51 protein-coding genes, 1 pseudogene and 1 riboswitch (1 of these 53 only partly in view) are annotated in these 56,925 nt (G+C 69.1%); of the genes and pseudogenes, 17 read left to right on the forward strand and 35 right to left on the reverse strand.

What is annotated here, in order from left to right:
- Window positions 1-311: 311 nt before the first annotated feature.
- Window positions 312-752: a hypothetical protein gene (locus ACX93N_RS09285; RefSeq protein WP_459428135.1), complete on the reverse strand. Its 441-nt coding sequence runs from the start codon at window positions 750-752 to the stop codon at window positions 312-314.
- Window positions 753-939: 187 nt separating this feature from the next.
- On the opposite strand from ACX93N_RS09285, the gene cls reads away from it, so the two are divergent.
- Window positions 940-2,376, forward strand: a complete 1,437-nt coding sequence (gene cls / locus ACX93N_RS09290; RefSeq protein ID WP_459428136.1) for a cardiolipin synthase — start codon at window positions 940-942, stop codon at window positions 2,374-2,376.
- A 9-nt stretch (window positions 2,377-2,385) separates the two neighbouring features.
- Here the strand turns inward: cls and ACX93N_RS09295 are convergent, their stop codons facing one another.
- The 19 genes and pseudogenes from ACX93N_RS09295 to ACX93N_RS09385 form a co-directional block, all read right to left on the reverse strand.
- Complete coding sequence (locus ACX93N_RS09295) at window positions 2,386-3,783, reverse strand: alanine/glycine:cation symporter family protein (protein WP_459428137.1); 1,398 nt, start codon at window positions 3,781-3,783, stop codon at window positions 2,386-2,388.
- Window positions 3,784-3,785: 2 nt separating this feature from the next.
- Window positions 3,786-5,141, reverse strand: a complete 1,356-nt coding sequence (locus ACX93N_RS09300; protein WP_459428138.1) for a sodium-dependent transporter — start codon at window positions 5,139-5,141, stop codon at window positions 3,786-3,788.
- Between the two features lie 93 nt (window positions 5,142-5,234).
- Window positions 5,235-7,013 carry an aminopeptidase P family protein gene (locus ACX93N_RS09305; RefSeq protein WP_459428139.1) on the reverse strand — a complete coding sequence of 593 codons (1,779 nt, stop codon included), beginning with the start codon at window positions 7,011-7,013 and terminating at the stop codon, window positions 5,235-5,237.
- Window positions 7,014-7,052: 39 nt separating this feature from the next.
- Window positions 7,053-7,223, reverse strand: a pseudogene (locus ACX93N_RS09310) (rubredoxin); the annotation flags it as partial.
- Window positions 7,224-7,263: 40 nt separating this feature from the next.
- Entirely contained in the window at window positions 7,264-8,022 is a 759-nt protein-coding gene (gene gspN / locus ACX93N_RS09315) for a type II secretion system protein N (protein WP_459428140.1), read from the reverse strand.
- A gap of 6 nt (window positions 8,023-8,028) precedes the next feature.
- Window positions 8,029-8,499: a type II secretion system protein GspM gene (gspM, locus tag ACX93N_RS09320; protein WP_459428141.1), complete on the reverse strand. Its 471-nt coding sequence runs from the start codon at window positions 8,497-8,499 to the stop codon at window positions 8,029-8,031.
- The gene (gene gspL / locus ACX93N_RS09325; RefSeq protein ID WP_459428142.1) at window positions 8,499-9,704 is read right to left on the reverse strand and encodes a type II secretion system protein GspL; all 1,206 of its coding nucleotides are present in this window, start codon (window positions 9,702-9,704) and stop codon (window positions 8,499-8,501) included. Before gspL ends, gspM begins: the two co-directional genes overlap by 1 nt.
- A 32-nt stretch (window positions 9,705-9,736) precedes the next feature.
- Window positions 9,737-10,780, reverse strand: a complete 1,044-nt coding sequence (gene gspK / locus ACX93N_RS09330) for a type II secretion system minor pseudopilin GspK (RefSeq protein WP_459428143.1) — start codon at window positions 10,778-10,780, stop codon at window positions 9,737-9,739.
- Complete coding sequence (gspJ, locus tag ACX93N_RS09335) at window positions 10,761-11,450, reverse strand: type II secretion system minor pseudopilin GspJ (protein WP_459428144.1); 690 nt, start codon at window positions 11,448-11,450, stop codon at window positions 10,761-10,763. Before gspJ ends, gspK begins: the two co-directional genes overlap by 20 nt.
- Window positions 11,434-11,841: a type II secretion system minor pseudopilin GspI gene (gene gspI, locus ACX93N_RS09340; protein ID WP_459428145.1), complete on the reverse strand. Its 408-nt coding sequence runs from the start codon at window positions 11,839-11,841 to the stop codon at window positions 11,434-11,436. Before gspI ends, gspJ begins: the two co-directional genes overlap by 17 nt.
- Window positions 11,834-12,487 carry a prepilin-type N-terminal cleavage/methylation domain-containing protein gene (locus ACX93N_RS09345; RefSeq protein WP_459428146.1) on the reverse strand — a complete coding sequence of 218 codons (654 nt, stop codon included), beginning with the start codon at window positions 12,485-12,487 and terminating at the stop codon, window positions 11,834-11,836. Before ACX93N_RS09345 ends, gspI begins: the two co-directional genes overlap by 8 nt.
- Before the next feature lie 4 nt (window positions 12,488-12,491).
- Window positions 12,492-12,938 (reverse strand): type II secretion system major pseudopilin GspG, encoded by a 447-nt coding sequence (gspG, locus tag ACX93N_RS09350; RefSeq protein ID WP_459428147.1) that lies wholly within the window; start codon window positions 12,936-12,938, stop codon window positions 12,492-12,494.
- Window positions 12,939-12,954: 16 nt separating this feature from the next.
- A complete protein-coding gene (gene gspF / locus ACX93N_RS09355; RefSeq protein WP_459428148.1) occupies window positions 12,955-14,187 on the reverse strand; it encodes a type II secretion system inner membrane protein GspF in 1,233 nt (410 codons plus the stop codon).
- A 7-nt stretch (window positions 14,188-14,194) separates the two neighbouring features.
- Window positions 14,195-15,736 carry a type II secretion system ATPase GspE gene (gspE, locus tag ACX93N_RS09360; protein ID WP_459428149.1) on the reverse strand — a complete coding sequence of 514 codons (1,542 nt, stop codon included), beginning with the start codon at window positions 15,734-15,736 and terminating at the stop codon, window positions 14,195-14,197.
- Entirely contained in the window at window positions 15,723-17,750 is a 2,028-nt protein-coding gene (gspD, locus tag ACX93N_RS09365; RefSeq protein ID WP_459428150.1) for a type II secretion system secretin GspD, read from the reverse strand. The genes gspE and gspD overlap by 14 nt, the downstream gene beginning before the upstream one ends.
- A complete protein-coding gene (gene gspC / locus ACX93N_RS09370) occupies window positions 17,750-18,820 on the reverse strand; it encodes a type II secretion system protein GspC (protein WP_459428151.1) in 1,071 nt (356 codons plus the stop codon). Before gspC ends, gspD begins: the two co-directional genes overlap by 1 nt.
- 171 nt (window positions 18,821-18,991) lie before the next feature.
- The gene (gene sat / locus ACX93N_RS09375; RefSeq protein ID WP_459428152.1) at window positions 18,992-20,179 is read right to left on the reverse strand and encodes a sulfate adenylyltransferase; all 1,188 of its coding nucleotides are present in this window, start codon (window positions 20,177-20,179) and stop codon (window positions 18,992-18,994) included.
- Between the two features lie 60 nt (window positions 20,180-20,239).
- Window positions 20,240-20,860, reverse strand: a complete 621-nt coding sequence (gene cysC, locus ACX93N_RS09380; RefSeq protein WP_459428153.1) for an adenylyl-sulfate kinase — start codon at window positions 20,858-20,860, stop codon at window positions 20,240-20,242.
- Between the two features lie 58 nt (window positions 20,861-20,918).
- Window positions 20,919-21,095 carry a hypothetical protein gene (locus ACX93N_RS09385; protein WP_459428154.1) on the reverse strand — a complete coding sequence of 59 codons (177 nt, stop codon included), beginning with the start codon at window positions 21,093-21,095 and terminating at the stop codon, window positions 20,919-20,921.
- An 89-nt stretch (window positions 21,096-21,184) separates the two neighbouring features.
- A riboswitch (TPP riboswitch) is annotated at window positions 21,185-21,285 on the forward strand.
- 38 nt (window positions 21,286-21,323) lie between these two features.
- On the opposite strand from ACX93N_RS09385, the gene ACX93N_RS09390 reads away from it, so the two are divergent.
- The 5 genes from ACX93N_RS09390 to ACX93N_RS09410 all read left to right on the forward strand — a co-directional run bounded on the left by ACX93N_RS09390 (window position 21,324) and on the right by ACX93N_RS09410 (window position 27,462).
- Window positions 21,324-23,441 (forward strand): TonB-dependent receptor, encoded by a 2,118-nt coding sequence (locus ACX93N_RS09390; protein WP_459428155.1) that lies wholly within the window; start codon window positions 21,324-21,326, stop codon window positions 23,439-23,441.
- A gap of 71 nt (window positions 23,442-23,512) precedes the next feature.
- A complete protein-coding gene (locus tag ACX93N_RS09395) occupies window positions 23,513-24,253 on the forward strand; it encodes a phosphotransferase (protein ID WP_459428156.1) in 741 nt (246 codons plus the stop codon).
- Window positions 24,250-25,191 (forward strand): ketopantoate reductase family protein, encoded by a 942-nt coding sequence (locus ACX93N_RS09400; RefSeq protein ID WP_459428157.1) that lies wholly within the window; start codon window positions 24,250-24,252, stop codon window positions 25,189-25,191. Before ACX93N_RS09395 ends, ACX93N_RS09400 begins: the two co-directional genes overlap by 4 nt.
- 823 nt (window positions 25,192-26,014) lie before the next feature.
- Window positions 26,015-26,521 (forward strand): hypothetical protein, encoded by a 507-nt coding sequence (locus ACX93N_RS09405; RefSeq protein ID WP_459428158.1) that lies wholly within the window; start codon window positions 26,015-26,017, stop codon window positions 26,519-26,521.
- 56 nt (window positions 26,522-26,577) lie between these two features.
- Entirely contained in the window at window positions 26,578-27,462 is an 885-nt protein-coding gene (locus ACX93N_RS09410) for a transglutaminase family protein (protein ID WP_459428159.1), read from the forward strand.
- On the opposite strand, the gene ACX93N_RS09415 is transcribed toward ACX93N_RS09410, so the two are convergent.
- The 4 genes from ACX93N_RS09415 to ampD all read right to left on the reverse strand — a co-directional run bounded on the left by ACX93N_RS09415 (window position 27,451) and on the right by ampD (window position 31,966).
- Window positions 27,451-28,797, reverse strand: a complete 1,347-nt coding sequence (locus ACX93N_RS09415) for a serine/threonine-protein kinase (protein ID WP_459428160.1) — start codon at window positions 28,795-28,797, stop codon at window positions 27,451-27,453. The two genes, ACX93N_RS09410 and ACX93N_RS09415, sit on opposite strands and share 12 nt — an antisense overlap.
- Before the next feature lie 6 nt (window positions 28,798-28,803).
- The gene (locus tag ACX93N_RS09420; RefSeq protein ID WP_459428161.1) at window positions 28,804-30,363 is read right to left on the reverse strand and encodes a sigma 54-interacting transcriptional regulator; all 1,560 of its coding nucleotides are present in this window, start codon (window positions 30,361-30,363) and stop codon (window positions 28,804-28,806) included.
- 203 nt (window positions 30,364-30,566) lie between these two features.
- Window positions 30,567-31,385: a regulatory signaling modulator protein AmpE gene (ampE, locus tag ACX93N_RS09425; RefSeq protein ID WP_459428162.1), complete on the reverse strand. Its 819-nt coding sequence runs from the start codon at window positions 31,383-31,385 to the stop codon at window positions 30,567-30,569.
- On the reverse strand, window positions 31,382-31,966 hold the full coding sequence (ampD, locus tag ACX93N_RS09430; RefSeq protein ID WP_459428163.1) for a 1,6-anhydro-N-acetylmuramyl-L-alanine amidase AmpD: 585 nt from the start codon (window positions 31,964-31,966) through the stop codon (window positions 31,382-31,384). The genes ampE and ampD overlap by 4 nt, the downstream gene beginning before the upstream one ends.
- A 123-nt stretch (window positions 31,967-32,089) precedes the next feature.
- On the opposite strand from ampD, the gene nadC reads away from it, so the two are divergent.
- Window positions 32,090-32,932: a carboxylating nicotinate-nucleotide diphosphorylase gene (nadC, locus tag ACX93N_RS09435; RefSeq protein ID WP_459428164.1), complete on the forward strand. Its 843-nt coding sequence runs from the start codon at window positions 32,090-32,092 to the stop codon at window positions 32,930-32,932.
- Between the two features lie 50 nt (window positions 32,933-32,982).
- On the opposite strand, the gene rraA is transcribed toward nadC, so the two are convergent.
- Together rraA and ACX93N_RS09445 are read right to left on the reverse strand one after the other, a co-directional pair.
- Window positions 32,983-33,468 (reverse strand): ribonuclease E activity regulator RraA, encoded by a 486-nt coding sequence (gene rraA / locus ACX93N_RS09440; protein WP_459428165.1) that lies wholly within the window; start codon window positions 33,466-33,468, stop codon window positions 32,983-32,985.
- Complete coding sequence (locus ACX93N_RS09445; RefSeq protein WP_459428166.1) at window positions 33,465-35,231, reverse strand: acyl-CoA dehydrogenase; 1,767 nt, start codon at window positions 35,229-35,231, stop codon at window positions 33,465-33,467. Before ACX93N_RS09445 ends, rraA begins: the two co-directional genes overlap by 4 nt.
- Before the next feature lie 161 nt (window positions 35,232-35,392).
- Between ACX93N_RS09445 and ACX93N_RS09450 the strand changes: the two genes are divergently transcribed.
- Together ACX93N_RS09450 and ACX93N_RS09455 are read left to right on the forward strand one after the other, a co-directional pair.
- Window positions 35,393-36,349: a LysR family transcriptional regulator gene (locus ACX93N_RS09450; protein WP_459428167.1), complete on the forward strand. Its 957-nt coding sequence runs from the start codon at window positions 35,393-35,395 to the stop codon at window positions 36,347-36,349.
- Window positions 36,350-36,483: 134 nt separating this feature from the next.
- On the forward strand, window positions 36,484-38,670 hold the full coding sequence (locus tag ACX93N_RS09455) for a malate synthase G (RefSeq protein WP_459428168.1): 2,187 nt from the start codon (window positions 36,484-36,486) through the stop codon (window positions 38,668-38,670).
- A 68-nt stretch (window positions 38,671-38,738) separates the two neighbouring features.
- On the opposite strand, the gene ald is transcribed toward ACX93N_RS09455, so the two are convergent.
- Window positions 38,739-39,866 (reverse strand): alanine dehydrogenase, encoded by a 1,128-nt coding sequence (gene ald / locus ACX93N_RS09460; RefSeq protein WP_459428169.1) that lies wholly within the window; start codon window positions 39,864-39,866, stop codon window positions 38,739-38,741.
- Between the two features lie 205 nt (window positions 39,867-40,071).
- Between ald and ACX93N_RS09465 the strand changes: the two genes are divergently transcribed.
- The 4 genes from ACX93N_RS09465 (at window position 40,072) to ACX93N_RS09480 (ending at window position 43,766) form a co-directional block, all read left to right on the forward strand.
- Window positions 40,072-40,551 carry an Lrp/AsnC ligand binding domain-containing protein gene (locus ACX93N_RS09465; protein ID WP_459428170.1) on the forward strand — a complete coding sequence of 160 codons (480 nt, stop codon included), beginning with the start codon at window positions 40,072-40,074 and terminating at the stop codon, window positions 40,549-40,551.
- A gap of 184 nt (window positions 40,552-40,735) precedes the next feature.
- Complete coding sequence (locus ACX93N_RS09470) at window positions 40,736-41,830, forward strand: glycosyltransferase family 4 protein (RefSeq protein WP_459428171.1); 1,095 nt, start codon at window positions 40,736-40,738, stop codon at window positions 41,828-41,830.
- Complete coding sequence (locus tag ACX93N_RS09475) at window positions 41,827-42,753, forward strand: NAD-dependent epimerase/dehydratase family protein (protein ID WP_459428172.1); 927 nt, start codon at window positions 41,827-41,829, stop codon at window positions 42,751-42,753. The genes ACX93N_RS09470 and ACX93N_RS09475 overlap by 4 nt, the downstream gene beginning before the upstream one ends.
- Window positions 42,729-43,766: a glycosyltransferase family 2 protein gene (locus ACX93N_RS09480; protein ID WP_459428173.1), complete on the forward strand. Its 1,038-nt coding sequence runs from the start codon at window positions 42,729-42,731 to the stop codon at window positions 43,764-43,766. The genes ACX93N_RS09475 and ACX93N_RS09480 overlap by 25 nt, the downstream gene beginning before the upstream one ends.
- A 152-nt stretch (window positions 43,767-43,918) precedes the next feature.
- Here ACX93N_RS09480 and ACX93N_RS09485 read toward each other — a convergent pair whose 3' ends face one another.
- From ACX93N_RS09485 to ACX93N_RS09505, 5 genes are all read right to left on the reverse strand, one after another.
- Window positions 43,919-44,959 carry a glycosyltransferase family 2 protein gene (locus ACX93N_RS09485; protein ID WP_459428174.1) on the reverse strand — a complete coding sequence of 347 codons (1,041 nt, stop codon included), beginning with the start codon at window positions 44,957-44,959 and terminating at the stop codon, window positions 43,919-43,921.
- Window positions 44,956-46,170, reverse strand: coding sequence for a hypothetical protein (locus tag ACX93N_RS09490; RefSeq protein ID WP_459428175.1), 1,215 nt, complete (start codon window positions 46,168-46,170; stop codon window positions 44,956-44,958). The genes ACX93N_RS09485 and ACX93N_RS09490 overlap by 4 nt, the downstream gene beginning before the upstream one ends.
- A 56-nt stretch (window positions 46,171-46,226) precedes the next feature.
- On the reverse strand, window positions 46,227-47,126 hold the full coding sequence (locus ACX93N_RS09495) for a glycosyltransferase family 2 protein (RefSeq protein ID WP_459428176.1): 900 nt from the start codon (window positions 47,124-47,126) through the stop codon (window positions 46,227-46,229).
- A 117-nt stretch (window positions 47,127-47,243) separates the two neighbouring features.
- Complete coding sequence (locus tag ACX93N_RS09500; protein WP_459428177.1) at window positions 47,244-49,178, reverse strand: hypothetical protein; 1,935 nt, start codon at window positions 49,176-49,178, stop codon at window positions 47,244-47,246.
- A gap of 158 nt (window positions 49,179-49,336) precedes the next feature.
- Entirely contained in the window at window positions 49,337-49,819 is a 483-nt protein-coding gene (locus ACX93N_RS09505; protein WP_459428178.1) for a pilin, read from the reverse strand.
- A 501-nt stretch (window positions 49,820-50,320) separates the two neighbouring features.
- Between ACX93N_RS09505 and pilB the strand changes: the two genes are divergently transcribed.
- The 4 genes from pilB (at window position 50,321) to coaE (ending at window position 54,876) form a co-directional block, all read left to right on the forward strand.
- Window positions 50,321-52,045 carry a type IV-A pilus assembly ATPase PilB gene (gene pilB / locus ACX93N_RS09510; RefSeq protein WP_459428179.1) on the forward strand — a complete coding sequence of 575 codons (1,725 nt, stop codon included), beginning with the start codon at window positions 50,321-50,323 and terminating at the stop codon, window positions 52,043-52,045.
- A gap of 57 nt (window positions 52,046-52,102) precedes the next feature.
- On the forward strand, window positions 52,103-53,317 hold the full coding sequence (locus tag ACX93N_RS09515; protein ID WP_459428180.1) for a type II secretion system F family protein: 1,215 nt from the start codon (window positions 52,103-52,105) through the stop codon (window positions 53,315-53,317).
- A gap of 72 nt (window positions 53,318-53,389) precedes the next feature.
- Complete coding sequence (locus ACX93N_RS09520) at window positions 53,390-54,262, forward strand: prepilin peptidase (RefSeq protein WP_459428181.1); 873 nt, start codon at window positions 53,390-53,392, stop codon at window positions 54,260-54,262.
- Entirely contained in the window at window positions 54,259-54,876 is a 618-nt protein-coding gene (gene coaE / locus ACX93N_RS09525; protein ID WP_459428182.1) for a dephospho-CoA kinase, read from the forward strand. The genes ACX93N_RS09520 and coaE overlap by 4 nt, the downstream gene beginning before the upstream one ends.
- Here the strand turns inward: coaE and mutT are convergent.
- The 3 genes in view from mutT to secA are tightly spaced (at most 14 nt apart) and all read right to left on the reverse strand, a layout consistent with a single transcriptional unit that may run on beyond the window.
- Window positions 54,873-55,289 carry an 8-oxo-dGTP diphosphatase MutT gene (mutT, locus tag ACX93N_RS09530; protein WP_459428183.1) on the reverse strand — a complete coding sequence of 139 codons (417 nt, stop codon included), beginning with the start codon at window positions 55,287-55,289 and terminating at the stop codon, window positions 54,873-54,875. The genes coaE and mutT overlap by 4 nt on opposite strands.
- Complete coding sequence (argJ, locus tag ACX93N_RS09535) at window positions 55,270-56,487, reverse strand: bifunctional glutamate N-acetyltransferase/amino-acid acetyltransferase ArgJ (RefSeq protein WP_459428184.1); 1,218 nt, start codon at window positions 56,485-56,487, stop codon at window positions 55,270-55,272. Before argJ ends, mutT begins: the two co-directional genes overlap by 20 nt.
- Before the next feature lie 14 nt (window positions 56,488-56,501).
- On the reverse strand, window positions 56,502-56,925 hold the 3' portion of the coding sequence (gene secA / locus ACX93N_RS09540; RefSeq protein ID WP_459428185.1) for a preprotein translocase subunit SecA. It continues 2,324 nt past the right edge of the window; the window shows 424 of its 2,748 coding nt (coding positions 2,325-2,748); the start codon falls outside the window, past its right edge — the gene reads right to left on this strand; it ends in the stop codon at window positions 56,502-56,504.

A 56,925-nucleotide genomic window follows, 5' to 3' on the forward strand; every position in this document is an offset into this window, starting at 1 on the left:
AAAAAAAGCTTCCTCTCGTTTTTCGGTTGTGTTGTTGGGGGGGCCCCCCCGTTCTCCCCCCGGTACCTGTTTGGGGGGGGCCCCCCCCCGCAGCCGCCCCTGACGCTCTGGAAAATCGAACAAGCTGGCAGCACGGCAAGGCACAGGGGAGAGCACGGGATACTTCTCTCACAAAGCGTGTATCGGGGAGCGACTGAGAGAAGTATCCCGTGCTCTCCCCGGCGAACTGTGCGAACTGTGCAACCTGTACGAAAGCCGGAAAAGTAGAAAACGGCCCGCCGGGATCCGGCGGGCAGCAGAGGAAGGACTGGTCAGTCGTCGTCCTTGAACATGATCTCACGGGCGAGCACGCTGCTCATGAGCGTGCGCAGTTCCTCGCGATCCCGGGCGGCTTCCTCGACCTCGTCATCGTCTTCGCCCATCTCGTCCATGAGGTCGTCGTAGTACTCCCAGGGCGTATCGAGCATGGCGGCAGCTGACGCCCACTCCACCATGAGCCAGAGGTCCGGCTCGCCATCCCGGGGGTGGACATTGCTCAGCATCATGTAGCTGAGCACCTTGCCATCCTTCTTGAGGGCCTCCATCTGCGAGCGCCAGAGCCCGGAGATATCACCGACGTAGTCATCGAAACGCGTGGGCTTGGTATCGATGCTCGATATGGCCCAGAAACTGCCGCCCTTGAAATTGTCCTGCGCCGTGGCAGCGAGGGGCAGCGTCAGCGCCAGGACCGCGGCCATGAATAGTCTCAACATGTTGTTCTCCTTGGTTTTTATGCTGAAGTGGTGAGCGTCCGCAGCAACCGCTGGCGCCGGTGTCAGTGCCTTCAGGTGGCAACCGCGCACCCTTTCAAGCTAGTTCACGGGCCGGATAGCGCAAGGCCTTTCGATCGTTGAGGCGCAGCGGGCGGCCGTCACGACCGCGGTGTACACTAGCCCGGCCATGTCCGCCCTGCCCTACAGTGAGCTCATCGCCGTCGCCGTCGTGCTCTTCTACCTGCTGGCCATCGGCTCGGCGATCGAGGCGGTGATGACCGTGCGCACTGCCCAGGGCGCCATTGCCTGGGTGATCTCGCTGCTGACCCTGCCCTACCTGTCCGTGCCGCTCTACCTGGTCTTCGGGCGCAACCGCTTCAACGGCTACTTCGAGCAGCGGGCGGAAATCGAGGCGCAGACCGAGGCCCTCTCGGAAGACACCCTCGCCGCCGTGCGCCAGCACATCCTGCCGGCAAGCGCCGATCTGCCGCTCTACAACAGCCTGCGCCGGCTGGCCCGGCTGCCGGCGACCGGTGGCAACCGGGTCGAACTGCTCATCGACGGCCACGCGACCTTCCGCAGCATCATGGCCGGCATGGAGAGCGCGGAGCGCTACATCCTGTTCCAGTTCTATATCATCCGCGACGACAGCCTGGGCGCGCGTATCGGTGACATCCTGGCGCGCAAGGCCACCGCCGGCGTCCGCGTGTACCTGCTCTACGACGAGATCGGCTCCCCTCGCTTCAACCGCACACCACTCTTCCGGCGCCTGCAGCGGGCGGGGGTGCGCCTGGCCGCCTTCAACACCACCCAGGGTCGGCGCAACCGCTTCCAGCTGAACTTCCGCAACCATCGCAAGATCGTCGTCGTCGACGGTGCCTGCGCCTGGATCGGCGGGCACAACGTCGGCGACGAGTACCTCGGCCTCGGCCGGCGCGGCCCCTGGCGGGACACGCACCTGCGCCTGGAAGGGCCCGGCGTGATGGGCGCGGAGCTTGCCTTCGCCACGGACTGGCGCTGGGCGACGCAGCGCGGCATCGACCTCGAATGGCGCTACCGGGGCGACGTGCCGGGCAACAGCGCCGTGCTCATCTTCCCCTCCGACCCGGCGAGCGACTTCGAGGAGGCGGGCCTCATGTACCACGAGGTCATCGCCTCCGCCCGCCACCGCATCTGGATCGCCAGCCCCTATTTCGTACCCGACCGCAGCATCATCTCGGCGCTGCAGCTGGCGGCGCTGCGCGGCGTGGATGTGCGCGTGCTGATCCCGGACCGGCCGGACAAGGTGGTGGTGGGCATGGCGAACTGGGCTTTCACGAGGGAACTGCTGCCGGCGGGCATCCGCATCTACCGCTACCGTGACGGCTTCCTGCACCAGAAGGTCTTTCTCATGGACGACCGGCTCGCCGGGGTCGGTACCGCCAACTTCGACAACCGCAGCTTCCGCCTGAACTTCGAGATCACCGCGCTGGTCCATGATCCGGGCTTCTGCGCCGAGGTGGAAGCCATGCTGGTGAGCGACTTCGCCGACTCGCGGCTGGTAGAGGAAGCGGAGCTTGCCGGGAAACCGTTCTGGTTTCCCTTCGCGATGGGCGCGGCGCGGCTGCTGGCCCCCGTACTCTAGCCGGACGGCTCAGTCGCGCCAGGCGGTCGGGTCGATGTCGACATCACGCCAGGCCGCGGGGTCGAGGCGCGGTTCCCCGCCCGCCGCCAGCTGCGCATCGTAGTCACGCAGGAGCCGCATCGCCAGCGGGTACATCCACAGGAGCCCGATGAGATTCACCAGGCCGAGCAGGCCCATGGTGAGATCGGCGAAGCCGAACACCGTGCCCAGATCCTGGGCGGCACCCCAGAAGACCAGGCCGAGCACCGCCACGCGGAAGACGGTGAACAGGCGCTGGTCCTCCTCGCGGAAGAAATTCAGGCTGTTCTCCCCGAGGTAGTAGTTGTACATGATCGAGCTGAAGGCGAAGAGCACCAGGCACACGGACAGGAACTGTGCGCCCCAGGGGCCGACGTGGCTGGCCAGCGCGCCCTGGGTGAGCGCCACGCCCTCGACGCCCACGTCACCGGGCACGTACAGGTCCGAGAGCAGGATGATCAGCGCCGTGCAGCTGCACATGATGAGGGTGTCGATGAACACGCTGAGTGCCTGCACCACTCCCTGGTTCGCCGGGTGCGGTACGTGGGCCACGGCGGCGACATTCGGCGCGCTGCCGAGGCCGGCCTCGTTGCTGAACAGGCCCCGCTTCACACCCTGCATCACGGCGACGCCGAGGCCGCCGCCGACGGCGGGCTCGAGGCCGAAGGCGCTCTTGAAGATGAGGGCGAAAACGGCGGGGACCTCGCCGATGTGCAGACCGATGACCACCAGCGCAGAGAGCAGGTAGCTCACCGCCATCACCGGCACGACCACCTCCGCCACGCGGGCGATACGCTTGATACCGCCGAAGATGGTGATGCCGAGAATGAGTACGAGGGCGCCGCCGGATGCCCAGGGCGGCACGCCGAAAGAGGCTTCCAGGGAGGTCGCCACGACGTAGGATTGCACCGCGTTGAAGCCGAGGCCGAAGGTGATGAGCAGCAGCACCGAGTAGACCACGGCGAGGCCGCGCTGGCCGACACCGTGTACGAGGTAGTAGGCGGGCCCGCCGCGGTAGGTACCACCGGGCTCGTGGCGCTTGAACAGCTGCGCAAGGGAGCATTCGAAGAAGCTGGTGGCCATGCCCATGAGGCCGATGAGCCACATCCAGAACACGGCGCCCGGGCCGCCCAGGGTGATCGCGACCGCGACACCCGCGATGTTGCCCCCGCCGACGCGGCCGGCCACGCTCACCACCAGGGCCTGGAAGGAGCTGACGTGGCCGGCCTCGTGATGCAGGGCGCCGGCCAGCACGCGCCACATGCGCCGGAAATAGCGGAACTGCACGCCACGCGAGGCGACGGTGAACAGCAGGCCAACGCCCACCAGGACCACCAGCAGGAGCTGGCCCCAGAGAAAGTCGTTCGCCGCGAGCAGAACGGGGGGCACGGCTACTCCGTCACGCCCATGATGAAGATCACCGCCAGCGCCGGCGGCACCACGTAGCGCACCGCGAGGTACCACAACCGGTGACCGGTGGGCGACAGGGTCGTGAGCTCGTCACGGCTCTCGTCCTTCAGCATGAACCAGCCCGCGAACAGAGCGATGAACAGCCCGCCCAGGGGCAGCAGGATCTGGTTCGAGAAGAAGTCCATGGTGTCGTTGAAGTTGCGGCCGCCGATACGCAGTTCACCGAGCACGTTGTAGGAGAGGATGCTCAGGATGCTGAGCACGGCGACGCTGCCAACCACCACCACCGCGCTCTTGTGCCGGGCGATGCCGTACTGTTCCTCGATCCATGCGTTCACCGATTCGATGAGGCCCACCATGGAGGTGATCGCCGCCACCGAGAGCATCAGGAAGAAGAGCACGCTGAACAGGTAGCCACCGGGCATCTGCGCGAAGGCCACGGGGAGCGTCTGGAAGATAAGGCCCGCGCCGGCGCCCGGGTCGAGTCCGAAGCGGAACACCGCGGGGAAGATCACGAGACCGGCGAGGAGCGCGACCATAGTGTCGGCGATAACCACGATAAACACCGAGTTGGTGATGCTGATGCTGCGCGGCAGGTAGGAGCCGTAAGTCATCATGCCGCCCATGGCGACGCCGATGGAGAAGAACGCCTGGCCGATGGCGGCAAGCAGCGTGCCGAAACCGACCTTGCTCCAGTCCGGCGTGAACAGCCAGGCCAGCGCGTCGGTGAAGCCGTCCGAGAAGGCGTTGAAAATGGCCAGGAAGACCAGCAGCGCGAACATCAGTGGCATCATGATGGTGACGGCGCGCTCGATGCCGTCCTTCACCCCGGCGTAGATGATCAGCCCGGTAATGGCGAGCCCCGCCAGGGTCCAGAACAGCATGCCGTCGTTGCTCGCGAGCACGGCACTGAACTGTGCTTCGGCGTTGGTCGTGTCGATGCCGGCGAAGCCCGTCGTAATCGCCTTGAACAGGTACCAGAGCACCCAGCCCGCCACCACCGAGTACACGACCTCGATGCTGAAGGCGGCGAGCAGCCCCATGCCGCCGACGAGCCCCCAGGAGCGGGAGCGGCCGCTGCGCGCGGCCACCCGCGCCATGGCGATGGGCGGCGCGGCGTCACCGCGGCGGCCGATGAGGAGTTCCGCCATGAGCACGGGGACGCCGATAATGAAAACGCAGACCAGGTAGATGATGACGAAGGCGGAACCGCCGTTCTCGCCGGCGACATAGGGGAAGCGCCAGATATTGCCGAGCCCGACGGCGAAGCCCACCGACGCCATGAGAAAACCGAACCGGGACGACCAGTGCGCGTGGGCACCGCCAGCTGCTGCCATCGGGGAACTCCAGGATTATTCTGCTATCGCGCGAGTCTACACAAAAGGTCCCGGCGGTGCAGCGCTCGCGCGCGCAGCCCCGCCGGTGGCGCGTCAGCTTCCGAGCGGCCGCGTGGCCTCCGCGAGCCAGGCGGCGGTGGCGGCGTCCAGGTCCGGCGACAGCGTCTCACGCACCCGTGCGTGGTAGCCGTCCAGCCAGGCCCGCTCATCGGCGGAGAGCAGCTCGGGGACGACCAGGCGCAGGTCGAAGGGCGCGAGCGTGAGCGCCTCGAAGCCGAGCATGGGTTTCTCGAAGGCCGGGTTGTCGATGGCCTGCACGGCGACGAGGTTCTCGCAGCGCATGCCAAAGGCCTCGTCGCGGTAGTAGCCGGGCTCATTGCTCACGATCATCCCGGGCGCCAGGGCGGTATCGTTCCAGGCCTTGGCGATGCGCTGCGGGCCCTCGTGCACGCTGAGAAACGCCCCGACACCGTGCCCCGTGCCGTGGTCGTAGTCGCAGCCCGCCTGCCAGAGGAACCGCCGGGCCAGGGCGTCCAGGTGCGTGCCCGTGGTGCCTGGCGGGAACACCGCGGTGTCGAGAGCGATATGTCCCTTGAGCACCCGGGTGAACAACCGGCGCACGGCGTCGCCCGGGTCGCCGATGGCGACGGTGCGGGTGATATCGGTGGTACCGTCGAGGTACTGGCCGCCGCTGTCGACGAGGTAGACGCTGTCTGTCTCGAGGAGCGCCGGCGTGTTGTCGCGGTGGTTGTAGTGGCACATGGCCGCATTGGCACCGGCGGCGGAGATCGTGTCGAAGGACGGTTGGCGGAACAGTGGCTGCTCCCGGCGGAACGCGAGCAGCTGCTCCGCGAGCTGCGCCTCGTCGTGCAGGCGCCCGGCCGCCACCTCGCCGTCGAGCCAGGCGAGGAAACGCACGACAGCGAGGCCGTCGCGGCGGTGCGCCTCGCGCGCGCCGGCGATTTCCGTGTCGTTCTTGCAGGCCTTGGGCAGGAGCACCGGGTCGGCGCCCGCCTTCAGCGTCGCCCCCGCCTCGCGCAGCGCACGCTGGGTCCAGGCGTTGGCCGTCACCGGGTCCGCCAGCACGGTTCTGCCGGCGCAGGCGCCCAGCACCTGCACCGCATCGGCCTCGGCATAGACGGCAACGCCCTGGCCCACGTGGTCGTGAAAACCCTGCGGCAACCGGCCCGGGTGGCAGACGAGGTCGAGCTCGCCGGAGCGGTGGAGGATGCCCCAGGCCTGCAGGACCGGCGTGCGCGGCACGTCCTCGCCACGCACGTTGAGGAGCCAGCTCACCGAGTCGGGCGCGAACACCAGCGCCGAGTCCGCCCCGGCCTCCTCGAGGGTGGCGCCGATGCGCCGGCGGCGCTCGCGGCTGCTCTCGCCGGTATAGCGGGTATCGAGAAGCAGGGCCGGCTCGACCGCAGGCGCGGGACGATCGGCCCAGGCGGCGTCGATAGGGTTGTCGGGGTCGGCGACGAGGGTGATACCGGCATCGCCGAGCTGTCGTTCCGTGGCCTCGAACCAGGCCAGGCTGTGCAGCCGGGGATCACAGGCCACGCGGGCGCCCCCGGGCAGCTGCTGCGCCAGCCAGGCGACGGGCGGCTCCTCGAGGAGGTGGTGGATCGAGAAGGCCGAGCTGTCGACCTGCCGGCGGACCTGAACCGTGTAGCGGCCATCGACGAAAACCGCCGCGCGATCCGCCAGGACCAGGGCGACCCCCGCCGAACCGGTGAAGCCGGTGAGCCAGCGCAGGCGCTCGTTGTGCGCCGGCAGGTATTCGCCAAGGTGCTCGTCGGCGCGCGGAACGACCAGCGCATCGTAGCCGCGCTCCGCAAGCAGCGGGCGCAGGGCATGCAGGGCATCGGTCATGGAATCTCCAGCAGTCTCCGGGTAGGGGGATAGGCCTCAGTCGAGGCGGTCGAAGTCTTCCTTGCCGACGCCGCAGTCCGGGCAGAGCCAATCCTCGGGCAGGTCTTCCCAGCGGGTGCCCGGGGGAATGCCCTCGTCCGGCAGGCCCTCGGCCTCGTCGTAAATGAAGCCACAGACAATGCACTCGTACTTGTGATAGGCGTCTGCCATGGTGTCCTCCCGGGTTCTAGCGTTGAAATGGACGTTGATGTCAGCGTTGAAGCTCGCCGTCGAGCACCAGCCGGAAACCCCGGTCCGTCGGCGTCGCGAGCAGCGACAGGGCCTCTGCGAGGGGCCGGGGCAGGGATCGTTCGCTGGTCAGGGTGAGATCGATACGGTAGCCGCGCTCCGCCAGGCCCAGGGTGCCAACGGCCTCCAGGGGGCCCGCCAGGGTCAGTACCTCACCCTGCACACCACCGCCGTCCCCGCCGGTGGCGGGGACGAAGTCTACCGCGTAGCTGCCGAGGGCAAAACGGCTGCCGGGGGCATCCCAGGCCGCCCGCTCCCAGGTCATGCGTCCCTCGAGGGTCTGCACCAGCCCGTCGGCGATGGCCAGGTGCGCCAGGTCACCGGCCAGGCGGCCGCTGAGCGCGACCGGGGCGACTTCCTTGAGCAGGGCGGCGTCGACGGCAAAGCGCGCGTCGCTCACCCGCAGCTCATCACCACCGCGCCAGCTCACGGTGCCGGCGAGACGCTGATCTCCCCAGGCGGCTTCGACCGTGGCCGTCGGGCGCGCAAGAACCAGGGACAGGGGCGAGAGCTGCCAGCGCAGGCCGCCGAGGTGAAACCAGCCGCCCGGCGTCGCGACCAGTGCCCGCGCCGCCCGGCCCCGCCAGAGCGTGCCGGCGTAGCCGTCGGCGGCGATCGACGCCGGGGGCAGTACCCAGCCCGCCAGCCTCGCCGGCAGCAGCGCCACCACCGCCAGCAGGACGCCGGCGGCCAGCAGGGAGAGAACGAGGACCCTGCGCACGCGGCGTCAGGCGCCCAGGCCGAGACGCACGGTGGCGTTGACGCGGCCCGGCGTGCCGGCCCGGCTGATGGCGACCTCGCCCACGATGACCCCCTCCTCGTTCTCGAGGCGGTGGAGCCAGGCGAGCAGGTCATCGAAGACCGCAGCCTCGAAGCGCACCTGCACCTCGCCGCGGCTGTTCGGCTGCAAGCGGCTGACGGCGAGGCCCGCCCCACTGGTGCTGCGGTTGATCAGCGCCACCAGGTTGCCGCGCTGCCCGGCACCGCTGCCGCCGGCACGCAACGCGAGAATCTCGGAGACCATGGCATCGACCCGCTGCAGCACGACAGCGGTGGCGTCGTTGCGCTGGGCCATCTCGTTGCGCGCATCGCGCAGCGGCGTCCACAGCAGCATCCAGCCCGTCCAGGCGATGACCGCGAGGCCCATGAGCAGCAGGCTCAGCTGCTCGCGCGGGGTAAACCGTTCCAGCCAGCGCATCAGCTGCGTCCCCCGACGCGCAGCCTTGCGCGCACGCCGTCACCGTCGTTGGTGCTGCTTTCCATCACCGCCTCGACCCCGGCGCCGGCGAGGCCGGCGCGGATCCGCTCGACCGCGCCGAAGTCGGGCGCGCGGATGTTCAGACGCATCTCGCTGCCGCGCTCGCTGTAGTTCAGGCTCTCGATTGCGGTGCCCCCCTGCGCCTCCATCACCGCGCCCACGCGCCCGAGCAGGCTGGTAAAACCGCTGCCCTGGCCCGATCCCTTGAGCGACGCCAGCTGGCGGCGCAGCTGTGTTTCCGCATCGACTACCGCACCGCGCGGGTAGGCCTCCCGGTAGCGCTCCTGGATCGCCTCGCGCAGGGAGAGATTGACGGCACGCAGCTGCCGGTACTCGGCCGCGGTGGCAGCGAGCTGCAGCGCGAAAGCCACGCCGAGCACCACCGCCACCCGCTGCCACCGGGACCACCAGCGCCGCAGCGGCAGCCGCGGCGCGTAAGCGCCCTGGCGGAGGTTCGGCCGGTCACCGGCGCCCGCCTCGAGCCAGAGCGCCTGGGCGAACCCGCCGCGCCGCCACTGACAGCAGCCGAGAAGCGCCTCCGGAAGCAGGGCCGTGTCGGCGACCTGGTCCTCGCCGTAGATCACCACTGCCCCGGGCGCTTCGTTGCCGTCGAGGAGCGCGGCGAGCAGCGGCGGCAGCAACTCCCGCTCCACCGCCGTACCGGCGCCCGCACCGTGGCGCAGGAGCGCGCGGTCGCCCTCCAGGAGCAGGCACCACTCGCCTTCCCGCCAGGGCAGGAGCAGTGGCTCCGGCGTCCAGCAGGTGACGGCGGGCAGCGCGGCAAGGGCCTCGGCCCAGGCAGCCATGCGCTCGTGCCGGCAGAGCATGGCCGTGTAGTCGAGGCCACCGCGATGGTGCGAAGCGACGTGCAGGGCCTCGATCTCCTCGGCGACGGCCTCCTCCAGCATGAAAGGCAGTGAGGCGTGCAGGTGTTTCTTTTCTTCCGGCGTGACCGTGAGCTCGACGAGGCGCACGTCCTCGCCGGGCGCGGCAAAGACCACCGCCTCCCGCCGCTCCGCCAGCAGCCCCGAGAGCCGCTCGGCGACGCCGGCCTCGCTCACGGGCACCGGTCCGTCGCTGCTGCCGGCGCTGTACCAGCACAGTTCACCGCCGGCGAGGCGGAGCACGTTGAGGTTCTCGCTCACGGACGTCTCTTGAAGGGTTGGGCCATGGCAGGTCACAGGCTACCGCTGGCACGCAGCACGCTGCGCACATCGCGGAATTCACGGTGCAGCACACTGTACAAGCGCTGCTCCCGGTCGGCAATCTCGACGCGGGCGGCAAGCAGGAACCAGCTCGAGGACTCGCCGAGGAGCGTCGCCACCGCCTCCAGGGGGGCACCGCCGAACACCGGGTCCTCGAGGAAGGCGCGCCTGTCGGCGAAACCGACACGCCGCCGCTGCTCCACCAGTGCCTCCACGTCGCCCGCGGGCAGCGGTTCAAGGCTGCCGTCGCGGTTCACCGCGCGCAGCAGCGCCGGGGGCATGGTATGGATGTTGAGCCCGGCGGGGTTCTCCGGCCACACGGTCACCAGCGGCTCCAGGCGGGCATAGAGCGCCGGAGTAACGCCCGCGACGGCGCGCAGCTCGCTGACGCTCGCCATCGGCCGGTTGGCCGCCCGGTAGGCCGGCGTGCGCACGACATAACTGTCGTCCTCGGCGCCATTCGGCCGCGGCACCCGGTCTGCATCCAGCCAGTCGCCGATAGCTTCGGTGACGGCGATGGCCGTGGCCTGGTCCATGGCCAGCTCCTCGAAGCTCAGGAGCAGGCGGATGAAGAACGCCTGCGCCGGCGTCCAGGACGGCAGCCCGCCGGCTTCCTCCGCCTCGCTCTGCGCCGCGAGCAGGTTGAGGTTGAAGCGGCCCTGCAGATCCTGCAGGTTGCCCGTGAGCCAGCCGCCCTCGTCGAGCGCATAGGGGGCACTCTCCTGCGCCCAGAGCTCCGTGAGGTCATCCCGCGGCGCATCGCGCTGCTGGTCCAGCTCGTAGTCGCGTGCAAGGGCGAGCGCGGCCAGCGCCTCGGCGCCCCGCAGGTAGGCCCAGGACTGCTCGGCGAGCAGCTGGTTGCCGGTCCGGCGGTAGAACAGGCTGAACTCCCGCTGCAGCGCTACCAGGAGCACCGCAGCGAGGGCGAAGACCAGCAGCGCCACCACCAGGGCGACACCGTCCTGGCTCTTGCCGGGACACTTCCGCCCCCTCGCGCTAGGGCCGCGGCAGCGCATAGAGCCTCCTGATTTCGCCAAGGGAGGCAATGTCGATCCGCAGTTCAAGGGCTACCGGGGGGGGCGGCAGCGGGGTATCGACGCCCACGTCGCGGATCCAGCTGCGCTCCCAGTCGCGGCTGTCTATGGCGCTGCCGCGGCCGGCAATGAGCGCATCGAGCCGGGGGAGAAAGCGCAGCTCCAGGCGCTCGACCCCGTCGAGCAGGCGGACACGCCGCGGTTCCACGGAGCTCGCCCGGTCCAGTACGGGCCAGGACAGGCGCCAGAGCGCATCGTCCTCCAGGTAATAGCTCACCCGCTCGAGATGGCTGCGCGGCTGCCCGGCGCTCGGGTGCCAGCCGGTGCGCGTGAGCGTCAGTAGAAAAGGCGCGAGCGGGCCGCCGGAGAGCGCAGGCTCGACATCGCCGAACTCATCGCGCACCGGGCGCGCTGCGAACTGCCGCAGGTCGCGGGAAAGGATCATCAGGGCCCGGTTCAGCTCCTCCGTGCGCCGCGCCACGGCGCGGGTCGCGTCGACGCCGTCGATCACCGCCGAGAGGCCGGCGTAGGCCGCCGCCGCCACGAAGGCGGTGACCGCGAGAGCGATCAGCACCTCCACCAGCGTGAAGCCCCGGCGGTTGCGACGCGCTCCGCTGCGGGAGCCGGGCCCGAGGCTACGGCGCCGGCGCATCGGCGCCCCCGGGGTCCTCGAGATAGCCGACCAGCGTGACCAGGCTGTCGTCGCCCTCACCGGGCGCAAGGCCGACGCGCACGGAGATGCGGTTGAAACCGGGCACCTCCGTGGCCTGGCTGTCGAGCCACCAGTACCAGTCGCGGCCGGCGAGGCGCTCCTCGCCGCTCTCGCTGCCGCGCAGCAGCTGCCCGCGGGCGTCGGCGAGGAGGCGCACCTCCGTGAGCTTGTTGCCCGCCACGAGCCGGGCCAGGGACTTGTCGCGCAGGTAGGCGGTGCCGTCCACCTGCTGGTCCAGGGCGAAGAGCAGCGCCGGCACCGCCAGCGCCACGATGGCGAGGGCCACCAGCACCTCCACGAGCGTGAAGCCGCGGACCCGGTGCTCAGCCATCGCCGGCCTCCAGCGGGTCATCGATGACCTCGATACGGCCGAGGAGATCCCAGCGCAGCTGCCAGAGAAACTCGCCGGTCGCCGCACGGCGGAAGGAAAGGCTGCCCGGCGTGGCCTCACCGCTGGCGTAGAAGATCAACTGGGGCACGCCGTCCGGCGCCGCGTCCGCCCGGCCCCGGTCGAGTACCACCGGCACGCCCTCAAGGGACAGCTCGACGGCCAGGGTCTCGGGAAAAACCAGCGGCTCGAACAACTCGCCCCCACTCAGCGGCCTCTCCCAGGAATCGCTCTCACCCGGTCTCGCTGCCGCAGTGGCGCTCTCCTGCACGCGGCTTTGCTCGCCGCTTCCGGCGCGGCTCAGCACGGCGCCGCGTTCCCCGGGAAGCCGGCGCTCGCGGAAACGCAGCACCGTCACCCGCTCACCGTCGCGCAGTTCCCGGGCAACGAGCACACCGTGGTCACGGCCGCTGAAAGCCGCCTCGTCCCGGGCGTAGGCCGCAACATCGGCGAGGAAGCGCACGTCCTCGGCGAGGCGACGCTCCTCGGCGCCACTGCCCGTGTTCAGGCTGGCCAGCGACACGATGACGATCACGACCAGCAGCACCACGAGCATTTCCAGCAGGCTGAAGCCGCGCTGGCGACGCATGGGGCTACTCCCCGTCGCGCCAGTTACCGATGTCCGCGTTCTGGCCCTCGCCCCCGGAGAGACCGTCGGCGCCCAGGGAATAGATGTCCACCTCACCACGCTCGCCGGGGCTCAGGTAGAGGTAGGGACGGCCCCAGGGATCCATGGGCACCTCGGCGAGGTAGCCGCCCTCCTTGAAGTTGCGCGGTTCCGGATCGAGGGTGCTGGGCTCCACCAGTGCCTCCAGCCCCTGCTCCGTGGTCGGGTAGACGTAGTTGTCGAGGCGGTAGATCTTCAGCGCCGTCTCGATGGCCTTGAAGTCGGCCTGCACCTTCTGTACCCGGGCCTCGTCCGCGCGGTTGAGCACTGTCGGTGCCACCACGCTGATGAGCAGGCCCATGATCACCAGCACCACGAGGATCTCCACCAGGGAGAAACCCGCGCTGCGCGACCGTGTCGTCTGTCGCTTCATATCGTTACCTTCGTCCTTACCTTACCATCGTGTTGAGATCGAAGATCGGCAGCAGGATCGCCAGCACGATCACCAGTACCAGGCCGCCCATGACCACCACCATCAGCGGCTCGAACAGGCCCATGGCCGTACCCAGGGTCATCTCCAGTTCCCGCTCCTGGTTGGCGGCGCTGCGCTCGAGCATGGTCTCGAGTTCACCGCTGACCTCGCCGCTGGCGACCATGTGCACCATCATCGGCGGAAACAGCTCGCTGCGGCCGAGGGCCTTGCTCAGGCTCGCGCCCTCCTGCACCCGCTCGGCCACGCGCAGGCTCTCCTCGCGCAGCACGAGATTGGACAGCACCTGGCCCGCTATGCGCAGCGCTTCCAGCAGCGGCACGCCGCTCGCCATGAGGATACTCAGGGTCGAGGCGAAACGCGCCGTATCCACGGCGACCAGCAGCCGCGAGAGCCCGGGGACCCGCAGCAGCCAGCGGTGCCAGGCGCGGCGCCGCGCCGGCGCGCGCAGGAAGCGGCGCAGGCCGATTGCGAGGGCCGCGAGGGCCAGGAACAGCCACAGGCCCCAGGCCTCCAGGAAATCACTGGTGGCGATGAGGCCGCGCGTGAGGAGCGGCAGCTCCCGGTTGCTGTGGGCAAAGATGCCGATCAGCTCGGGGACCACGAAGACGAGCAGCGCCGTCACCACCGCAACGGCGACGGCGAGGAGGATCACCGGGTAGATCATCGCCATCTTCAGTTTCTGTGCCGTGTACTGGCGCTGCTCGGCGTAGTCCGCGAGCTGCGCCAGCACCGGGCCGAGAAAGCCGGCGTGCTCCCCGGCGTTGACCATGGCCCGGTACATCTCGCTGAACACCTGCGGAAACTCGCCGAGCGCATAGGCGAGCGTGTGCCCTTCGGCCACGCGCGAGCGCACCTGCAGGAGCAGGGCCTTGGTGCCCGCCTTGCGGCTCTGCTCCGCCGCCGCCTGCAGGCACTCGGCGAGCGGCAGGTTGGACAGTACCAGGGTGGCGAGCTGGCGCGTCAGCAGCGACAGGTCCGCCGGACTGACCCGGGGCCCGCCGAGGCCCAGACCCGTGCGCAGGCGCCCCCCCCGGTTCCGGGACGGCCCCCGGTTCGCGGCGCTGACCTCTACCGGGCGCAGGCTCTGCGCGCGCAACTGCTGGCGAACGGCGCGCTCCGAGTCGCCCTCGAGCACGCCGCGCACGAGCTTGCCTCCAGGGTTGAGAGCGCGATAGCGGAAGGCGGGCACGGGCGCCTCAGGCCAGCGCGGTCACGCGCATGACTTCCTCGAGGCTGGTCTGCCCCGAGAGCACCCGCCGGCGTCCGTCGTCCTCGATGCTGGGATACTGGCGCCGCGCCTCGCGCAGCATGTCCTGCTCACTGGCCCCCTCGTGGATCATGGCCCGCAGCTGATCGCGGACCTCGATCAGCTCGTAGATACCCATGCGCCCGCGGTAGCCGCTGTGGTTGCAGTGGTCGCAGCCCAAAGGGCGGAACACGCTGCGGCCGCGGCAGTCCTCGCCGCCGAGGAGCGCCGCCTCGCTGTCGCTGAGCACATGCGGCGCCTTGCATTCCGGGCAAAGCACGCGCACCAGGCGCTGCGCCATGACCCCGAGGAGACTCGACGACAGGAGAAAGGGCTCGATGCCCATGTCCTGGAGCCGGGTCACGGCGCCGATGGCGGTGTTCGTGTGCAGCGTCGACAGCACCAGGTGCCCGGTGAGCGAGGCCTGTACGGCGATCTCAGCTGTCTCCAGGTCACGGATCTCGCCCACCATGACCACGTCCGGGTCCTGGCGCAGGATCGCCCTGAGGCCCCGGGCAAAGGTCATGTCGACCTTCGGGTTCACCTGGGTCTGGCCCACCCCCGGGAGCATGTACTCGATCGGGTCCTCGATGGTGAGGATGTTGCGCTCGGTCCCGTTGATGGCAGCGAGGCCGGCGTAGAGCGTCGTCGTCTTGCCTGAACCCGTGGGGCCCGTGACCAGGATGATGCCGTGGGGGCTGTGCAGCGCCCGACGGAAACCGTTGTAAACGGCCTCGGGCATGCCGAGCTGCGCGAGCTCCAGCTGCCCGGCCTGCTTGTCAAGGAGACGCAGGACCACGCGCTCGCCGTAGGCCGAGGGAATGGTCGACATGCGGATGTCCACGGCATGGCCGGCGATGCGGATGGAGATACGCCCGTCCTGGGGCACGCGCTTTTCGGCGATGTCGAGGCGCGCCATGACCTTCAGCCTTGACACGAGCAGCGGCCCGAGCATGCGCTTCGGCGTGAGCACCTCGCTGAGAACACCGTCGATACGGAAGCGCACCGAGAGGCGGTGCTCGAAGGTCTCGATGTGGATATCGGACGCCTGCTCGCGCACCGCCTGCGACAGGATCGCGTTGATCAGGCGGATGATCGGCGCATCGTCCTCCGCCTCCATGAGGTCGCCGGCGTCGGGGATCTCCTCGGCGAGCCGGCCGAGATCGACGTCGGCGCTGATGTCCTCGGCCATCTGCACGGCCTCGCTGTTGCCACGCTGGTAGGCCTGGCTCAGGCGCTGCTGGAAGGCAGCCTCCTCCAGCGGCTGCAGCCGGAAGGGCCCGCCGATAACCCGGCGCAGCTCCACCAGCACATCGTAGGGCGGCGTGCCCAGGTGGTAGACCACCGGTTCGTCACCGTCCGCGAGGAGCACCCCGTGGTGCTGGGCAAAGGCGAAGGGCAGGCGCCGGGGTGCCCCCTCGGCCGGCCCCGCAGCGGCTTCCGGCGCGGCGGCTGCCGCGGCCGTTGCGAGACCGGTCTCAGCGCCGTCCATCGCTCTCACCGCCCTGGTCCTCACGAAGCTGGTCGAGCTGCCGGAGCTGCGCCTCCCACTCCGGCAGCACCGGGAAGTCACCGTCGTCGAGGAACATGAGCCCCCGCTCCCGCCGCTCCAGCTGCCGCTCGCGGATCTGCCGGTACTTGAGGGCCGTGGCGCCCTCCAGGGCCGCGCCGTCGCGGATGATCGTCGGCCGGATGAAGATCAGCAGGTTGGTCTTGGTCACGTTGACAGAATCGTTGCGGAACAGGCGGCCGAGCAGCGGGATGTCGCCGAGCAGAGGCACCTTCTGCTGGGCATCCTGCACGTCGTCCTTGATCAGGCCGCCGAGGACAACGATGCGCTGGTCCTCGGCCAGCACCTTCGTCTGCACCTTGCGCTCGTTGGTAATCAGGTCCGACGCCATCGCCTGCGCCCCCGTGAGCCCGGTGAGGCTGGAGACCTCCTGCTCGATGTCGAGCACCACGGCATCCCCCTCGTTGATGTGCGGCTTCACCGACAGGGTGATGCCCACGTTCTCGCGCTCGATGGTCTGGAAGGGGTTCTGCGCGCCGTTCGCCGTGCCGGTGTTGGTGAACGACCCGGTCACGAAGGGCACGTTCTGGCCGACCGTGATGTAGGCCTCCTGGTTGTCGAGGGTCAGCAGCGACGGGGTGGACAGGATGTTGGCGTTGGTGCGCTCACGCAGTGCGTTGAGGATCACCGTCATGCTGAGGTCGTCGTCGACGACGCCCCAGCCCAGGGTCATGCCCGGGGACTGTGCCAGGGCCCCGGCGAGGGCGCCGACATCGAAGTCACCGGTGGTGGCAAGGGGCTCCGCTTCCGCGTTGTCCGGGTTGAGAATGGCGCTGGCGATGTTCCGCGCCCGGGCATCGTCGGTGTTGACATTGCTGCCGAAAGCGCCGTCCTCGTTGGCGAAGAGCCACTGCAGGCCGAGGTCGGCGCCATCGGTGATCTCCATCTCCACGATGATCGCCTCCACCAGCACCTGGGCGCGGCGGATATCGAGGCGGTGGATCACCGACTCCAGCGCCGCCATCTGGTTCGGGTCCGCGGTAATGATCAGGCTGTTGGTGCCCTCGTCGGCCTCGATGGTGGCCTCGCTCGCCCGGCCGCCCCCTTTTCCGTCGGCGCTGTCGAGGCGGCTGATGTTCTGCATGACGCGGGTCAGGACCTCGGCGATCTCCGTGGCCTGGGCGTACTCGAGATAGACGACCTTGACGTTGCCGGTCTGCTCGAGGGGCGTGTCCAGGTAGCCGATAAGGCGGCGAATGCGGGCGCGCTGGATCTCGTCGCCGTTGACCAGCACGCTGTTGGTGCGCTGATCGGGCACGAGGAGCACTTCCGGCTCCGCATCGCCGGCCTGCTTCTGCGACGGGTCGTCGAGCTTCTGCAGCATGCTCACCACGTCACTGGCAACGGCATACTTGAGGGCGATGACTTCCGTTTCCGCCGTCGCCGAGCGGTCCATGCGCTCGATGATGTCGACCATGCGGCGGATGTTGGCCGCCGTGTCCGAGATGATGATGGCGTTGCTCGGGGCGTAGGCGGCCATGTGCGCCTGCTGCGGCACCAAGGGCCGGAGCACGGGAATCAGCTTCGCGGCGGAGATATTGTCGAGGCGGATGACCTGGGTCACGTACTCGTCGGACACGCGCCCGCTCTCGTCCTCCACGGGCAGCGAGGCGGAGCGCGCATCCTTGGACTGGATCACGCGGACCACCTCGCCGGAACGCACGGCCGTGTAGCCGTGCACGTCGAGGATCGACAGGAACAGATCGTAGAGTTCGGCGCGGCTCACCGGGCGCGAGGACACGACCTTGACCTTGCCCTTCACCGCCGGGTCCACGACGATCGTGGTGCCGGTGACCTCCGACACGAACTTGATCAGCTCCTGGATGTCCGTCTCCTTGAGGTTGACCGTGAAGTCCTGCGCAGCGGCATCCGGGACGCGGGCGCAGTTCAGGCTGACGGCGAGGAGCAGAACCAGCAGGCGGGGCAGGGGTCGCATCAATCGGTGTCTCCGGCGGCGGCGAGCCGCACACTGAGCGACAGCGCTTCGCCGTCGCGCGTCAGGTCGAATACCGCCTCCCGGGCCTCGCGCATGGCCTGGTAGAGGCGGACCGTGTTCGCCGGGTCCGTGAGCGAGAGTCCGTTCACGCCCGTGACGATATCCCCGGGTTCGAAGCCGAGGGCGGCGAAGTCCTTGCCGGCGCGGCCGGGGCTCACCCGGTAACCGACGAGCTCGTCGCCCCGGCGCACCGCGGTGATGCGCACCACATCGGCCAGGGATTGCGGGTCATTGTACAGGCGCTCGCGGTACTGTGCGGCGAGATCCGTCGCCCCGGGGCCGGCGCTGACCGCCTCGGGGGCCGGCGCCTCGGCCGCCCCGCCCGCTGCCTCGCGCTCCGCCGGCACGCTGCGGGCGTCGAGCGGCGGGCCGGTGCCCGCCAGCTGGCTGTCCAGCTCGCTGTCCTCGAACAGCGTCAGGAGCTCGTAGGTTCCGCCATTGTCGAGCACGACCTGTCGCGGCAGTACCTTGGCCAGGATCACGCGCCGGGCGACCGGCAGTTCGTCACCGACGGCGTAGACGGCCTCAGAGCCACGGTGCTCGATCATGGCGAAACCGAGGCCGTCCTCGTCCGTCGCGACGATGCCGGTGAGCGTCAGGGCCAGGCGCGTCTCCCGGGCGCCGTCCTCGATACCGGCTTTCGGTTTCGCGCTCGCCTGCTGCAGGGCGAGCTCGGCGAGGGCCGCTTCGCTCAGGGCGCCGGCCTCGCCGAAGAGATGCCAGCCGATGGCGGCGTCGATGTCGACCGCGGTACGAGCCTCCGGGGCAGCGGCGCGGCTGGCCGGATTGACCAGCGCCTTCGCCGGGGGAATGGGGGTGTCAGCGGCCGGCAGGAAAGACCAGCCCAGGCGGGCAACCGAGACGCAGGCCCAGGCGGCGAGGAGGACGAGGAGCGCCTGCTGCAGGCGCCGCAGCCGCTCCGGCCGGGACCAGAACAGCACGAGACGCCGGCCCCGCTGACCGGCACCGGCCAGGCCGGCCGCCAGGCTTTCCTGCCACGCTTGCGGCACGCATGTCCTCCGGACCTTCACCTGCGTCACCTCCGCCGCGAGCACGGCGGGGCCCTCCGCAGGAAGCACCCGCGGGGGTGCCCATTGAATGGCAAAATTGTGACACTATTGTGAAAAGCGCGGCAACTATGCCAAGTCCCTGCCCCGCCTGAAGTACGCAGGGCGCCCGGCTCAGGACACCGTGGAGCGATAGTAGTCCATGAGGATCTGCGCCACTTCCGGCCGGGAGAATTCCGGCGGCGGCGCCACACCGCGGCTCAACATGTCGCGCACGGCCGTGCCGGAGAGCAGCACGAAGTCCTCCTTCGAGTGGTCCGGCGCATCGCGCATCATCACCACCCGGTCCAGCTTCTTGCTGTAGGCCGTGTGGTCGGCCCGGTAGATTTCCAGCTCAAGGGCGCCGGCGGGCACCTGGTCGTCGAAGATCTCCTGCGCGTCGAAACCGCCGTAGTAATCGCCGACGCCGGCATGGTCGCGGCCGACGATGAGGTGCGTGCAGCCGCAGTTCTGGCGGAAAACCGCGTGCAGCACGGCCTCCCGGGGACCCGCGTAGAGCATGTCGAAGCCGTAACCGGTGATCATCACCGTGTTTTCCGGGAAGTACACGTCGACCATCTTGCGGATCGCCGCATCGCGCACATCCGCGGGGATATCCCCCGGCTTCAGCTTGCCGAGCAGCATGTGCACGAGGATGCCGTCCGCGCCGAGGTCCTGCATGGCCATGCGGCAGAGTTCCTCGTGGGCCCGGTGCATGGGGTTGCGGGTCTGGAAGGCGACGACCTTCTCCCAGCCGCGCGCGGCGATCTCGTCGCGGATCTGCACCGCCGTGCGGAAGGTCTCGGGGAAATCGGTCTCGAAGTAGGAGAAGTTGAGCACCTGGATCGGACCGGACAGCAGCCGACGGCCGAGCGACGTGAAGGTCGCCACGCCCGGGTGCTCCGGATCCAGGGTGCGGAAAATCTTCGCCGCCATGGCGTCTACCTGCGTGTCCGTCACCGGCTCCACCGCGGTCACGTCCATCACCGCGAGCACCGGGTTGCCCTCGACGTTGGGGTCACGCAGGGCGATGCGGGTGCCCGCCTCGACGCTCTCGTCATCGGTGAAGTTGACGATGGGCACGGGCCAGAACAGGCCGTCGCGCGTACGCAGGGACTCGGCCACCGACAGGGCGTCCGCGAGATTCATGTAGCCCGGCAGCGGGTTGAAGTAGCCGGCGCCGAGCATCACCGCGTTAGCCGCCGCGGCGGAGTTGAGCAGGAGGCTCGGCAGACCCTCCGCCTCCTCGGCGAGGGCGGCGCGCGCCGCCGGGTCGGCGACATAGAGCGGGTTCAGTTCCTGGGAGCCATGGGGCTTGATCATGGTCGGTCTCCTTGCCGAGTGCAGACCCGGTAACGGGCCGGTTGACGGACAGCCTGAAGGTCAGGCGGCGGGAATGATGCCGCGCTCGCGCAGCAGCGCCAGGATGGCTTCCACCTCTTCCTCCAGCGTCTGCTGGTCCGAGCGGAGGTGGAGCTCCGGGTCTGCCGGCGCCTCGTAGGGGTCGTCGATGCCGGTGAAGTTCTTGATCTCGCCGGCCCGGGCCTTCTTGTAAAGGCCTTTCGGATCCCGGGCCTCGGCGGCCTCGAGGGAACAGTCGACGAAGACCTCGATGAACGGCAGGCCCGCCTCCTCGTGCAGGGCGCGGACCTTGTCCCGGTCGGCGGCGTAAGGGCTGATGAAGGAACTCAGCGCGACGGCGCCGCAGTCCACGAACAGCTTGGCGACCTCGCCCACGCGCCGGATGTTCTCTGCCCGGTCCTCGGCGCTGAAGCCCAGGTTGCGATTGATACCGAGGCGCACGTTGTCGCCGTCCAGGCGGTAGGCGAGCACCCCCAGGTCGTGGAGCACGCCCTCGAGGGCGACTGCCACCGTGCTCTTGCCACTGCCGGACAGGCCGGTGAACCAGATCGTGGCGCCCCCGTGACCCAGCAGCTTGCCGCGCTCGGCACGGCCGATATCGCCCTCGTGCCAGTGCACGTTGGTGGCTTTCTGTTCCGTCATGTTCGCAGGTCCTTGTCCGGGCCGGCTCCGGGCAGCGGAGCCGGCGTCGCGCGGGCCCTCAGGCCCAGTAGTAGTCAACGAGCGACAACACCAGCATGGCGCCCACCAGCGGCAGGAGCCAGCGCCGCAGCCGGGCCAGCTGGCCCGGGCTCGGCGGGCGCGCATAACGCTCACCCAGCATTACCAGCAGGCCGAGGGCCGCAAACAGCAGCAGCAACACGAACAGCAGTTGCACGGCTCGGGGTCCCTCCGCGGCCGGTGATCGCGGTCGCGATGATAGCACGGCCGGGAGTTTGCAGCGCCCTTCGCAGAACCCTATACTCGCCGCTTGCCAAGGGGTGGCCCCGGCCTGAGACGCTCCCGCGAGCGAACCCTTCGAACCTGAACCGGACAATACCGGCGTAGGGATGGTGTCGATGGCCCGCCGTGGCCGCCCTCCCCCGCCGCCCGAGGGAGGAGACCCATGAAGCACCCGGCTACCGTGACCTGCCCCGGCCTGCTTGCCCTGGCGTGGAGCGCCCTTGCCTGCCAGGCCGCGGGGGCGGCGCCGATCGAGGAGGTCGTGGTGACCGCCGAACTCCGCGAGACGCCGCTCCTCGCCCAGAGCGCCAGCACCAGCGTCGTCGACAGCACTGCCATCCGCCAGCGCGCGGCCCGGCACCTCGAGGACGTGCTCAACCTCGCGCCCAACGTCAACTTCGCCGGCGGCAGCTCCCGCGCCCGCTTCTACCAGGTCCGCGGCATCGGCGAGCGCTCCCAGTTCGTCGAGCCGCTGAACCCCTCCGTGGGCCTGCGCATCGACGGCGTCGACTTCTCCGGCCTCGGCACCGCCGCCCTGCTCTTCGACGTGGAGCAGGTCGAGGTGCTGCGCGGCCCCCAGGGGACGCTGCACGGTGCCAACGCCCTCGCCGGCCTGATCAATCTGCGCACGGCGGCCCCGGCGGCGGAAACCGGCGGCCGCGTGGAAGTGAGCGCCGCCGAGTACGACACGCGCACCCTCGGCGCCGCCCTCACCGGGCCCCTGACGGACACGCTGCGCTATCGAGTGAGCCTCGGCCACAACGTGAGCGACGGCTACATGGACAACGCCTGGCTCGGCCGCGACGACAGCAACGACCGCGACGAGGCCAGCGGCAGCGCGAAGCTACGCTGGCTGCCGGACGCCCGCCACACCGTCGACCTGCACGTCTTCGCTGTCGACGTGAACAACGGCTACGACGCCTTCTCCCTCGACAACACGCGGACCACACTCTCCGACCAGCCCGGGCGCGATACCCTGGAGGCTGTCGCGGGCAGCCTGCAGTGGCATCGGGAGGGCGACACGGTGGACCTCGAGACCTTCCTCAGCGCCGCCGACACGGACACGGTCTACGCCTACGACGAGGACTGGGCCTACGTGGGCATCGCCCCGGCGCTGGAATACAGCTCCTTCGACGAGTACCGGCGCGACCGCGAGAGCTTTAGCGCCGAGCTGCGCCTGTCGTCGCGGCAGCCGCTGACGCTCTTCGGCCGCTCCACGGACTGGGTTGCCGGTGTCTATGGACTGCGCGACGACGAGACCCTGCACCGCCGCTACACCTACCTCACCAGCGATTTCCACAGCCGCTTCGAGGCGCGCACCGCCGCGGCCTACGGCCAGCTGGACATTGCCCTCGGCGACGCGTGGACCCTCAGCGCGGGGCTGCGCCTGGCCCGCCGCGCCATGGATTACGGCGACAGCAACGGCGTGGATTCGAGCCCCTCGGATGACCTCTGGGGCGGCAAGATGGCGCTGTCCCGGGACCTCGCCGACGGCGGCCTGGTCTATGCGAGCGTCTCCCGCGGCTACCGCGCCGGCGGCGTGAACGCCGGCGTGCTGGCAACCGACCCGGATTCAGTGGGTGACGGCGCCGCCGTCCTCGCGGCGAACACGGCCTTCGACCAGGAACTGCTCTGGAACTACGAGCTCGGCCACAAGGCGCTGCTCGCAGACGGCCGCCTCTCGAGCCGCCTCGCGCTGTTCTGGATGGACCGGCGCGACCAGCAGGTACGCGGCTCGCTGGTGCTGCCCCGGCCCGACGGCAGCACCGCGTTCATCGACTACACGGACAACGCCGCGTCCGGCACCAACATCGGCCTCGAGTGGGAGCTCGACTGGCGGCCGACGGACAGCCTCGCCCTCTTCGCCAGCTTCGGTCTCCTCGAAGCGACCTTCGACGACTACGTGAATGCCGCGGGCGAGGACCTGGACGGCCGCGACCAGGCCCATGCGCCGAACTACCAGTACGCCGCCGGCATTACCTGGACCTCACCCGGCGGCTGGTACCTCCGGGCCGAGGCCGAGGGCAAGGACGGTTTCTATTTTTCGGACCGGCACGCCGCCCGCGCCGGTGCCTTCGACCTGGTGCACCTGCGCGGCGGCCTGCGCACGTCACACTGGGACGCATCGCTCTGGGTACGCAACCTCGGTGACGAGGACTACGCCATCCGCGGCTTCGGCAGCTTCGGCAACGACCCACGCAAAGGCTACGCCGTCGAGCCTTACTACCAGTACGGCGAACCCCGCGTCCTCGGCGTGAGCCTCGCCTACCGATTCCGGTGACACGGCTGGCGGCGGCTCTCGCGACCTGTGGGGCCTGGGCGATCGAGCCGCGGCCCCCGGGCGAACCCCGCGTGCTGCGACAGCTGCCCGGCGGCGAGAGCAACGAGAGCTGGCTGCTCGCCTGGGGCGAGCACCGGCTGGTGCTGCGCCTCGACGGTCTCGACCCCGCCGCGCCGGGCCTCGACCGGGCCGAGGAGCACGCGCTCCAGGGCGCGGCGGCGGCCGCGGGGCTCGCACCGCCGCCGCGCTTCGGTTGTGCGGACTTCCTCGTCAGCGACTATCTCGACGAAGACGGCACCGGGCCGGATCCGGCGGACGCCGCCGCCCGCGCGCGGCTGCTGCGCGCTATCCATGCACTGAAGGTGCGGGCGCGACGTCTCGCGCCCGCAGCCTACCTCGAGACCTGCGAGGCCCGTGCCGGCGCCATCCCCCGCGCCTTGCCGGCCCTGGCCAGGAAACAGCTGGCTGCGCTCGCGGCGCCCGGCGACGCCCCGGTGCTGTGCCACAATGACCTCACCGCCGGGAACTGCCTGCGCCACCGCGGGCGGCTGCTGGCCATCGATTGGGAGTATGCGGCCCTCGGCAGCCGCTGGCTCGACCTGGCCCGCACGGCCGGCGACAGCAGCGCGGCCGTCGAGGCCTACCTGGCGCGGCCGCCCAGCCGCGATGAGCAGCGAGCGCTGACCGGGGCGCGCGCGCTGCTCCCCTACCTCGATGCCCTCTGGTACTCGCTCCACGGCCGCGGGGACGCGGTAGACTGGACTGCTGTAACCCGTGCCCTGGAGACCGCCGATGCCGGCAGCCAGCAATGACTGACGCCCCTGCCGCCCCCTGGCACATCCTGGGCGCCGGTGCCATGGGCACACTCTTCGCACACCGGCTCGAAGCAGCGGGCGTGCCGGTGATCCTGGTCGGCCGGGAAGCGAGCAGCCGCCGGATGCACACGCTTCGCGCCGCGGCGGGGGACAGCGAGCGTACCTTCACCGCGGAGGGCCCGGCATCAAGGGGCCCGGTGCATCGGCTGCTGGTGACGGTAAAGGCGCCGGCGGTGGTCTCAGCGGTCACCGCACTGGCACACCGGCTGGCGCCGGATGCAGTCGTGGTGCTGCTGGCCAACGGGCGCGGCTACCGGGAAGCGCTGGCGCCCTGCCTGGGCGCGCGGCCCCTGTACCGCGCGGTGACCAGCGAGGGTGCCTACCGCGAGAGCGAGGCCGTCACGGTACATGCCGGCGTGGGCCGGACACGCATCGGCAACCCGGATGGCGAGCCCGCGCCGCCCCGCTGGTTCGCTGCCGGCCCGGGCCGCCTGCCCCGGGTCGCCTGGGACGCAGCGATCGAGCAGGCGCTCTGGGAGAAGCTGGCCGTGAACTGCGTCATCAACGGCATCACGGCGCTGCACGGCTGCCGCAACGGGGCGCTGCTGACGGAACCGGACGCGCGCAGGGACTGCGACGCGCTCTGCCTGGAAACCGTCGCCGCGCTCAGGGCCCTCGGTTGGCCGCAGCTGGCCGCCGCGCTGCCGCGCACCGTGGCTGACGTGCTCCGCGCCACCGCCGGCAACCGCTCTTCCATGCTCGCAGACAGGCTCGCCGGCCGGGAAACGGAAATCGACTACATCAACGGCTTCCTGGTCGCCCGCTGCGCGGCCCAGGGCGGCCGCCTGCCCCGCCATGCCGCGCTCCTGGAGCGGGTCCGTGCCCTGCAGCCCCCGATCGCAGGCCGCGACGCCGACGGCAGTCACTCGGCCTGATGGATCAGCGCGGCGATCAGGCCGGGAAGTCTCAGCTGGACGGCCGTACCGATTCACTGTAGTTTGGCTGAGGCTTGAGCATCCGCTCTCTGTCAACTCACTCCAATTGCTGCCAATGGATCCGGCACGCACTCTTGAAGTCTCCAGGTAAGGATCGATCAGCCTCGCGCTCTTCGCAGCGAGCCCACTGGCGCGCTTCCGCTTACCACGGCCGATCGAAGAGACCGTAGTTGAACAACGGCCTGATGGCTTCGGGACCCCGGTCGGGTCCCGGAGCCCTCTGGCAGCGCGCGGGCCGACGGCGGCCACGCGTTCAGTGACACAGATGGGGCTGCCGATGGCCAGGAATAACTACTCGTTCGAAAAGCGTCAAAGAGAGCTCGCCAGGAAAAAGAAGCGGGAGGACAAGCGTCAGCAGCGTTCGGAACAACGCCGGGAGAGGTCGCAGCAGGACAAACCCCGCAGTGGTGGAGAGGATCAGCCGGGCGGGGACGATTCTGATCATTCATGAAAGCCCACGAGCCGCCGGGGCTGTTCGCGGGCAATGGCGAGCACCAGTAATGAAGGGCCCGAGCCCTGGGTCAGGAGTTCCGCGCTTCACTACAGTGCTCGCTTGTCGAGCCGGGGGTTTCCTATGTTTGCTGCAAACCTTTCGCACGGTCGGACAATCCGGCACGGCCTGTTGACCACGCTTGCTCTGCTTTGCGCGCCGCTGTTCGCCCAGGATACAGCGCAGGAGATACCCGAACACGCAGAACCTGACCGCTATGGCAGGGGGTGGACGTGTAGCACCGGATACCGGAAAGCAGGCAAACGCTGTGAAATGATTGAAATACCGGCCAACGCGTACCCGACTGGCGCGGCCTATGGGACGGGCTGGCGATGCGAAAGGGGCTACCTGGAATCCGGTGGAGAATGCCTTGCCATCAAGGTACCGGCGCATGGCTACCTGACCGAACGTGCCTTCAAACCGGGATGGGCGTGTGAGCGAGGGTACCGGGCCTCGGCGTCCACGTGCGCCGCGATCAACGTGCCGGAGAACGGTTACCTCACCGACAGCGAATACGGCGATGGCTGGGAGTGCGAGCGCGGGTACCGGGCAGACGACGATCAGTGCATCGCGATTGACGTTCCCGCCCATGCCTATCTGACCAACAGCGTTTACGGCACAGGCTGGAAGTGTGAGCGCGGCTACGCGGCCGTCGCGGGAGCCTGTGCTCCTATCGATCTGCCCGCCAATGCCTACCTGAAGGATTCCGGTGATGAGTGGGTCTGCGCCCGCAACTATACCCGGTCGCAGGATACCTGCGTCGTTGCCAGTGACCGATGAGTACCACCAGCGGATGAGGATGCCGGCCCCGGTGCCGGTTTCCGGCCGCTAGCAGCATGCAAAGGCTGTCCATACATCATCGAACAAGCTACCAGTACCACGACAGGGTACGCTTCGGGCCGCACCGGTTGATGCTGCGCCCGCGCGAGAGCCGCAAGCTGCGGCTGCTCGCGCACAACGTGCGGTGCACACCCGCAGCGCAGCTTACCTGGGCGCACGATGTACAGGACAATACGGTCGCCACCGCTGCCTTTACCGGCGCATCTGACACCCTGACGATAGAGAGTACCGCCGAGCTCACGCTGGACGTCGATCAGTGGCCGGTGTTCGACATCGCCGCCTCAGCGGCAAACTATCCGTTCCTGCTGACCCAGGAGGAAATGACTGATCTCGGCGCCCTGCGCTTGCAGAGCTATCTCGATTCGTCGGGTGATCTCCTTGCCTGGGCAAGGAGCTTTGTCGCCGGAGATAGCTGCGACACGCTCACCCTGCTGAAGAACATCGCCGCCGGTGCAGCTGCCGGCATGACTTACGGGGTTCGCGACGACGAAGTTACCCAGTCACCGGTGCAGACGCTCTCGTGTCGAAGCGGGTCCTGTCGCGATTTCGCGGTGCTCTTTGTCGATGCGGTTCGAAGCCTGGGCTTTGGTGCCCGTATTGTCTCCGGCTACCTCTATGATCCTCTGGAAACGGCGGCGGGTTCGTCGGGTTCCGGCTCGACCCATGCCTGGGCCGACGTGTATGTACCGGGTGCCGGCTGGATCACTTTTGACCCCACCAACCAGACCGTCGGCGGTCACAATCTCGTACCGGTGGCGATTGCCCGCCATATCGGCCAGACCATGCCGGTGACCGGCAGTTACGCCGGTGAAGAGCGCGCTTTCTCACACATGCAGGTGGACGTGAGCTTCAACTGCAGGCACCACCCGCTAGTCCGGTAGCCGCTGCTGTGCGGCGAGACGCTGCACCGCCGCCCGCCAGTGGACGATGTCCGCATCCGGGAACAGGGCCTCGGCACTCGCAGCACCGTCCAGCCCGAGCAGACAGAGGGTCCGCCGGCATTCGAGGGACAGGTGCAGACGAGCCCGCGGGCGGCAGTGCAGCTGGCGGCCTTCGCCCGTCAGCAGCCAGCGACCGCCGGGTACCTGCTCGCCGGTGAGCTCGAGGGCGCCGTGCGCCCGCAGCGCCGCGGCGAACTCGGCCTGCAGCCAGGCGCGGCTGATGCCGGCCTCGAGGGCCGTGCCCGGCTCGATGCTGAACCTCGGCGGCGCCAGGGCGAGACAGGGCGGCCCCGCCGCCAGCCGCCAGCCCAGGCCACCGAGGAGGACAGAAACGGCGGCAACCGACACGACCCGGATCGCCGGACGCTGCAGCCAGCGGGCGAGCGCCTCGCGCCGCGCCCGGCGCCGGGAGGCGGCACCGAGGGCCGCGGGCAGCGGCGGTGGCTCCGCGGGGGCGGGACGCTGAAAGGCATCGGCCAGCTCCCGCGCCACGGAGTGGCCCGGCACCGCCAGCTCCCGTGCCAGCGCCCGGAGCTGCCGCCGAACGACGCCGGCGGTTGCCGGTCTCGCCGCCGGATCCGCGGCCAGCAGCGCGACCACGAGCTCTGCGAGGGGCGCGGGCAACGATGGCCCAGGGGGCGGGAACTCACCGCGGAGGATCCGCGCCTCGGCTCCCTCACCCGCGAACGGGTCGAAACCGGTCAGCAGGCGGTAGAGAAGGCGCCCGAGGGCGAAGAGGTCGGAGCGCGCGGCCAGCCCCTCGCCGCGCAGGTGCTCGGGCGTCCAGGCGGCCGCGCTTACGGCCGACGGTTTCTCCGCCATCGCCACGGCCACGCCGAAGTCGGTGAGCAGTGCCCGGCCGTCTTCGCCGATAAGCACGTTCCCCGCCTTCAGGTCGCCATGGACGATGCCCTGTCGGTGCGCCGCGGCCAGCGCGGCCGCCACGTCCGCCGCCAGGGAGAGGGCGGTCGCCGGCGACAGGCGGCGTCCGCGGAGCGCGGCCTCCAGGTCGCAACCGGGTACGAATTGCAGTACCAGCAGCAGCTCCCGGCCCGTGGCGAGCAGGTCGAAGACCCGCGGCACCCGCGGGTGGTCGATGGCCGCGCAACGGCGCGCCTCCTGCAGCGCGCGGCGCCGGGCGAGCCGCGCTGCCGGCAGCCGGTGATGCTTCAGGGCGACGTGACGCCGGAGCCGCGGGTCGAAGGCGAGGAGCACCGTGCCCTCGCCACCGCTGCCGAGCGCGCGGATGACCCGGTAGGGACCGACGCGGGCCACGGGACCTCAGGTGCCTTCCGCGACCCGCTCTCCGGCAACGCGCAGCCGGGCGCGCAGGCCCGCGTGGGAGACGCAGAGGGTCCGCGCCGCGGCGGCGACGTCACCGTCCGAGGCCGCGAGGGCCGCCTGCAACTCCTCCCGGGGAATATCGCCGGCAAGGCGGCAGCCGGGCAGCTCGCGCACCCGGCGGTACACGGCACCCCGGGACATGTTCAGGACGCGGGCGACCCGCGCCACCTCGTAGCCATTCGCGGCCCAGGCCTCGGCGAACTCCGCCTCGGATACGGCGTCGCCCGCTGCCTCGGTGGCCTCGCCCGCCGGCGGCGGCGCCACCAGGCGCCGGGCCAGGGCCGTCGGCAGGGAGAGGTCCTCGGGACAGGCCACAGCGAGTTCCCGGCAGACGTTGGCGAGTTCGCGGATATTGCCCGGCCAGTGATAGGCGAGCAGCGCGTCGTAGAGCTCGGCGCAGCGGGCGAGGCGGCCCGGGTCATCGGCGGCGTCTGCCCAGGGCACGGCGCGCCCCGCAGCCTCGAAAGCGAGAGCAAGGTAATGGCTGGCCAGCAGGCCGATGTCCTCCCGGTGCGCTGCCAGCGGGCGCAGACGAAGTTCCAGCGCGGCAAGGCGGTGGCGCAGGGCGCGGCTGAAGGTCGCGCCCTCGGCGTCGATCGGTGCATCCGTGGCGGAAACCACCGGCAGGTCGATGCCGCGGATCGGCCCGCCGACGACCTGGATCTCGCGCTGCTCGAGCGCGCGCAGGAGCTGCGGTTGCAGGGATGCGGGCGCATCGCCGATCTCGTCGAGGAACAGCGTGCCGCCGGCAGCCTGCTCGAAGTAGCCGCGCCGGTCCCGCTCGGCGCCGGTGAAGGCGCCCCGGGCCGTGCCGAAAAGCTGGGCAGCGGCAAGGTCCGCGGGAATGGCCGCGACGTTCACGCTGACCAGCGGCCCCTCCCGGCGCGGGCTGGCCTCGTGCAGCGCGCGGGCGAGCAGCTCCTTGCCGGTGCCCGTGGGGCCGCAGAGCAGCACGTCTCCCTCGCTCCGCGCCACGCGAAGCACCTGTCGCCGCAGCGCGCGCAGGTAACCGCTGTCGCCGAGAAGCCCGTCAACAGCCGGCGCCGGCGGCTCTTCGGCCTCGGCCAGCGGAGCCAGGCGCAGGAGGAGCAGCACGCCGCTGCCGAGGAACAGGCGCAGGCCGCGGCGCATCGCGGCGCCATCCACCTGCAGGCTGGCATACAATTCTTCCCCGTCGACGCGACAGCGGCTGCTGCCCCGCGGCCGCTCCAGCAGCCAGCGGTCGCCACCGCCGCGTACCGCCAGCGCCAGGCGGCTGAGGTAGGGGTCGTCGAGACCGCGCTGCGCCCCGCTTCCCGGGCCCTCGAAAGCCGGTTCGCCGCGCCCCAGCTGCAGGCACACACCGCTGTCGGGCACCGGGCGCCAGGCCCGGGCGCCGATGCGCTCGACGTTCGGATGAAAGATGACGGTGAGGAGCAGGCACGCCCCGCTGCGGCTCCGGGCGGCCGCCGCCGCAGGCGGCAGGGGGAGCGTCTCCTCGTCACCGGTGGTCATCATGGGCGCGGCCAAGCTGCAAGCACGTCAGCCGGAATCTAGCAAAGGGCTCCCAACCGCGCTGTGACGCCGGTCACATTTGGTGGAACCGGTCTGCGCGCGCCAGCATCAACGGGTCGCCCTGGCGACGGCGCCGAAGACAGTGGGCATCCAGGGGGCAGAGGCGTCGAGGTGGAGGTGGAGGGCCGCTCGCTGACCGGTTCGCCCTACAACAGCAGGTAGCCCAGCGAGAGCACAATGAGCCAGGCACCGGCGCTGCGCGCCAGCAGGCGTTCGAGGGCGCCCAGCTCCGCCGCGAGCCGGGCCGCCGCCGCACCGGGAGAGGCCGCGGCGGCGCCCAGCGCACGGCGGGCCGTGGCCGCGAGCACCGATCCGGCCGGCTCTTCGGCGCCTCCGGGGGCCCGGGACACCGCGACAAAGTCACCGGTGACGGCGAAGGTGAGCGCGAGCAGCCGGGCGGGTGCCCAGTCCGCGAAGAACAGCACCCGCCGCGCCGGCGCGCTGCGCGAGGCAGCGAACTGCAGAAGCCGGTAGGCCAGGGCCGCCGCCGGCCCGGCGAGCACGAAGAAGAACACCGGCGCATACCAGCGCTGGCAGGCCTCGTAGAGCAGCGCCGCGAGCAGTTCCTCGTCGGGCGAGCGACCGCCCCCGTCGCCCTCCGCTTCCAGCCGCGGCAGCGCCGCCACCGCCGTGAGCCAGGCCGCCTCGCCGTCGCCGGCCGCGCAATGGGCCCGTAGATCCGCCACGAGGCCGTTGAAATCTCCCCGCCCGAGCGCGTAGAGGAGCAGGAGCACCGCCGCAGCCAGGCCGGCGAGCCCGAAAAGCCAGCCCTCGATCACGGCCAGCAGCCAGAGGGCCGCCAGTGCGGGAACGAGCACGGCCGCCGTCGCGGTGAGCACCGGGGACGCCCCCCGCGCCTCGAGCCACTGCCACCAGCCGGCGAACCACCCGTCGCGGTGCCAGGGGGCGTGCGGGCCCGCGAACTGCTGCAGGGCCAGGGCGATGATGAGGGCGAGGAAGTTCACGGGCAGGCCCCGGTGAGCAGGCCGTCGAGGCGGGCCCAGTCGAAAGCCGGCCCCGGGTCGGTCTTGCGGCCCGGGGCGATGTCACTGTGGCCGGTAATGCGCGACGGGTCCAGCGAGGGATAGGCGGCGCACAGGGCCGGTACCAGCGCTGCGAGCGCCGCGTACTGCGCGTCGCTGTAGGGCGTATGGTCCGTGCCCTCGAGCTCGATACCGATGCTGAAGTCGTTGCAGTTGTCGCGGCCGCACCACGCGGAGACACCGGCGTGCCAGGCGCGCCGGTCGCAGCTCACGAACTGCGTCATCCGCCCGCGGCGGTCGATGAGGAAATGCGCCGATACGCAAAGCGCCGCCACCTCGGCAAAGAACGGGTGCGCGGCCGGATCGAGGCGGTTACAGAAAAAGGCATGAACGTGGCCGCCGCCGAACTGGCCCGGCGGCAGGGAGATGTTGTGCAGCACGATCAACTCGGGGCTCGCGCCCGCGGGGCGCTCGTTGCAGTTCGGCGACGGGCACCAGACCGCCTCCGCGACACGGCCCCGGGTCACGGTAAAAGCCATGGCCACGGTCCTCTTTAGCTCCATGATAGGCCCGGCGGCGGCGCGGGTAAACGCGCGAGGCGGCTGACGAAGAGCGGGCGGCCGTGACGCCTCCCCGCCAGCCGGGTCCGGCTGCTATGCTACGCGCCCCGCAACCGAGGGCGAGCCATGCACACCGTCACCCGCGTATCCCAGGACACCATCGATGCCGACGCCGCGCGCGCGCTCGCGGAGGACATCGGCGACGGCGACATCACCGCGGCGCTGGTCGCCGAAGACGCCATGGCGAGCGGCCAGCTGATCACCCGCGAGGATGGCGTGCTCTGCGGCCGGCCCTGGGCCGAAGCCGTGTTCCGGGCGGTCGATGCGGGCTGCCGGCTCAGCTGGGACGCCGACGACGGTGACCGCATCAGCGCGGGGCAGCGCCTGTTCACCGTGACGGGCCCGGCGCGCGCCCTGCTCACCGCCGAGCGCACCGCCCTCAACTTCCTGCAGACGCTGTCGGGCACCGCCACCCGGGCCCGGCACTACGCGGATCTCGTCGCCGGTACGGACCTCAAGCTCCTGGATACACGCAAGACCATACCCGGCCTGCGCCTGGCGCAGAAATACGCCGTGGCCTGCGGCGGCTGCCACAACCACCGCCTCGGCCTGTTCGACGCCTTCCTCATCAAGGAGAACCACATCGCCGCCTGCGGCAGCATCGCCGCGGCGGTGGCCGCGGCCCGGGCGCTGGCGCCCGGCAAGCCGGTGGAAGTGGAAGTGGAGAACGCGGAGGAACTCGGCCAGGCCCTCGCGGCGAAGGCCGACCGCATCATGCTGGACAACTTCAGCCTCGCGGCCCTGCGCGAGGCCGTGGTCGCCAGCGCCGGCCGCGCCGAACTCGAGGCCTCCGGCAATGTCACCAAGGAAACGCTGCCGGCCATCGCCGCGACCGGGGTCGACTACGTCTCGATCGGCGCGCTGACCAAGGACTTCAAGGCGCTGGACCTGTCGCTGCGGCTCGGCTGACGGGCTCGATCGCGCGCCTGCCGCGCTTCACATGACCGTGCGGGTCGCGCCTAGTTCAGGGGCCCGGGGCTCGCGATGACGCCGTTGTTATCAGCGTAGACGTAGTCCCCGGGGCTGATGGTCACGCCGCCGATGCTCACCGGCACATCCAGCTGCCCCTCGCCACGCTTGTCCGTCTTGCGCGGGCAGCAGCCCAGGGCCTGCACGCCGAGGGCCGTGGCCGCCAGCTCATCCACGTCACGCACCGCGCCGCAGATCACCAGCCCGGCCCAGCCGTTCTTCGCCGCGTCGGCCGCGAGCATGTCGCCGAGGAGCGCCCGGCGCAGGGAGCCGCCGCCGTCGACGACAATCACCCGCCCTTCACCGGGCTCCTGCACCAGCGACTTCACCAGCGAGTTGTCTTCGAAGCACTTGATGGTCACCGCCGGCCCGCCGAAGGCGGCGATGCCCCCGAAATTGCGCCACTGCAGTTCCAGCGCACGGGCGCCGGCATGGTCATCGGTGAGGTCCGGGGTGCTGATGCGGGACTCGCTCATGCCAGCCACTCCTCCGCGAAGGCGTCCAGCGCGCTGGCCTCGCCAGCGATGATGGCGCCGTGGGCACGGGTACGCGGCAACAGGGCCTCGGCGTAGAAGTTGGCGGTTGCCACCTTCTGCGCGTAGAAGGGGTTGTCGCTGCCGTTAGCCAGCCGGTCCTGCGCCACCGCCGCCGCGCGGAACAGGTGCCAGGCGCCGAACAGATAGCCGGTCTGCATCATGTAGTCGAAGGCGAGGCCGCGGGCCGCCTCGGGCCGCTCGGCCAGCAGCGCGAGGAGCCGCTCCGTAGACGTTTCCTGGTGCGCAGCCGCCGCCGAGAGCGCTCCACCGAGCAGGCGCAGCGCCGGGTCACCGGAGAGCGCCCGGGCCGTCTCGCGCACCGACTCGGTCAGCGCGCGCATGGTATCGCCGCCGTCGCGGGCGAGCTTGCGGCCGACGAGGTCGGCGGCCTGGATGCCGTTGGTGCCCTCGTAGATGGAGGTGATGCGCACGTCGCGCAGGTACTGCGCGGCGCCCGTTTCCTCCACGTAGCCCATGCCGCCGTGCACCTGCACGCCGAGGGAGGCAATCTCCTCGCCGAGCTCCGTCATCCAGCCCTTGATGACCGGGATCATCAGGTCGATGCGCGCCTGCTGCGCCGCGCGCTCGCTCTCCTCCCCATGGCGGGCGAGGTCCATGGTCACCGCCTCGCTGTAGGCCAGCGCGCGCATCGCCTCGTTGAAGGCGCGCATGGTCAGCAGCATGCGCTTCACGTCCGCGTGGCGGATGATCGGCACACCGCCCTGCACGCGCTCGTGGGCGTAGGCCAGTGCCTTCTGGTAGGCGCCCTCGGCGGCGCCGAGGCCCTGCAGGCCGACCTTGAGGCGGGCCTCGTTCATCATGGTGAACATGCAGGCGAGGCCCCGGTTCTCCTCGCCCACGAGGTAGCCCACGGCACCGCCGTTGTCGCCGTAGGCCATCACGCAGGTGGGGCTGCCGTGGATACCGAGCTTGTGCTCCGTGGACACGGGGTAGACGTCGTTTCGCTCCCCGGGATTGCCGTCGGCGTCGGGCAGGAACTTGGGCACAATGAACAGCGAGATACCCTTGCTGCCTTCAGGCGCATCGGGCAGGCGCGCCAGCACGAGGTGGACGATGTTGTCCACGGCGTCGTGGTCGCCCCAGGTGATGTAGATTTTCTGCCCGGTGATCAGGTAGTGGTCGCCCTTGGGTACGGCGCGGGTCTTGAGAGCGCCGAGATCCGACCCGGCGCCCGCTTCCGTCAGGTTCATGGTGCCGGTCCACTCGCCACTGTGCAGCTTCGGCAGGTAGAGGGCCTTCTGCTCTTCCGTGCCGTGGGTCTCAATGGCCAGCGCTGCGCCGCTGGAGAGGAACGGGGCCAGTGCAAACGCCATGTCGGCGCTGTTCCACATCTCGCAGGCGGCGGTGCCGTAGATTTCCGGCAGGCCCTGGCCGCCGTGCTCCGCGCTCGCCGCGATGCCGAACCAGCCGCCGGAGGCGAGCTGGGTGAGGGCCTCGGCGTAGCCCGGGGTCAGCATCACCCTGCCGTCCGCGCAGCTGGCCGGGTGGGCATCGCCCTCGCGACGCAGCGGCGCGAGCACGTCGCCGGCGAAGCGGGCGCCCTCCTCCAGCAGCGCGCCGGTGAGGTCCGGGCCCACGCCCAGCTCGGCGAAGGCCGGCCGCTCACCGAGGGCCGAGGCCACGTCCAGCACCTCGTCGATAAGGAAGCGCATGTCGTCGAGGGGGGCACGGTAGGTGGTCATGAGAGTCTCCAGCTGTCGTGGGGGCGCGCGGGGCACCGGGTGCCCGCATCGGCGCCGCCAAGTATAAGGGGCGCGAGGCCAGCGCGCAGGGTAGCGCCGGCATCATATTCATCCCACCGCCGGGTTGCTATGATGGCCATTCACCCAATGAATACAAGACCATGCAGCTCAACCGCATCGACCTCAACCTGCTCGTCTACCTCGACGCGCTGCTGCGCGAGCGCAATGTCACCCAGGCCGCGCACCAGCTGAACCTCTCGCAACCGGCCATGAGCAACGGTCTGCGCCGGCTGCGCGAGCTCTTCGACGATCCGCTGCTGGTGCGCACCTCCGACGGCATGACGCCGACGGAGCGGGCCCTGGAACTCGAGCCGCTGGTGCGCGAGGTACTCACCAACATCGAGCGCGCCGTGCAGCCGCGTACCGCCTTCGACCCGTCCTCCGCCAGCCGGGTGTTCCGCATCATGGCCAGCGACTACGCCGAGTCGACATTACTGCCCGGCGTGCTCGGCCGCCTGCGCACGGAGGCGCCGGGGCTGACGCTGGACATCATGACCCCCAGCGACGTGAGCTTCCTCGACGTGGAACGCGGCAAGGTCGACATGGTCATCAACCGCTTCGACGCCATGCCCCAGTCCTTCCACCAGATCCACCTGTGGAGCGACAGCTTCTCGTGCCTGCTGAGCCCGGAAAACGAGCTCCTCGGGGATTTCACCCTGGAAAACTACCTCAAGGCGGACCACGTGTGGGTGAGCAAGACCGGCATGGGCGTGGGCGTGGGGGTGGACCCGGACGACGTGCAGCGCCTCGGCTGGGTGGACGCGGCCCTGAACCGGCTGGGCAAGAAGCGGCAGATCCGCGTGTTCACGCGCCACTACCAGGCCGCCATGACCCTGGCGGAGCAGAACGACCTGGTGGTGACCCTGCCCACCCGCGCCGCGCTGCTCAAGCGTGACAACCCGCGGGTGGTGCTGCGCGAACCGCCGCTGGAGATTCCACCGCTGGAGCTGAAGATGGCCTGGAGCCCCCTGCTGCAGCACAACCCGGCCAATCGCTGGCTGCGTAAGGTGATCGTCGACACGGCCCGGGAACTCGCGGGGGAGCCGGCACCGGTCTGAGCGATCCCGTACCGCCGTGACCGGGCGCCGCAATAACATTCAGCGGGCTTATGCCCACGATAAAAGGCATAGCCTTGGGGAATTCTGCCGTATTCCCTAGACTTCCCGCTAACGCCATCACAGGAATCCATGCCATGACCGAGCGCGTCACCCGCAGCGGCCTGCAGGTCGCCAAGCCCCTCGCCGACCTCCTCGAGAACGCCATCGCCCCCGGCACCGGGGTGGAACCGGCCGCCTTCTGGCAGGCCCTGGCGCAGCTGGTCGCGGATTTCGGCCCGCGCAACCGCGAGCTGCTCGCCCTCCGCGAGCGACTGCAGCAGCAGCTCGACGACTGGCACCGGGCCAACCCGGGGCTGGACTACGACCGCGCCGCCTACCGCGCCTTCCTCGAGGAAATCGGCTACCTGCTCCCCGATCCCGCGCCCTTCGCGGTGACCACGGAGAACGTGGACCCGGAGGTCGCCACCCTCGCCGGCCCGCAGCTGGTGGTGCCGGTGATGAACGCCCGCTACGCCCTGAACGCCGCCAACGCACGCTGGGGCAGTCTCTACGACGCGCTCTACGGGACGGACGTGATCCCGGAAGACGATGGCGCCGAGCGCGCCGGCGCCTACAACCCGGTACGCGGCGCGAAGGTCATCGCCTTCGCCCGCGACTTCCTCGATACCCACTGCCCGCTCGCCAGCGGCAGCCATGCCGACGCCACCACCTATCGCGTGGTCGACGGGACGCTCGCCGTGAGCCTGGGCGGTGAAGAGGGCGACGGTGACAGCGGCCTCGCCGATCCCGCGCAGTTCCGCGGTTACCAGGGCGACGCGGCCGCGCCGGGCGCGGTGCTTCTCGCCCACAACGGCCTGCATATCGAGATCCAGGTAGACCGCGACAGCGCCATCGGCCGCGACGACCCCGCCGGGGTGAAGGACGTGGTACTCGAGGCGGCGCTGACCACCATCCAGGACTGCGAGGATTCCGTGGCCGCCGTCGATGCCGAGGACAAGTGCGTGGTCTACGGCAACTGGCTCGGCCTCATGAAGAGTGACCTCACCGACAGCTTCGACAAGGGCGGCAGGACCGTCACCCGCCGCCTCAACCCGGACCGCGAGTACACCGGCGCCGACGGCGGGCCCCTGGTGCTGCCCGGGCGCAGCCTGATGTTCGTGCGCAACGTCGGCCACCTGATGACCAACGACGCCGTCCTCGACGCCGACGGCAACGAGATTCCCGAGGGCATCATGGACGGGATGTTCACGGCGCTCATCGCCGTGCACGACCTGAAGCGCAGCGAAGGGCCCGGCAACAGCCGCCACGGCAGCGTCTATATCGTCAAGCCGAAGATGCACGGCCCGGACGAGGTCACCTTCACCGTGGACCTCTTCGATCGCATCGAGGACGCCCTCGGCCTTGCCCGCAACACGCTGAAACTCGGCATCATGGACGAGGAGCGGCGCACCACCATCAACCTCGCCGAGTGCATCCGCCGCGCCCGGGAGCGGGTGGTGTTCATCAATACCGGCTTCCTCGACCGCACCGGCGACGAGATCCACACCAGCATGGAAGCCGGCGCCATGACGCCCAAGGGCGACATGAAGGGCGAGCGCTGGATCAATGCCTACGAAGACCGCAACGTCGACGTGGGCCTGGCCTGCGGCCTGCCCGGCCACGCGCAGATCGGCAAGGGCATGTGGGCCATGCCGGACCTGATGGCCGCGATGCTGGAACAGAAAATCGGCCACCCGAAGGCCGGCGCCAGCACCGCCTGGGTGCCTTCCCCCACAGCGGCGACGCTGCACGCCATCCACTACCATGCGGTAAGCGTGGCGGAGCAGCAGCGGGAGCTTTCAAGCCGGCCCATGGCGTCCCTCGACGACGTGCTCGAAATCCCCCTGCGCGGCGCCGAGGGCCTCGACGCCGCCGCCATCCAGCGCGAGCTGGACAACAACTGCCAGGGCATCCTCGGCTACGTGGTGCGCTGGGTCGACCAGGGCGTGGGCTGCTCCAAGGTGCCGGACATCAACGACGTGGGCCTGATGGAAGACCGCGCCACGCTGCGCATCTCCAGCCAGCACATCGCCAACTGGCTGCACCACGGCGTGGTCAGCGAGGCACAGGTGCGCGAGACCCTGGAGCGCATGGCGGCAGTGGTCGACCAGCAGAACGCCGGCGACCCGGCCTACCGGCCCATGGCCCCGGCCTTCGACGACAGTGTCGCCTTCCAGGCGGCCTGTGACCTCGTGTTCCTGGGGCGGGAGCAGCCGTCGGGCTATACGGAGCCGGTGCTGCATGCGCGGCGACGGGAGGCGAAGGCGAAGTTCGGCGCCTGATCCACGCCAACCTCTGTGGCAGCGGCGCCCTCGCCGCGACGCCGGCCGCAAGGCCGGCTGCCTACCGCCTAAGTCGACGCCTTCCCAAGCGCCTCCCGCGGCGCCACATACTCATAGCCCAGCGCCTCAGCCACTGCATCAAACGTCACCATCCCCGCATGCACATTCAGCCCGTGCAGCAGGTGCTCATTCCCCAGCAACGCCTCGACAACGCCCTTGTTCGCCAGCTGAGCCACGTAAGGCAGCGTCGCATTGGTCAGCGCCTGCGTCGCCGTGCGCGCCACCGCACCCGGCATGTTGGCCACGCAATAGTGCACGACATCGTCAACGATATAGGTGGGCGCATCGTGCGTGGTCGGCCGTGAGGTCTCAAAGCAGCCACCCTGGTCGATGGCCACGTCCACCAGCACGGCACCGGGCTTCATGCGCGACACAAGCTCGCGGCTGATCAGTTTCGGTGCCGCCGCGCCCGGGATCAGTACGGCGCCGATCACGAGATCCGCGTCAACGGCAAACCGCTCGATGGCATCGCGGGTGGAGTAGACGGTCTTCAGGCGCCCGCCGTAGCGTTCGTCGAGCTCTTTCAGGCGCTCGACATTGCGATCGAGAATCGTGACATCGGCGCCTAGGCCGATGGCCATGCGCGCCGCGTTCGTGCCAACCACGCCGCCGCCGATCACCAGCACCCGCGCAGGCTCCACCCCCGGAACGCCGCCCAGGAGCGTGCCGTTGCCACCCTGCGCCTTCTCCAGGCCGTGGCAGCCGGCCTGCACCGCCATGCGCCCCGCGACCTCGCTCATCGGCGCCAGCAGCGGAAGGCCCTGATGCGGCCCGGTCACGGTCTCGTAAGCGATGCAGGTGGCGCCGCTGTCTACCAGGAGCCGGGTCTGCTGCGGATCCGGCGCAAGGTGCAGATAGGTAAACAGCGCCTGCCCGCGCTTCAGGCGCCGGCACTCCTCCGGCTGCGGCTCCTTCACTTTCACGATCAGTTCGGCACGATCGAAGACCTCGTCCGCCGTTGCCACCAGCTCGGCGCCGGCGTTGCGGTACTGCGCGTCATCAAAGCCGATGGCCGCACCACCGCCCGCCTCTACCATCACAGCGTGGCCATGGTCGACAAGTTCCGTGACCCCTGCCGGCGTCAGGCCGATACGGTACTCGTGGTTCTTGATTTCCTTGGGTACGCCGATCAGCACGCGGGCTTCCTCCATCCGGGCAAATGATTACGGGCCTCGAACAGCCCGCAGCAGGAGAAGATTAGCGCCGGCACAAAAGTCTTATACGCTATAAATAAATGACTAAAGCAGTCTTTTTGACTAATTTAGTACCCTCTCATCATCATTTATTGCATGATATAACTGAATTGACAGTTGCCACCCCAACTCATAACAAAGGGTAGCCATGGAGAGAAAGCTCCAGCAGCTCGGTCGCATCGACCGCAACATCCTGCGCGCCCTGCAGCGCAATGGCCGGCTGAGCATCGCGGCCCTCGCCCGCGAGGTCGGTCTGACCACCACCCCCTGCAAGGAGCGCGTCCGGCGCCTCGAGCGCGCGGGCGCCATCCGCGGCTACCATGCCAGCCTCGACCCGGCATGGCTCGATGCCTCCCTCGTTGTCTTCGTGCAGATCCGCCTGAACCGGACCTCGCAGGACATCTTCGAGGAGTTCACCCGCAGCGCCGGCGCCCTGCCCGAAGTCCAGGAGTGCTATCTCGTCTCAGGCAATTTCGACTACCTCATCAAGGCCCGGGTGGCCGATATGGATGCCTACCGGAAATTCCTGGGGGAAACGCTGCTCACGCTGCCGGGGGTACAGGAGTCGACGAGCTACGTGGCCATGGAGCAGGTGAAGGAGACCCTGGCGCTGCCGGTGCCCTACTGACGCCGGCGGGCGCCGCGATCGGCGACGGTTCCCGAGCCGGCGGGCCGTTGCGCGCGGGGCTCCTGCCGACACACGGCTCCCACAGGCCCGAGGCCTGCGCTACCATGCCATGATGCCCGCTCCCAGCCACATGCCATCGCCAGACCCGCGGCCAGCCGCGGTACGACACCCGCTGCGCCTGCTGATGACCGCGACCTCCTACCCGCGCAGCGAGCAGGACTGGCAGGGGATTTTCCTCCGGCACCTCGCCCGGGCTCTCGCCGAAAGCGACGGTTGCGAGCTGGGATTGTGGGCGCCGAGGGGGCCGATCAGCGACGCTATCACCTATCGCTGCAGCGCTGCCGACGAAGCCTGGCTGGAGACCCTGGCCGCCCAGGGGGGCATCGCCCACCTGCTCAAGGGGAACAAGGCCCGGGCGCTCGGCACGAGCCTTTCCCTGCTCCGGCGCCTGCGCGCCGCCTACCGGAGGAATGCGGACCGGGTGGACCTCTTCCACGTCAACTGGCTGCAGAATGCCCTGCCGCTGGCCGGCATCGACAGGCCGGCGGTCATCTCCATCCTGGGCACCGATTTCAAGCTGCTGGATCTGCCGGGCATGAAGCCGCTGCTGCGGCGAATGCTCCGGCAGCGACGGGCAGCCCTGGTGCCAAACGCGGAGTGGATGGCACCCCGGCTGCGGGAAGACTTCGGCGATGTCGCATGCGTCCGCGCGATCTCCTTCGGCATCGACGACCGGTGGTACAGCCTCGAACGCAAGCCGCAGCTCGCGCCCGGCTGCTGGCTGGTCGTCTCGCGGCTGACCCGGGCCAAGCTGGGGCCGCTGTTCGAGTGGGGGCAGCCGTTGTTTTCCGGCGGTGAGCGGGAGCTGCACCTTATCGGCCCCAACCAGGAGGAGCTCGACCTGCCCCCCTGGGTTCACTATCACGGTCCCGCCAGCCCGGATGTGCTTGCCAGGGACTGGTTTCCCCGCGCCACAGGTCTCCTCACGCTCAGCCAGCACGCCGAGGGTCGCCCGCAGGTCCTCCTCGAGGCACTCGCGGCGGGACTCCCGATCATCGCTTCGGACATCGACGCCCACCGGGACCTGCTGCAGCCCGAACAGGCCGGGCTGCTCGTCTCATCGCCCGCAGGCCTCGAAAGCGCCCTTGCCCAGCTCGAGCGTGCAGACGCCAACGCTGCGCTGTCCGCCGCGTCCCGCGACAGGGCGCGCCGGACCTTTGGCACCTGGCGTGATTGCGCGGACCGTTATCTCGATGTCTACCGGGCGGTCACGGCGTGAAGGTAGCTATCTTCGGTGGGTGCGGCTTCATCGGCCGGGAGCTGATGAATGACCTCCTGGCTCGCGGGCACGAGGTCCTTACCATCGGCCGGAGCGGGCAACCGGGTGTGGCCCCCGGGCACAGCCACTCGACCACGGCCCCCGGTGACCGGGCAGGCATGCTCGCGCTGCTGGAGGATGTCGATACCCTGTTCCACCTCGCCTGCGACAGCACACCGGGCAGCACCCGCCTGGCTCCCGTAGCGGAGGGCACGGCCAATATCCTGCCCTCCCTGGAATTGCTCGAGATCCTTCAGGGCCTGCCGGCGCTGCGCCTGGTCTTCGTGTCCTCCGGCGGGGCCATCTACCGGCCCGGCGCGGACACGCCGCCCTCCCGAGAAGACAGCGCCTTGTCGCCCCGCTCCTACTATGGCGCCGGCAAGCTGGCCCTGGAGCTGTTCATCGAGGCCTACCAGCACCAGACCGGGCACGCCGCGGTGATCCTGCGGCCCTCCAACATCTACGGCCCGGGGCAGCGAGCCAGGCGGCAATTCGCCATCGTTCCAACGCTGCTGACAGCGCTGCGCGATGGCACGCCCTTCACCATCTGGGGCGACGGCTCCGCGCGCCGGGACTTCCTCTATATCGACGACTTCCTGGACCTCTGCCACCGGGTCATCACCGATGACCAGGACCGGGAACCCGGCACCATCTTCAACGCCGGATCCGGGCGAGACGTCTCAATCCTCGAACTCTGTGACCTTGTCGAGCGTGTCTCCGGGCGCACACTGCACCGTACCTTTGCGCCCCGGCGCGGCGTGGACATGCCCATCGCCCGGCTGGCTACGGAGAAAGCGCAAGTGACCCTTGGCTGGTCAGCCCGGACCCCCCTGCGTCTTGGCCTGGAGCAGACCTGGCGATGGTTCCTGAAGAACAGCGCCTGAAACCCGTCGTCAGCATCTGCATCGCCAACTTCAACGGTGCGGCCGTGCTCGATGCCTGCCTTTCCTCGGTCCTCGCCCAGGCCGCTGCTTTCCCGGTCGAGATTCTCGTCCACGACGACTGCTCCAGCGACAACTCGGTGGCACTGCTGAGAGCGCGGTTTCCGGGCGTTACCCTGCTGAACTCGGCGACGAACGTGGGCTTCTGCGTCGGCAACAACCGGCTCGCGGCAGCTGCCAGGGGCGAGTACCTCCTCCTGCTGAACAACGATACGCGGCTCCACCCCGGTGCGCTCGAGGCACTGCTTCGCTACCAGCGGGACACCCCGGAGGCGGGCGTGCTGACCCTGCCCCAGTACGACATGGCAACGGGCGAACTGCTGGATCGGGGCATGTTCATGGACCTCTTCGCCAACCCCATCCCCAACACCCTGCCCGGGACCCGGGATGTGGCGACCGTCATGGGCAGCTGCCTCTGGATAGAGCGCAAGCTCTGGCAGGACATCGGGGGCTTCCCCGAGTGGTTCGGCTCGATCGCCGAGGACATGTACCTCTGCTGCCGAGCCCGGCTGCTGGGGAGAAGGGTCGTGGCGGTCGACAGCAGTGGCTATGACCACGCCGTGGGATACTCTTTCGGGGGTGGCAGGGTGGAAGGGCGCCGTCTCCGGAGCTCCCTGCGCCGCCGCGCCCTGAGCGAACTGAACAAGAACCGGGTTATCGCGACCTGCTATCCGGGCTTCGGCATTCTGGTCCTGCTGCCGCAGTTTTTCCTGCTGTCCGTTGAGGGGGTTGTTCTCGGTGCGGTGCGTCGCCGACCGGCGCTGCTGACCCGCGTCTACCTGCCGGCGATCATCGGGATTATCGCGGACAGACGCCGGCTGGGCAGACAGCGTAGAAGCGTCCAGGGGAACCGGCGTATTTCAGCCGGGGACTTTTTCAGGCCCTTTCGTTTCACGCACCGCAAGCTGGCCATGCTCCGGGCTTATGGCTTCCCCGAGGTAACCGCGGACCGGTAGACGCCAGGGCGTCCTGGCACGGCCCCGGCGCTCTCCCGGGGAGGGAACGCTATACACGTCTTTGTGACCGCACCCCCGGATGCGTGTCCGGTGGCGGCGGTTGGCCGTCGCCCCGTGGCTGCCAGCGGGATGGAAGAGAACTCTGTACCGGCTCAATCGCCTGAACCGGACCGCAACGAGCCACGGCGCTGCGCGGGCATCGCCATGCTCGCTGCATAGGAGATCATGGTATGGAGCCGTGAACGGCGCGCTATCCGCAGATCGCGCAACCGACGAAAGCGCTGCCATGGCGTCAGCAGCGGCAGTTCGCACAGGCAGGCGAGCGCTTCACTGGTCTCGCTTTCGCCCAGCTCGTCCATACGTGCCTTGAGCGCTTCCAGCTGTCGAAAGGCCGCGACAAAATTCCTGATGGCGATCTCGCGGGGCCCGGTGCTGAAAACTTCCGCCAGGGTCCTGCGCCACCCCGGCACCCCCTGGTTGTTGTTACCGTGCACCCGGTAGTAGATGGTGCCGCCATCAAGGAAATGAATTTCCCCCAGGCAGCTCGCGCACAGGGCTATCCACCAGTCATGCAGCACCGCTTCCCCGGGGACGGGTAAAAGCCGCTCCAGGAGGCTGCGGTCAAACGCCATGGCGCAACCGGGAATCAGGTTGCCGAAGGCGAGGTCCCGCCAGGAAAGATCCCTGCATTCGAGGGCTCTTTCGAGGCCCGGATGGCGCGCTCGAAGCGAGTCCCCCGCTTCGTTGGTCAGCACAAGGCTGCTCACAAACAGCCTTGGACGCATGGCGGGCAGCGCGCTTGCTGCTCGCACCAGCTGCTCAAGACGATCGGCCTGCCACCGGTCGTCCTGGTCAGCCAGGACGATGAGGTCTCCACTTGCGGCGGCGAGGGCCACGGAAAAGGCCCTCCCGGCACCGAGATTCTCGCTGCCGGAGAGGATGCGCACGGGTACTGCGGTTTCCTCCGCCAGCCCTTCGGCCAGCCGGATAGTGCCGTCACTCGAACAGTCATCGTAGACAATGACTTCTGCCGGAAGCGTCGTCTGGCCCAGGATGCTTCCCAGCTGCTCACCGAGATAGCGCTCGCCATTGTAGGTACAGAGAACGACCGAAACCTTCGGTACTTCCATCACCTCCCGGGCCTCACGAAGGGTACTCTCCTGCCGCTCACCTTCGCCTCCTGTGAGGGTCACAGCGACGCTCGCCAGGCGTCCTCATAACAGTCGCTCACCGCTTCCGGGGTAAAGCTTTCTCCCGCGCGAAGGGCATTCCGGGTCAGGCGTTCCCACAGGGCGCGGTCATCACAGTTCACGTCCGCAGGGAACGAGAAACGCTTTGAGCGCGCGTCGTACACCAGCCCGCAATCATTAGCCCGCACGAACGATGCAAGCTCTTCGAGTGCACTCGAAACAATCAAAGGGACCCCCCTGGACAGGGCTTCAGAGGCTTTCGTGGAGAAAAAGTTCTCGCGCATCTTCGCGCGGACAAAGTAGTTTCCGAGGTCAGTTCTCCCCGGGATTACCAGCGCCAGCAGTTCATCGTAGTAGGCGGGCATTTCTTCATAGCGATAGCTCTTCGCCGAAACCCCTGACACTTCTCCTCCGTCAGGCATGGCAAGACTTGGGCGCATCATCGGCATGGCTTCGAGTATCTGCTCCAGCACCCTTCGATCATTCCACGCTGCAAAGGTACCAGCGAATCCCATTTTCCGTTGCTGCCACCGCCCGGCGAAGTCGACGGAAAAATCAGGCTCCCGGGCAAAGCCGGCGATCGGCGCATAATGGATCTGAAGGCCTGTCGTCGCACAAAAATGCTTACGATAGACATGCAGGGGAAGAAATGCTGAATCCGCCTGTTCTACCAGGCTCATTTCCCACTGCACCGCCGCGCCATAAGCGAGCTTCCCGAGCACGGGCGCGGCTAACGGGAACTCCATGGGCAGGGAGCTTCGCATATCAAAGGAGAGATAGGCATGAAGCGTGCGCCTGATCCGGCGCCTGAGGCGAAGCGCCAGGGCCATCGCGAGATAGCTCCTGCAGTGAAAGATCATCGCAGTGCCCCTGTGCTCCTGCAGCATGGCCGCCATTTGCCGCTCGAGGAAAAAAGCGGCGAGGTGCAGCCAGGGCTTGTGCAGCAGAAAGGACAGCGGTTGCCCCAGGGTCAGCGGAGCGCTTACCCAGAACAGCCTGATACCCTCATCGCTGCACAGCGACTGAACGGCCGCAAACGCGCCGCGGCGATTCCATTTGTCCCTCAGGAAGGAAAGCAGCGGCAGCACGGCGATCACCGAAACGGCCTGGCCCCTCCGCCGGCGCTGCAAAGCCGGAGCGAGAAACTGGGACGCCTGCAGGCCGGAATCCTTCAGCATTTCTCCCGCCATCACATAGACGACCGGTGTTTCCATAGCCAGGCAGGGACCTCCTGTTGCCAGCGCTGCCGCGCGCGGGTTGCCGGACCCGCCTAGAGCGGCGGCGGTTCCACGTCTCCGCCCTCGGGCTCGTGCTCCACATTCTTGTACTGCAGGTTGGTGAGCTGCTCGGAGAGGAGCCCCATGAGGAAGACGATCATGCCGGCGAGGACCAGCAGCGTGCTCATGTTGGTGAAACGCAGCGAGCCGGTACTGAGCGCCGACAGCACGTAGTTGAGCCCGCCCAGCCCCGCCATCAGCACGGACACCGGGAAGTACACCTTCAGCGGGGAGTAGAGCGTGCCGACCTTGAAGATAATCAGGAAAAAGCGCAGCCCGTCCCGCAGCAGGTTGATATGGCTGCGGCCAGCGCGCCGCCCGACCGCGGTAGGTACGAAGCCCACCGAATAGCCCGCGCGGAAGAACGCCATGGTCGACGTGGTCGGGTAGCTGAAGCCGTTGGGCAGCAGGTAGAGAAAGCTGAGGAACTTCTTCCGGTGCGCCACCCGGAAGCCGGAGGTCAGGTCATCGATGCGCTGACCCACCATCCAGCTCGCCAGCCGGTTGTAAAACGCATTTGCGCCCCAGCGGAAGACGCTCGCCTGGGAGGACAGGCCGCTGCGCGCACCGACGACCATGTCGTAGCCCTCCTCGAGGCGCGCGAGGAGGTCCGGGATGGCGGCCGGGTCATGCTGGCCGTCGGCGTCCATGAAGAGAATATAGTCCCCCCGGGCCGCCAGGGCACCGCGCTTGATGGCGGCGCCGTTCCCCTTGCCATAGGGCTGGGTGATGACTTCCACCCCGTGGCGACGCGCGACGCCCGCCGTGCCGTCGCAGGAGCCATCGTCGACCACGATCACCTGCCTGCCGGGGGCCGCGGCGATAACGCGCGGCAGCAGGCTCTCGAGGTGCTCTGCCTCGTTCTTCGCCGGGATGACGATGGACAGTGTCAAGGTGGGTCTCCGAGCGCTCCAGCAGGGGGTCGGCACCACAAGGCCGCCGACAGGGGAACTAAAACATACTAGGCCCCGCCGGGCCAGCACGGGAACCGGCGCGGCAGCCGCGACGCCTCAGGGCAGGCTCTCGAGCACGAGCTGCTCCACCGGGCGCAGGCGCCCGGCTTCACCCAGCGCCCGCAACTGGTCGCGCGCGGCCCGCGCCGTCTCCAGGTCGCCCGCCTGCGTCGCCGCCTCCAGGCGGAGTATGACCAGCGTGCCGTCCGACGGCGCCGCCTCCGAGGCCATCGACGAGTAGATGTATACGCGGGTAGGGTTGCCCAGGCGCCGCTCCAGGACCGCCAGCTCCTTGAGGACTTTCCAGTTCAGGGGCTCGCCCCCGGCAGCCTGACTCGCAACCAGTGCCTGGATCCACTCGGAGACACGATCCCAGGCGGCCTCCGGGCAAACCCGGTCTTCGTGGATTTCCCGGAGCACCCGGGCCGACATGCCGTGAAGCGGGTTCTCCATGACCCCATCGGGCAGGGGCACCAGCGCCCCCTCAACGGGATCCCCGGCGAGACAGGCTGCGGCAACCCGGCGCAGGACCCGGTCACCGAAACCCAGGGCCATCGCGGCAACCTGCGACCGGCTCAGTTCTACGGCACGGTCGATGTGTGGTCCTGCCAATTCATGGTGACCGAGGGCGGCCATGCGCAGGCCGTATTGCGAATGGGCCCTGGCCGACGCCGGGTGACCGCGCAGGTGGTGCGCCAGCAGCGCATCATAGGAACGCCAGTGGTGGGCATAGTTGAAGGTCGAGAATGTCAGCGCGCCGACGTAAAGCGCGAGCAGCGGGGCCACCAGGCGCCCGGCACCCGGGGCAAGGTGCGAGAAGACCCGGGCCAGGCCTGCCACCGCTAACAGGGCCAGGCCGGCGCTGGGCAGGTAATTGCGGTGCTCGAAGTACAGCTCGAGCGGCAGGAAGGAACTCTCCAGGCTGTGGCCGATGAAATACACCGCCAGGGCGAAGGCGACGACGCTTCGCCGGCGGCGCACGGCGCTCACCGCCAGGAAGGCCAGGGACGACAACACGAAGACAGCGGCGACCAGGCCCGCCGGCGACAGGAGTTCGCCCGAGAAGTCGTCGTGGAGCAGCCCCATCCGCCGTGTATCGGGGAGCAGGAACTGGCGCGCGTAATCGGTCACCGCCAGCAGGGAGTAGAACAACCGGTCTGTGAAGCCGAAAGAGCGGTGGGAAAAGCCCACCTCCGAGCGGGCCAGGAAATAGCAGCCCAGGGCCAGGAAAGCCATGACACCGAGCAGCAGCACGCCCTGCGCTGCGGGCTTCAGGTAACGCTCACGGCGTGACCCGGCGCGCCCCGGCCCGCCAGGAAGGATGAAAAGCTCGAGGGCGGCAAGCAGGGGGAGAGCCAGCAGCCCGTTTTCCTTGGCGAAGGGCGCCGCCAGCAGGGCACCGATGCACAGCAGGGCAAAGCCGGCACGCGCACGCGCCCCCGTCGCCACTCGCGCAAGCCCGTAGCTGACCAGTGCCAGCAGCGTGAAAGTCCCCGCGAGCAGCGTCATGCGCTGGGCGATGTAGAGAACGGAGCTGGCCTTCTGCGGGGCCAGCGCCCAGAGCATCGCCGCGAAAACGCCCATCAGCATGGGCCGGGCGACCCCGGTGCAGGCGAACACCAGGCGGGCGAGCAGAAAGACGAGGAAACCGTTGATGGCGTGCAGCCCCATGGACAGCAGCTGGCTCTCGTAGGGCCCCGCCTTGAGGAAAACCTGCTCCGCGGCGAAGGTGGCGATCGACAGGGGGCGCCCGAGGGGGCCCGACACATCGCTGAACACGTAGTGCCAGAACTGCTCCGGGTGCTCACGCAGGTGCTGCAGGGGAACCACAGACGTGGCGTCGTCGAACAGGTAGCCGGTCCCGACGCCGGGAGAGAATGCACCGTAGACGCCGGCGGCGATGGCCAGCAGCACGAGTGCGCCGGAGAGCCACCGGGTACACAGGATGCGGCGCAATGGCGAAGAAAAAGCCTGGCGGGTCAACGGCGGCACGGGTTGCTCAGGATCTCGTCAGGAGCGGCGGCGGACACAGGGTAGCGCGCCACGCCGCCAGACAAAAAGCCGGAAAAAAAACCAGACAAAAAAGAGCCCCGGGATCGGGGCTCTGGAACTTGCCTGCAATGTGGGTCCGGCCGCGGCCGGACCGGTTGCTAGCCGCGGCAGGTGGCGGGGAGGTACTTCGCCTCGACGGCCTGGGTGCCACCCGGGCCGCAGACCCAGTTCACGCGGCGGGAGCCCTGATCCATCGTACCCGTCAGCTGGAAGGTGTCACCCTGGACGTCGGCCGGGAGCTGCGTAGCCGAGTTCGAGATGGTGATCGTGTAAATCCCGATGAAGCTCGTACCGCCCGGCGCATAGGCCGCCTGGCTGACGAACGAGTCCTGCCCAAAGCCAGCGAGGGTGATGCCGGCCGCAGCGGCATCCGCGGGCATTGCGCCGTTGCTGGCCGCGAACTCGGCGATCGTCGTCTTCGCCTCCGCAGCCACCGCGAGCGCTTCGGACAGCCGGGCACGAACGGTGTAGTCCTGGTAGGCCGGCAGCGCGATGGCCGCCAGGATGCCGACGATCGCGATGACGATCATCAGTTCGATCAGTGTGAAGCCCCCTTGGCGGGCTGCATGTTGCTTTTTCATGATGGTCTCCCTTCGGTCCCAATTGCGATCCTGCGAGCCCCGGGGGGGCTGAGCAGGGTGACGGTGGTATGAGCGTAGGCGCGCATAGAGCCCACCCTGCACGGAACGCAGCAAAATGCGGGCCAGAACTTCCGTCACCGTGCCAGCAGAAGCCGGATCGCACATCGATATACAGTAAAAACAACAAGTTAAGTGACAGCCCGGCCTGCCGCGCAAGCTGTTGTTGCAACCGCCCGCCGCCCCCGGGCAGGCAGGGGCACATGACGTTTTTACCCCCTGGCTGACAAATTTTGTCGGTTCCGCCTGCAAAAAGCGTTCGAATCCGCCCGCCGACCCCCGGCTCCCTGTCGCCGCGGGCCCGCGCAGGCGCCGGTAACGGCGCCCCGGGCGTAAAAAATCGACTGAATTTCCAAACACTTAACGACTACACCTTCAGAGAGCCGGTAGGTATACTCAGGGTGTCTAGCCGGGGTGCCCGCGATCGCCCCTCGAGGTGGCATGATGAACGAGCAAGCAAAAACGCCGCCCTCCGGCCTCGCCGGGCGCCTCGTTATCGAGGGCCTGATCGATGCCGACCAGGCGCGGCAGGCACAGCGCGCCGCGGTGGAGCAGCGCGTGCCTTTCGTGAGCTACCTCGTCGAGTCGGTCGACGTCGACGGCAGGGAACTCGCGCGCATCGCCTCGCAGGAGTTCGGGGCGCCGCGCTTCGACCTCGACGCCTTCGACCGGGAGCAGCTCCCGGACGGCCTGGTCGAGCCGGACCTGATCACCAAGCACCACGCCCTGCCCCTCTTCCACCGCGGCAAGCGGCTGTTCATCGCCGTCTCGGACCCGACCAACCTCGCCGCCCTGGACGAGATCAAGTTCAACACCGGGATCAGCACCGAGCCGATCCTGGTCGACGAGCAGAGTCTCACGAAGGCGATCGCCGACTGGTCCAACGCGCAGGAAGACCTGGCCGGCGGGCTGGAGGAGCTCGAGGCCGGCGAACTCGAGGACATCGATATCAGCGCCGTCGATGAAGACGAGCGCGCGGACGGCGCCGAGGACAACGCGCTCGACGAGACCCCCATCGTCCGCTTCGTCAACAAGGTACTTGTCGATGCCATCAAGCAGGGCGCCTCGGACATCCATTTCGAGCCCTACGAGAAAGACTACCGGGTGCGCTTCCGCACCGACGGTATGCTCGAGGAAATGGTGCGGCCGCCACGCAACCTGGCACCGCGCCTCGCCGCGCGGCTCAAGGTCATGTCGCAAATGGACATCTCCGAGCGGCGCATCCCGCAGGACGGCCGCATCCAGATGCGCCTGTCGCGCAACCGCGCGGTCGACTTCCGGGTCAACACGCTGCCGACACTCTTCGGCGAAAAGATCGTACTGCGGATCCTCGACCCGACCAGCGCGCAGCTGGGCATCGACGCCCTCGGCTACGAGCCGGAGCAGAAGGAGATGTACCTGCGCGCGCTCGCCCAGCCCCAGGGCATGATCCTGGTGACCGGGCCCACCGGCTCCGGCAAGACGGTCTCGCTGTACACGGGCCTCAACATCCTCAATGAACCACACCGCAACATCTCCACCGCGGAAGATCCGGTGGAGATCAACCTCTCCGGCATCAACCAGGTGCACGTGAACCCGAAGGTCGGCCTCAACTTTGCCGAGGCCCTGCGCTCCTTCCTGCGCCAGGACCCGGACGTGATCATGGTCGGCGAGATCCGCGACCTGGAAACGGCGGAGATCGCCATCAAGGCGGCACAGACGGGCCACCTCGTGCTGTCGACGCTGCACACGAACAGCGCCGCCGAGACGATCACCCGCCTGCTCAACATGGGCGTCCCGACCTTCAACCTGGCCACCTCCGTGAGCCTGATCATCGCCCAGCGCCTGGCGCGGCGCCTGTGCAGCGAGTGCAAGGCACCGGCGGATCATATCCCCGATGACGTGCTCAGGCAGGAAGGCTTCACGGACGAGATGCTGCAGGGCGCCACGCTGATGAAGGCCGTGGGCTGCAAGGTGTGCAACGACGGCTTCAAGGGGCGGGTGGGCGTCTACGAGGTCGTGCGCATCACGCCGGAGATCAGCGAGCTGATCATGGCCCAGGCGGACGCGACGAAGATCGCCAGGCAGGCCCGGGCCCACGGCTTTCACTCCGTGCGCACGGCGGCGCTCATGAAGTGCGCGGCCGGTATCATCAGCCTCGAGGAAGTGAACCGTATTACCATCGACTAGGCTTTCGACTAGGCTTAAGGTGCGCCCGGCGGCGCAGCGGAGAGGGCGGGACGACACATGGCAACGGCAACCAGCACTCCCTTCATCTGGAGCGGCACCGACAAGAACGGCCGCCAGACCAAGGGCGAGATCAATGCGCCATCCTCGGCGCTGGCGCGCGCGCAGCTGCGCCAGAAGGGCATCAACCCGCGGTCCGTGCGACGCAAGCCGAAACCGCTGTTCAGCGCGCGCAAGAAGCCCATCAAGCCGGGAGACATCGCGGTCTTCACCCGCCAGATGGCGACCATGATGAAAGCCGGCGTGCCGCTCGTGCAGAGCTTCGACATCGTCGCCGACGGGATCGAGAATCCGTCCATGCGTACCCTGGTAATGTCGATCAAGAATGACGTGGCCGGCGGCTCCGGCCTCGCCGTGTCCCTCGAAAAGCACCCCCGCTATTTCGACGAGCTGTTCTGCAGCCTGGTCGGCGCCGGCGAATCCTCGGGCCGCCTGGAGACCATGCTCGATCGCGTGGCCACCTACAAGGAAAAGACCGAGGCCCTGAAGCGCAAGATCAAGAAGGCCCTCACCTACCCCGCCGCGGTCATCGTCGTCGCCATCGTCGTCACCGGCATCCTGCTGGTGAAGGTCGTGCCGCAGTTCGCCGAGACCTTCCGCAGCTTCGGCTCGGATCTGCCGGCCTTCACGCTCTTCGTGCTGCGCATCTCGGAGTTTGTCCAGGCCTGGTGGTTCATCATTCTCCTCGCCCTGCTCGCGGCGGTCTGGGGCATCCGGGAGGCGAAGCTGCGATCGGTGCGTTTCTCCGAAGCGATCGACAGGCTGGCGCTGAAGGCGCCGGTCATCGGCGGTATCACCCACGATGCCGTGGTCGCCCGCTTCTCGCGCACCCTGGCCACCACCTTCAATGCCGGCGTGCCCCTCGTGGAGGCCCTGGAGTCCACGGCCGGCGCCGCGGGCAACTCGGTCTTTGCCAAGGCCATCCTGCAGATCCGCGACGACGTGACCACCGGCGCCACGCTCTACCAGTCCATCAAGGCCACCGGCCTGTTCCCGAACATGCTCCTGCAGATGGTCTCCATCGGCGAGGAGTCCGGGCAGCTCGACGAGATGCTGGACAAGGTTGCCAGCCACTACGAGGAGGCGGTCGACAACGCCGTGGACAACCTGAGCGCGCTCATGGAGCCCATGATCATGTCCATTCTCGGCGTGCTCGTGGGCGGCCTCATGGTGGCCATGTACCTGCCGATCTTCATGCTCGGCTCGGTGATCTGAGCCGGTGCGGGCCAAGGCAGCCGGCGGCCGGCCGGGCTGGAAGATGACGAGTTACCGGCACGGGGCCCCGGCGTGATCCTGGGCTGGCTCGCGCAACACCCGGCCTGGTGGGTCGGGATCGTGGGGGTGCTCGGCCTCGTCGTGGGCAGCTTTCTCAACGTGGTGATCCTGCGGCTGCCGCGCATGCTGGAGGCGCAGTGGCGACGGGACTGCCGGGAGCTGCTCGCCGAAGGGGAACCGCCGGGCGAGCAGCCGCCGTCCTTCTCCCTAGCCTACCCGCCGTCCCACTGCACGGCCTGCGCCGCGCGTATCCGGCCCTGGCACAACATCCCCCTCCTCAGCTACCTGCTCCTGCGCGGGCGCTGCGCCGACTGCCGTGCGCCCATCTCGCCGCGCTACCCGCTGGTTGAGGCGGCCACGGGGGCGGCCTCGGTGGCCGTGGCCCTCTACGTCGCGCCCGGGCTGGCCGCCGCCGCGGCGCTCGCCTTCACCTGGGCGCTCATCGCCCTCACCGGTATCGACATCGACCACCAGCTGCTGCCGGACGACATCACCCTGCCACTGCTCTGGGCCGGTCTCCTCTACAACCTGGCCAGCGGCGCGGTACCCCTCGCCGACGCGGTGGCGGGCGCCGCGGCCGGCTACCTGCTGCTGTGGAGCATCTACTGGCTGTTCAAGCTCCTCACCGGCAAGGAGGGCATGGGCTACGGCGACTTCAAGCTGCTCGCCGCCATCGGCGCCTGGCTGGGCTGGCAGGCCCTGCCGCTGGTGATCCTGCTCTCGTCGCTGGTCGGCGCGGTGGTCGGCGTCGCCGGCATGCTGCTCCTCGGCCGCGGCCGCGACGTACCGATCCCCTTCGGGCCCTACCTCGCCGCGGCGGGCTGGATCGCCCTCCTCCGGGGGGATGTCATCGCGGCCTGGTGGCTCGGCATGCTGCAGCCATGAGCACGCGCTTCGTGGTCGGCGTCACCGGCGGTATCGGCAGCGGCAAGTCCGCGGTCACGGACCGCTTCGCCGCCGCCGGCGTGGTCGTGATCGATGCGGACCAGGCAGCACGTACGGTCGTGGAGCCGGGCACCGGGGGCCTTGCCGCGATCGTCGAGCACTTCGGCGACTCCATCCTCGACGGCGACGGCCGTCTCGACCGGCCCGCCCTGCGCCGCCGGGTCTTTGAGGACCCGGCGGAGCGCGCCTGGCTGGAGCAGCTCACCCATCCGCTCATCGGCGAACAGATCGCCCGCGAACTCGCGGCGGCGACGTCACCCTACTGCATCCTCAGCTCCCCCCTGCTGCTGGAGACGCGGCAGAAGGACCTGGCGGACGTGATCGTGGTGGTGGATGTCCCGGAGGAACTGCAGGTCGCCCGCACCATGGCGCGGGACGACAACGACGCCGAGCTGGTGCGCAAGATCATGGCGGCCCAGCTGTCCCGGGCGGAGCGCCTCGAGGGCGCGGACATCATCATCGACAACAGCGGCACCCTCGCCGACCTCGACGAGCGCGTTGCCGAGCTGCACGCGGAATTCCTGGCCCGGGCGGAGCTGGCGCGCGAGGGCTAGCCGAGACGCTCCCGGATGGCCTCGATGATCGGGCCGTTCGCCGCAGGGAACTCACCGGCGTCGAGCTCAAGTAGCGCCAGCCAGCGCAGCGGCTGCCCTTCCCGCCCCGACACCTCGCCGTGCCAGGCCGTGACCAGGTGCACGTCGAGACGGACGTGGCGGTCGCCATAGTCGTGCTCGATGACCACCAGCGGCTCGCTCGCGGCGACTTCGAGGGCAACTTCCTCGGCCAGTTCCCGCGCCAGCGCATCAAGCACGCTCTCCCCGTCCTCGACCTTGCCGCCGGGAAACTCCCAGCGCCCGCCCTGGTGCTTCTCTACCGGCCTGCGCGCCACGAGCACCCGGCCCTCGCCGTCAGGGACCACGCCGACGGCAACGTGCAGGATGCCCCCGTCAGGTACGGTACTCGGCATTGATGCGCACGTAGTCGTAGGAAAAATCGGAGGTCCAGACCGTCTCGCTCGCCTCACCGCGACCGAGGTCCACGGCGATGCGGATGTCGGTCGCGGCCATGGCCGCGGCACCGGCCTCCTCGCTGTAGCTCGCCGCGCGGCAGCCGCCCTCGGCGATCAGCACGTCGTTGAGGCGCACGCTCACGGCCTCGACATCGAGGTCGGCGATACCCGCGCGGCCGATGGCGGCCAGGAGCCGCCCCCAGTTCGGGTCCGAGGCGAACAGCGCGGTCTTGACCAGCGGCGAGTGGGCAATGGTGAAAGCGACCGCCAGGCACTCTGCACCGTCGCGCCCGCCTTCCACGGAAACGGTCACGAACTTGCTCGCGCCCTCGCCGTCGCGCACCAGCCCCCGGGCGAGCTGCACGCAGACATCGCCCACGGCCTCGGCCAGCAGGCGGGCGGCCTCGCTGTCGTTCGCCGTAAGCTCCTCATTGCCCGCAGCACCGGTGGCGAGGAGCACGCAGGCATCGTTGGTGGAGGTGTCACCATCGACAGAGATGCGGTGGAAGGAACGCTCCACGGCCTCGCGCAGGAGCTCGTCGAGCAGCGGCTGCGCCACGGCCGCATCGGTGGCAAGGAAGGCGAGCATGGTGGCCATGTCGGGACGCAGCATGCCGGCGCCCTTGGCCATGCCGGTCACGGTGATGGTCCGGCCACCGATATCGAGCTGCGCGCTGCACAGCTTGGGACGCGTATCCGTAGTCATGATGCCCCGTCCGGCATCCGCCCAGCCGTCTGCGGCAAGGCCCTCGAGGAGCCGCGGTACCGCGGCGGTGATGGGCGCCACCGGGAGCGCTTCGCCGATCACGCCGGTCGAGAACGGCAGCACCTCGGCGTCCCGTACCCCCGCCGCCTCGGCCACTGCCGCGGTGCAGGCGCGGGCGTCCGCAAGGCCCGCCGCGCCGGTGCCGGCATTGGCGTTGCCGGTGTTGATCAGGAGGTAGCGGGGGGCCGCCGCCGCGAGACGCTCGCGAGCCAGGTGAACGGGCGCAGCGCAGAAGGCGTTGCGCGTGAACACGGCGGCGCAGCGGCTGCCCGGTGCTGCTTCGAGGAGGACGAGGTCCGGCCGGCCCGGGTAGCGCACGCCGGCCGCCACGGTAGCAAGGCGGATGCCGCCGACCGGCAGCGGCGCGTCCGCCAGCTCAGGGCCTGTCATCTACCGCGCCCGCCCTAGAGCGCGCCGTGGCACTGCTTGTACTTCTTGCCGCTGCCACAGGGGCAGGGCTCGTTGCGGCCCACCTTGGGCTGCTCGCGGGTGAAGGGCTGCTGGGCGCCCGGCTCCGCGGCGGCCTGCGCAGCACCCTGGGAGGCCCCGGCATCGCCCGCCGGCGCGGCGGCGGCCTCCTCGGCCAGGGCCGAAGCCGCGGCGTGCTGGAAGGCCAGCTTCTCGCGCTCTGCCGCCTCCCGGCGCCGCTGCTCGATCAGCTCGGACTCGTCCTCGCTGCGCACGCGCACGTGGGAGAGGAACTTCACCACCTCGTACTTGAGGTTCGAGAGCAGGGACTGGAACAGCGCGAAGGACTCGCGCTTGTACTCCTGCTTGGGGTTCTTCTGCGCATAGGCGCGCAGGTGGATCCCCTGGCGCAGGTGATCC

The organism is Pseudohaliea sp., from assembly GCF_054552115.1.

Bases quoted from the DNA above. Each gene is read 5' to 3' on its own strand.
- ACX93N_RS09285 (WP_459428135.1), bottom strand. From the start codon at position 752: ATGTTGAGACTATTCATGGCCGCGGTCCTGGCGCTGACGCTGCCCCTC.
- cls (WP_459428136.1), top strand. From the start codon at position 940: ATGTCCGCCCTGCCCTACAGTGAGCTCATCGCCGTCGCCGTCGTGCTC.
- ACX93N_RS09300 (WP_459428138.1), bottom strand. From the start codon at position 5,141: ATGGCAGCAGCTGGCGGTGCCCACGCGCACTGGTCGTCCCGGTTCGGT.
- ACX93N_RS09305 (WP_459428139.1), bottom strand. From the start codon at position 7,013: ATGACCGATGCCCTGCATGCCCTGCGCCCGCTGCTTGCGGAGCGCGGC.
- gspM (WP_459428141.1), bottom strand. From the start codon at position 8,499: ATGCGCTGGCTGGAACGGTTTACCCCGCGCGAGCAGCTGAGCCTGCTG.
- gspK (WP_459428143.1), bottom strand. From the start codon at position 10,780: ATGCGCTGCCGCGGCCCTAGCGCGAGGGGGCGGAAGTGTCCCGGCAAG.
- gspJ (WP_459428144.1), bottom strand. From the start codon at position 11,450: ATGCGCCGGCGCCGTAGCCTCGGGCCCGGCTCCCGCAGCGGAGCGCGT.
- gspI (WP_459428145.1), bottom strand. From the start codon at position 11,841: ATGGCTGAGCACCGGGTCCGCGGCTTCACGCTCGTGGAGGTGCTGGTG.
- ACX93N_RS09345 (WP_459428146.1), bottom strand. From the start codon at position 12,487: ATGCGTCGCCAGCGCGGCTTCAGCCTGCTGGAAATGCTCGTGGTGCTG.
- gspG (WP_459428147.1), bottom strand. From the start codon at position 12,938: ATGAAGCGACAGACGACACGGTCGCGCAGCGCGGGTTTCTCCCTGGTG.
- gspE (WP_459428149.1), bottom strand. From the start codon at position 15,736: ATGGACGGCGCTGAGACCGGTCTCGCAACGGCCGCGGCAGCCGCCGCG.
- gspD (WP_459428150.1), bottom strand. From the start codon at position 17,750: ATGCGACCCCTGCCCCGCCTGCTGGTTCTGCTCCTCGCCGTCAGCCTG.
- sat (WP_459428152.1), bottom strand. From the start codon at position 20,179: ATGATCAAGCCCCATGGCTCCCAGGAACTGAACCCGCTCTATGTCGCC.
- cysC (WP_459428153.1), bottom strand. From the start codon at position 20,860: ATGACGGAACAGAAAGCCACCAACGTGCACTGGCACGAGGGCGATATC.
- ACX93N_RS09390 (WP_459428155.1), top strand. From the start codon at position 21,324: ATGAAGCACCCGGCTACCGTGACCTGCCCCGGCCTGCTTGCCCTGGCG.
- ACX93N_RS09400 (WP_459428157.1), top strand. From the start codon at position 24,250: ATGACTGACGCCCCTGCCGCCCCCTGGCACATCCTGGGCGCCGGTGCC.
- ACX93N_RS09405 (WP_459428158.1), top strand. From the start codon at position 26,015: ATGATTGAAATACCGGCCAACGCGTACCCGACTGGCGCGGCCTATGGG.
- ACX93N_RS09410 (WP_459428159.1), top strand. From the start codon at position 26,578: ATGCAAAGGCTGTCCATACATCATCGAACAAGCTACCAGTACCACGAC.
- ACX93N_RS09420 (WP_459428161.1), bottom strand. From the start codon at position 30,363: ATGATGACCACCGGTGACGAGGAGACGCTCCCCCTGCCGCCTGCGGCG.
- ampD (WP_459428163.1), bottom strand. From the start codon at position 31,966: ATGGAGCTAAAGAGGACCGTGGCCATGGCTTTTACCGTGACCCGGGGC.
- nadC (WP_459428164.1), top strand. From the start codon at position 32,090: ATGCACACCGTCACCCGCGTATCCCAGGACACCATCGATGCCGACGCC.
- rraA (WP_459428165.1), bottom strand. From the start codon at position 33,468: ATGAGCGAGTCCCGCATCAGCACCCCGGACCTCACCGATGACCATGCC.
- ACX93N_RS09445 (WP_459428166.1), bottom strand. From the start codon at position 35,231: ATGACCACCTACCGTGCCCCCCTCGACGACATGCGCTTCCTTATCGAC.
- ACX93N_RS09450 (WP_459428167.1), top strand. From the start codon at position 35,393: ATGCAGCTCAACCGCATCGACCTCAACCTGCTCGTCTACCTCGACGCG.
- ACX93N_RS09455 (WP_459428168.1), top strand. From the start codon at position 36,484: ATGACCGAGCGCGTCACCCGCAGCGGCCTGCAGGTCGCCAAGCCCCTC.
- ACX93N_RS09465 (WP_459428170.1), top strand. From the start codon at position 40,072: ATGGAGAGAAAGCTCCAGCAGCTCGGTCGCATCGACCGCAACATCCTG.
- ACX93N_RS09470 (WP_459428171.1), top strand. From the start codon at position 40,736: ATGACCGCGACCTCCTACCCGCGCAGCGAGCAGGACTGGCAGGGGATT.
- ACX93N_RS09480 (WP_459428173.1), top strand. From the start codon at position 42,729: ATGGTTCCTGAAGAACAGCGCCTGAAACCCGTCGTCAGCATCTGCATC.
- ACX93N_RS09490 (WP_459428175.1), bottom strand. From the start codon at position 46,170: ATGGAAACACCGGTCGTCTATGTGATGGCGGGAGAAATGCTGAAGGAT.
- ACX93N_RS09505 (WP_459428178.1), bottom strand. From the start codon at position 49,819: ATGAAAAAGCAACATGCAGCCCGCCAAGGGGGCTTCACACTGATCGAA.
- pilB (WP_459428179.1), top strand. From the start codon at position 50,321: ATGAACGAGCAAGCAAAAACGCCGCCCTCCGGCCTCGCCGGGCGCCTC.
- ACX93N_RS09515 (WP_459428180.1), top strand. From the start codon at position 52,103: ATGGCAACGGCAACCAGCACTCCCTTCATCTGGAGCGGCACCGACAAG.
- coaE (WP_459428182.1), top strand. From the start codon at position 54,259: ATGAGCACGCGCTTCGTGGTCGGCGTCACCGGCGGTATCGGCAGCGGC.
- mutT (WP_459428183.1), bottom strand. From the start codon at position 55,289: ATGCCGAGTACCGTACCTGACGGGGGCATCCTGCACGTTGCCGTCGGC.
- argJ (WP_459428184.1), bottom strand. From the start codon at position 56,487: ATGACAGGCCCTGAGCTGGCGGACGCGCCGCTGCCGGTCGGCGGCATC.